This is a genomic window from Vibrio sp. CJQ_6, assembly GCF_043106745.1.
GTDB lineage: Bacteria > Pseudomonadota > Gammaproteobacteria > Enterobacterales > Vibrionaceae > Vibrio > Vibrio furnissii.
In genome coordinates, this window is sequence record NZ_JBICMV010000027.1 from 57,672 (window position 1) to 100,600 (window position 42,929).

The following is a 42,929-nucleotide window of genomic DNA, read 5'->3' on the forward strand; positions in this document are numbered from 1 at the left end:
CAAGCGGTTGCGGCGCAAAAACTGGCGTTCATGGAGCGCCGTTTTGCGGAGCTCAACGCGCAGTTGAAAGCGCATTTTGGTGCGACGCTGCCGCCGACCTTGGTGATGCGCTTTGCGGATACCAAATCGACCTTCATCTACACCCAAGATTCGATGGCTTATTACGTGGTGGAAAAACTCGGCCTGACGCCAGCGATGGTGGAAGCGCCGAAGCAGTGGGGCATTGTGCAAAAGCCGATTACCGATCTGCGCCACATTCGTGACGGTTACGTGCTCTATATCGAGCCGTTCAGTGACGAGAAAAAACTGAAAAATTCGGTGTTGTGGAAAGCGATGCCGTTTGTGCGTCAGCAACACGTGAATTCGGTGGCGTCGGTTTGGAGCTACGGTGGCGCGATGTCGCTGATGTACACCGCAGAAGCGATCACCGCCAGCTTGCTTGATATGGCGCCGGCCTCATGACCGTCAAGCACTTGATGGCGGTGGTTCTGGTGTTGGCGGCCGCGTCGCTGGCCAGCCTGCAATGGCATCAACCGCTGGCCTTGACCCATCAATGGCAGTTACTTGGTAGTCCGCAGCTTGCGGAGTCGTTTGATGAGTTTAACTTTGCTTACGCGCAGTTGCCTCGTTTGGTGATGACGCTGATTGTCGGCGCCATGCTGGGTTTGGTCGGCAGCTTGATGCAGCAACTGACACAGAACTCGCTCACCTCGCCGCTCACCATGGGGACTTCTTCTGGCGCCTGGTTGGCGCTCATTATCGTCAGTATCTGGTGGCCGGATGCAATCGCCGATTACAGTGCGATGGCTGCGATGACTGGCGCGTTGGTGGCGTTTGGCCTCATTTTGCTGATCGCGGGGATCGACAACATGACCGGGTTGCCGATGGTGATTTCCGGTATGGTGATCAACATTTTGCTGGGGGCGATTGCGGGCGCCATTATTTTGCTGCATCAAGATTACGCGCAAAACGTGTTCATGTGGGGCGCGGGCGATCTGGCGCAAAACGGCTGGGAGATGATTGAATGGCTGGTGCCACGGTTGTCGCCGTTGGTGGTGCTGTTGCTGCTGGCGCCGCGCGTACTGACGCTGCTGCGGTTGGGGCATCAAGGCGCGCAGGCGCGCGGCTTGTCAGTGATTCCGGCGTTCTTTTTGCTGATGACCCTTGGGATTTGGTTGGTGTCGGCTTCAATTACCGTGGTCGGCCTGATTGGTTTTATCGGCCTATTAACGCCCAATATTGTGCGTGCGCTGGGCGCGCGAACCCCCCGCATGGAGCTGCTGGCGAGTTTGGTGTTTGGCGCGCTGCTGCTGCTGTTGACCGACATGTTGGCGCAAGGGCTTACGGGGTGGCTCGGGCAAGTGGTGCCCAGTGGCGTGACCGCCGCCGCGATTGGCGCGCCGGCGCTGATTTGGTTTAGCCGCCGTCAGCTCAAAGCGCAAGATGGGATTGCCGTGGCATTGCCCGGGTCACGTCGGCGGGTGAGTCGCGGACTAACGGCGATGGTGACCGGCCTGCTGGTGGCGGGTGTGGCACTCTATTTCTGTTATCAACCGGACAGCGCGCACGCTTGGCTGGCACTGCCAAGTGATTATCAGTGGTCACTGCGTTGGCCGCGCGCGTTAACGGCGCTGTGCACTGGTATTGGCCTCGCGCTGGCGGGCACCATTTTGCAGCGCTTGATCTACAACCCGCTCGCCAGCCCCGATATTCTCGGCGTGTCGGCTGGGGCGACGTTTGCGCTGGTCTTTTCCAGCCTGTTTCTCGGCCAGTCATTGGTGTCGACGCAATGGGGCACCGCGTTGGCTGGGAGCATGGCGGTGCTGGCGGTGCTGATTCTACTTGGCCGCAAGCATCAGTTTGCGCCTTCGAGTGTGATTTTGACCGGGATCGCGATGACGGCGCTGCTGCAAGCATTCGTCCAGTTCTGTTTGGCGAAAGGCAATCAGGACAGTTACAAAATTCTGCAATGGTTGGCTGGTTCGACATACCGCGTGACCGCCGAGCAAGCGATGCTGCTGTTTGGGTTGGTGGTGGTGCTGTTTGTGCTGAGTTTGATGAGCAGCCGCGCGCTAACCCTGATCTCCATCAGCCGTTCATTTGCGACCGCGCGGGGGCTCAACAGTGGGTGGATGTCGCTTGGTTTGTTGGTGTTGGTCGCGATGCTGTGCGCGGTGGTGACGGCGACGATGGGGCCAGTGGCCTTCGTTGGTTTGATTGCGCCGCACTTGGCGCGCATGCTGGGAGCGCAGCAGGTCAAAGCGCAGTTGCTGCTCGGCAGTTTGATTGGCGCGACGACCATGCTGTGGTCGGATTGGCTGGGGCAGGTGCTGCTGTTTCCCAATCAGATTGCCGCCGGTACGCTGGTCGCGATTCTCGGCGCGCTGTATTTCCTCATCTTGTTGTTGGTCAGCCGAATGCGGCGCCAATCATAAAAAAAACGCCTTCTGTTGAAGGCGTTTTTTTTCATCATTATTTCTTGGTGATCTTATCCAGATAGCCCATGGCAAACGCCGATAACACAAACGTGACGTGCAGCAGCAGGTACCATTTAATCTTCTCATCCGCGATGTGTTCGGTGTTCATGAACACTTTCAACAGGTGAATCGACGAAATCGCCACAATCGAGGCGGAGACTTTGTTTTTCAGTGAACTGGTGTCGAGCTTACCCAGCCAGCCGAGTTTGTCGTCGTTCTCATCCACATCGATTTTTGAAACGAAGTTTTCGTAACCGGAGAACATCACCATCACGATCAGGCCGCCAACCAGTGAAATATCAATCAACGACAGCGCGACCAGAATGAGGTCGACCTCTTTGATCGAGAAGATGATGGGCAGCAGGTGAAACACCTCCTGAAAGAATTTGATGCCCAGCGCCAGCAGTACCAAGCTGAGGCCGAGATAAATAGGCGCCATTATCCAACGCGCTGAATACAAAAGTTTTTCCACGAAGTTTTCCATGTTGAAGTAGCCGATTTTTGTGATTTGATTTGGTGATGAGTCCACGGTGTGCACCAGGCTCACCGTGATGGCGCGATAGTACTCTGATTCGCGCGCTGTTGGCTATCCGTCAACCGCGCTTTTTTGGTGGCAGCGACGGAACATTCTGCGGCGCTCAAAAAACAAAAAGCCCTGCAATCGCAGGGCTTGGCATCGGCGAGATGACGATCATTCGATATTCTGGATCTGCTCGCGCATTTGCTCAATCAGCACTTTCAGTTCTACGCCAGAGGCGGTGATGTCGGTGCTGATTGATTTGGAGGCCAGTGTGTTGGACTCGCGGTTGAACTCTTGCATCATGAAATCGAGGCGGCGACCGACCGAGCCGCCTTTTTTCAGAATGTTGCGCGTTTCTTTGACGTGCGAATCGAGGCGATCCAACTCTTCCGCCACATCTGATTTCTGCGCCAGCAGAATCAGCTCTTGTTCGATGCGGCTTGGGTCAAGCTCGACTTTCGCTTCTTCAAATTTGCCGACCAGACGCTCACGTTGCCAGTCGATGATTTCCGGCATGCGCGCGCGCACTTTGACGACTTCGGCGCTGATGCCATCCAGACGCTGTTCGATCAGCGCTTTCATGTTTTCGCCTTCGCGGCCACGCGCTTCGATGAATTCGCTCACCGCTTCATCAAACCCTTCCAGCAGCGATTTGTTGATCGCGTCCATATCTTGTTCTGGGGTTTCCATCACGCCCGGCCACTGCATCACTTGGAATGGGTTGATGCGGCTCAGTTCACCGGTCATGTGCATGACTTGGCTGGCGGCTTTAATCACTTGTTCGGCCAGCGCTTCGTTGATGTTCAACTTGCTTTGCGCTGCAGGATTGGCATCAAAACGCAGGTGACATTCGACTTTACCGCGCGCCAGACGCTGGCGGAAACGTTCGCGCAATACGGGCTCCAGGCCACGGAACTGCTCCGGCAGGCGGAAATAGGTTTCCAGGTAGCGTTGGTTAACCGAGCGAATTTCCCACACGGCACTGCCCCAATCGCCTTTGACTTCTTTGCGTGCATACGCCGTCATGCTGTAGATCATCGATGTGTCCTTGGTTTTGAATTTTTTAAATGAACTGGCGCTAATACTAGCATAGAAAACCCCCACGGTGGCGAGAGACGCGTCGCCAACTTCGCTGATCCAACCGATGCAAACCTAGGATTGAGGTTTGAATTCCGCTATAATTCTGCCCCAATCAAATCCGCCCTTGCGATGGCGGTTCATCCAACGGTTCACCCAACATAGGTAAAGCCCTTATGCGTCCAAATAACCGCGCTGCGGATCAGGTTCGTCCGATTCAAATTACTCGTCACTACACGGCTTACGCAGAAGGTTCTGTGCTGGTGGAATTCGGCAATACCAAAGTGCTGTGTAACGCAACGGTAGAAGAAGGCGTGCCACGCTGGCTGAAAGGTCAGGGTAAAGGCTGGGTGACTGCAGAATACGGCATGCTGCCACGCGCCACCCATTCGCGCACACGTCGTGAAGCGGCGAACGGCAAACAAGGCGGTCGTACCATGGAAATTCAACGTCTGATCGCGCGCAGCCTGCGTGCCGTGGTCGACTTAGAAGCGATGGGTGAGCTGATGATCACTGTGGACTGTGACGTGATTCAAGCTGACGGCGGCACACGCACCGCATCGATTTCTGGCGCTAGTGTGGCGATGGCCGATGCGTTCGACAAACTGGTGGCCGACGGCAAACTGAAGAAGAACCCGATGAAAGGCCATGTGGCTGCGGTTTCCGTGGGCATTCTGGGCCAAGACGTGTTGTGCGATTTGGAATATGTGGAAGATTCTGCGGCAGACACCGACATGAACGTGGTGATGACCGAAGAAGGCAAGATGATCGAAATTCAGGGCACGGCCGAAGGTGAACCGTTCAGTCACGAACAGTTGCTTGATTTGTTGGCGGTGGCCAAGAAAGGCATTGCAGACATCGTCTCGGCGCAGAAGGCGTCGTTAGAGAATTGATGATTAGCTCCCGAGAGGGGGCTATTTTTTTGTCTAAATTTTTTTGCCGCGCAGGCGGCAGTAAGAAACTTTGGGCGCTTACGGCGTTACTTACGGAGCTAAGTGCCCACTGCGGTGTTTGACGAGGTGCAAACCCGACCCCTGTTTACCCTGAACCTTGGATATATAGAGAGAAAGTGATGAAAGCATACCAGCGTGAATTTATTGAGTTTGCCCTAGAAAAGGAAGTACTGAAATTTGGTGAGTTTACTTTGAAGTCAGGCCGTAAAAGCCCATATTTCTTTAACGCTGGTCTATTCAACACTGGTCGTGATTTAGCGCGCCTCGGTCGTTTTTACGCGGCGGCATTGGTGGATTCAGCGATTGAGTTTGATGTGCTGTTTGGCCCGGCCTACAAAGGGATCCCGATTGCGACCACCACCGCGGTCGCACTGGCTGATCACCACGATGTGGATACGCCCTACTGTTTTAACCGCAAAGAAGCCAAAGATCACGGCGAAGGTGGCAATTTGGTGGGCAGCGCACTGGAAGGCCGCATCATGCTGGTGGACGATGTGATCACCGCGGGTACGGCGATTCGTGAGTCGATGGAAATCATTCAGAACAACGGCGCGGATTTGGCCGGTGTACTGGTGGCGATTGACCGTCAGGAAAAAGGCAAAGGCGAATTATCGGCGATTCAGGAAGTTGAGCGTGACTTTGGCTGCGCGGTGATTTCGATTGTCAGCCTGACCGACCTCATCACCTATCTGGAAGAGCAAGGTGGTAACCGCGAACACCTTGATGCGGTGAAAGCGTACCGCGCGCAATACGGTATCTGATACCGACCTCCTTACAGGGGAAATGGACGGACAACAAAAAGCCCACCGATGGGTGGGCTTTTTAGTTCAAGCTGGCGTTGCCGGCATTATTGGTAACGAATGCCTTTCGGCACGTTCGGATCCTGCATGGTTTTAAAGCGTTTGTGCAGCCACATCCATTGGGTTGGCGCGCGCATGATGACCATTTCTACATACTTGTTCATGTAGGCTGCGGCGGCAACTTCATCTTTTTGTGGGTAGTTGTCTCCCACGGCGATGTCGGCCAGTAGTTCATACTTGCCCTCGTCGTTACGAAAGCCTGAACCCATCACGATGGCGCAATGACTGGTGTACGCCAGAATACTGGTGCCGGTGGTGGTACACGCATCTTGCACTGCAAAAAACGGTACGAATACCGATTTGTTACGCCCGTAATCGTGGTCTGGCAAATAGAACAGCAGCTCGCCTTGGCGCATCACGCGAATCATTTTCTTCACGTCTTTACGGTCAATCAGGACGTTGCCGTTATGCGTGCGGCCCCAATATTGGATGAAGTTGTAGGCGGGGTTGTTGTGCGGGCGAAACGCGCCATAACCCGGCAGGCCCAGCACGGCAAACGCACGTGCGGTAATTTCCAGGTTGAGGGCATGCACGCAGCACAGCAGCACGCCTTGGCCGTTGGCTTTGTATTCGCGCAACACCGCCAAGTCTTTCTCAACAATACGACGTTTGAACCGCCAAGTGGGCCAAAACCAGGTGATGCCGGTTTCAATCAGCGCCAGACCGGTGTTTTTGAAGTTCTCGACCACCATCTGCTCGACTTCATCACTGCCTTTGTCAGGAAAAGCCAGTTCAAAGTTACGCTTGGCCACGTGCACGCGTTTTTTACCCAAACGCATGCCCAGCAAGCCCAAGCTTTGGCCGAGCTTCAGCAGCACGGAATAAGGCAATAGGTTTACGATTAGCGCGAGGGTGCCGAACCCTAACCACACGCCCCAGTTTTTAGGGTGCAGCAGGGACAGGGTGAATTGAGGTTTGCCGTATTTGTCTTGACTCATGGGGTTCACTTAATCTGAGCACTCAGCAGCGACCAGTATTCGTCGAAGTTGGCCGTGGGCAGGTATTTGAAATCAGAACGCACGAAGCGGTTCAGACTGCCTTCGACCTGACCGAGTAACTGGGCGGCCAGAATGTTTTCGTCAACAGGGAATGATTTGCCTTCACGAATTTTACGTTCACGCAGAATCTGACGCAATGACGTCTCGATGCGTTCGAACAGTTGATTGATGCGCTCACGCAGACGTTCATTTTCAAACATCAGAGCATGGCCGGACAAAATTCTTGTCAGACCGGGGTTACGTTCTGAAAACGCCAACAGTAATTGCATCACCAAGCGAATGCGGTTCAACGTGTCTTTTTCTTCATCCAGAATACGGTTGATGCGCGACATCAACGACTCTTCGATGAACTCGATCAGCCCTTCGAACATGCGTGCTTTGCTTGGAAAATGGCGATACAACGCGGCTTCTGAGACGCCAACCTGCTTCGCCAATTTGGCGGTGGTGATGCGCGAAGCACCTTCATGCGATTCCAGCATTTGTGCTAAGGCTTGAAGAATTTCTTCACGTCGATTGCTTTTCTTACTGACGGCCATAACCGTGTTTCCTTTTTATACCACTGCTTGGTTAGAAATGAGTGGGCGAAACGGTCACTGTTTCGCGCCCCACCTCATTTCAGAGCGTTTCGATAACGGGATGTAAGTAGGCGTTGTCGCCTACAGTTTGTCATTGATCAACAGCATCAGCGCATGTGCCAATTCGGCTTTGGAGGCCAATGGCAGGGATTGCTCGCTGGGCGCATCTGGCGCACTTAGACGCCAATACACGGTCAGCGCGTTGTCGTTGCTGTTGAAACCCTGGCCGGCGACGGAGACGTCGTTGGCACAGATCATATCGAGGTTTTTCTTCTCCAATTTGCCGCGTGCGTATTTTTCCACATCCTGTGTTTCGGCGGCAAAACCGACGGTAAAGGGTCGGTTGTCGGTCATCGCGGCGACCGAGGCGACGATGTCCGGGTTTTTGACCATGGTGACGCAGAGCGTGTCACTGTCGTCGGTTTTTTTGATTTTTTGCTGTGCCATGCTTTGTGGGCGGTAATCTGCCACCGCAGCGCAGCCAATAAATACGTCATGTTCGCCTGCGTGCGCCATCACCGCTTGGTGCATTTCAAGGGCACTGTCGACATTGATACGCGACACGTTGGCTGGCGTTGTTAAATTCACTGGGCCACTGACCAGCGTCACGTGTGCTCCCAGTTTCGCTGCCGCATCGGCAATCGCAAAGCCCATTTTTCCGGAACTGTGATTGGTGATGTAACGCACCGGATCGAGCGCTTCACGGGTCGGGCCCGCGGTCAGCAGGACGCGTTTACCCGCCAGCGGCTTTGGGCCGAAAAATTCCTCACAGCGATGCACCAGATCCATCGGCTCGAGCATGCGCCCCGGGCCGATATCGCCACACGCTTGTTCACCGGCGGCCGGTCCCCAAATGTGCATGCCGCGACGCGCCAGCGTGGCAATGTTTTCTTGCGTGGCGAGATTGCGGTACATCTGTTGATTCATCGCCGGAGAGACGACCACGGGCGAGTCGGTGGCCAGCACGAGTGTGGTGAGCAAATCATTGCCCATGCCAGCAGCCATACGCGCAATGAGATCGGCGGTGGCGGGTGCCAGTAGAACCAAGTCGGCCCATTTCGCGAGTTCGATATGACCCATCGACGCTTCCGCGGCTGGGTCGAGCAGGCTATCAGAGACTGGGCGACCGGAGACGGCTTGCATCGTCAACGGCGTGATAAATTCTTTGGCCGCTTTGGTCATTACGACCTGAACGGTGGCGCCGCGCTCAATCAGGCGACGGGTTAATTCTGCACATTTGTACGCAGCGATACCGCCGCTGATACCAAGCAGAATCTTTTTTCCTGCCAATGTTTGCATGCTGGATTCCTCAAAAATTCTGCGCGCTATGTTAGCACAACTCCAGAGAGATGTTGGAGCTGTGTCAAATCTCACGGCGCAACGGGGATAAATCGTCCGGTGAGCTCAGCAAATTTCAGCGCTTCTCACAGATATTATTTCCGGATTATGCAACATACTGTGTGATAAAAACCAATAATAGAACACAAGGACCTTTATGATTGCCTCCCTGAGAAGCCGAACGAAACTTTTACTGCTGACGGTCATTCCGCTGGTGATTATTACTGCCATGGTGACGGTGGTGTATTACTGGAATGGGATGAAATCCCTCGATCAAGAACTGACTCAATACCGCGCGCAGCTGGTTGATAGCCGCAAAGCGGAACTCAAAGCTTATCTGATGATGGGCGTTACCGCAGTGAAGTCGTTATACGAGACGGATCAGGGCGGTAACAACAAAGCGCAAGCGAAAGAAATTCTGAAAGCCATGCGCTTTGACAGCGATGGCTACTTCTTTGCTTACGACTCTCAAGGCATCAACACACTGCATGCCATCAACCCGTCGCTGGAAGGCAAAAACCTCTACGGCATGAAAGATGAAAATGGCGTGCCGGTCATTGCCGGATTGATTCAGGCGTCCAAATCAGGTGATGGCTTCCTTTATTTCTCGTGGCACAAACCGACGATCAATGCACAAGCGCCAAAACTAGGTTATGCCGAGTATCTCGCCAAGTGGGATTGGGTGCTGGGCACCGGCATTTACATTGATGACATCGACACACAAGTGGCACAGTTCAAAGCGCAGCGCGAAGCGCAGCTGTATGAACAAACCCTGTCGGCGGTTGGTCTTTCCGTCGTGGGCTTGGTGCTGACGATCATCGTGGTGAGTGTGCTGGTGTCGCGCGGTGTGGCGCCATTGCACCACGTGGTGGACTCACTCAAAGCGGTCGCGGCCGGTGGCGGCGATCTCACGGCGCGTTTAAAAGTGGAGAGCCGCGATGAAGTGGGCGAAGTGGCGCAGGCGTTTAATGCCTTTATGGACAAACTGCATCCGCTGATTGTGGATCTGCGAGCGTCAGCGCAGGACGTGCAATCGGCGGCGGTGGATCTCGATGGCCAAACCACGCAATCGAGCCAGCAGATGAACAGCCACTGCATGGAAACCGATAAAGTGGTGGCCGCGGTGACTGAAATGAGCGCCACGGCCCGTGAAGTGGCCAACAACACCAATGCCACTGCACAAGCGATTGATTCGGCTAACCATCAGATCTTGGATGCGCAAAAAGAAGTGAACTTGGCGATTGAAGGCATTGGCGATCTGGTGAATGAAGTGAACCTGACCTCGGATGCGATTCAGGAGCTGAGCCAAAAAACGGAACAGATCACCAAAGTGCTCAATGTGATTGGGGATATTGCCGAGCAAACCAACCTTTTGGCGCTCAACGCGGCGATTGAAGCGGCGCGTGCGGGTGAACAAGGACGCGGGTTTGCTGTGGTGGCCGATGAAGTGCGCTCGCTGGCCAGCCGCACGCAAAACAGCACGCAGGAAATTGGTGAGATGTTGCAGTCGCTGCATCAAGGGGTGAGTAAAGCGGTCAGCAGCATGGCGCTGAGTCAAGATCGCGGCGAGAAAACGGCGCTGGAATCGGTGCAGATCAAAGAGCGCTTGTCTGGTATTTCGGAAGCGGTGAGCGTGATTCATGACATGGGGATTCAGACCGCATCGGCTGCCGAGCAGCAAAGCGCGGTGTCGGAAGACATCAACCAAAATCTGGTCGCAATTCAGCAGATTGTGAATGAGCTTAGCGATAACCTGCAGCGCTCCGAATCGATCAGCACCCGTTTGGCGCAATCGGGCCAGCAAATGGGGAACTTGGTCGGTCACTTTAAGCTTTAACACACAGCGGCGTTGCACTTTTCCACGATGCCGCTCTCAAGATCCCTCAGGCCACTTGCAGCCTGAGGGATAAATCGGCTTGAGTATGGCAAATTACAGGAGCCATGCATGAGCCTCAAATCCTTTCCCAACGAATCCATGCCGCGTGAAAAGCTGTTGTCGCGTGGCCCACAGGCGTTATCCGACGCCGAATTACTCGCGATTTTTCTGCGCACGGGTACGCCGGGCATGAATGTGCTCGCGCTCTCGGATTTTTTATTGCGTGAGTTTGGATCGCTGCGCGCGCTGTTTTCGGCCCCCAAGGATCAGTTTTGTGCTCACAAAGGGCTCGGCGAAGCCAAATTTGTGCAGTTGCAGGCGGTGCTGGAGATGACTCAGCGCTATCTGGCAGAAACACTCAAGCGTGGCGAGGCACTCACCAGCCCGCAGCAAACCAAGTTGTATTTGTCGAGTGTGCTGCGCGATCGCCAGCGTGAAGCGTTTTACATTCTGTTTCTTGATAACCAGCATCGCGTGATTCGCGATGAAGTGTTGTTTGAAGGCACGATTGATGCGGCGAGCGTGTATCCACGTGAAGTGGTCAAACGTGCGCTGCACCATAACGCTGCGGCGCTGATACTGGCGCACAACCATCCTTCGGGAGTCGCCGAGCCCAGCACGTCTGATCGCAGGATCACGCGCCGCCTCACCGATGCTTTAGCGCTGGTGGACATTCGCGTGTTGGATCACTTCGTGGTGGGGGACGGTGAAGTGGTCTCTTTTGCTGAACGCGGGTGGATTTAACGCGCGACAAAAAATATTTTTTGGCTGTCGAAAGTTTAAACTATTGAGCAAATACAAGGGTGTAGGGAGAAAACTTGACTTTTTCGTGGAACAATTCCGACAGGCCTTATCCGCAATTCACCTGAATGCACAAAAAATGCTTAGCTTTCTGTGGTTTTCTGGTATGATTCGCACACATTTTTTAACCCCAATTCAGCTCAACACAAAAAAAGATCAGGTAATCCTGTAAAAAGGATCTGTTCGGGTCTTGAGCAATGCGTGTCAAGTTAGTATAATGCGCGACCTTTGATAGCCTTGTATGGATTTTCCATAACGGTTTTTAACCTCAACTTCTTATGTAGAAAGAGAGAGGTTCGGCCACCAAGGTTGATATCGAGCTGAAACGATTTGGAGAAGACATTCATGTCCCGAGTATGCCAAGTAACTGGTAAGCGTCCAGTAACGGGTAACAACCGTTCACACGCACGAAATGCTACTAAGCGTCGTTTTCTGCCGAACCTACAAACTCATCGTTTCTGGGTAGAGAGCGAAAAACGTTTTGTTAAACTACGTCTAACTGCTAAAGGCATGCGTATCATTGATAAGAAAGGCATCGATGCTGTTCTTGTTGATATCCGTGCACGTGGCGAAAACGTTTAAGAGGAATTAAACAATGGCTAAAGGCATTCGTGAGAAAATCCGTCTAGTATCTTCTGCTGGTACTGGTCACTTCTACACAACTGACAAGAACAAACGCAACATGCCAGGCAAATTTGAGATCAAGAAATTTGATCCAGTTGTACGCCAGCACGTTGTATACAAAGAAGCAAAAATCAAGTAATTGATTGCGGTCTTTGGAATGATAAAAACCCAGCCTTTTGGCTGGGTTTTTTCTTTTCTGCTGCTGGTGTTCTGCCAGCCGTTTTCTAGGATCTCGTGTCGTCCTCTGCTACTCTAGCGGTATCGTAATCAATGAAGGATAGCGATTATGCGTGTCGCGCCTCATCGCCGCCGCCGATGGAATAACATCCTGATTCTGGCGGTGATCGTGTTCATCGGTGTGCTGAATCTACCTGCGTTCATCAAATCGTATTTGATGGAACCGGAGGTCAGTGCGAACCCCACCTTACTTAATCCCCACGCGTCATTGCAGGCAATGCACTTTACTCATGTGTCGCTTGAGCTCAATCAAGGCCGCTGGCGAGCCACGCCGCCGACTACGGTGGCCCCCGAAGAGCTGGTGAAGCGTTGGCAAGCGCTGGTCGGCACTGAAGTGGATGAAGAGACCTATCAATCGCTGCAACCGAATTTGCGCAGCCCACAAACGATCGAAGTGTGGTATCGCGATCAAGAAGAGCCGCAAAGGATCACCTATTACCGCACACCGCAATTCTGGCTGTTTAAGAACTGGCAGGAGAAGTGGATTGCTATTTCCGTCGACAACGCTTACCTGCTGCCGTCCTCCTAGCGACGGCCTGATCAAAAGAGGTTTAACAAACAACATGCCTGAACTCCCGGAAGTTGAAGTCAGTCGTATGGGCATCTCACCGCATCTGGTGGGAGAAACCGTGCGTTCCCTGACGTTCCGCACGCCAAAACTGCGGTGGGATATTCCCGCTGAACTGAAGCAGATGGAAGGGCAAGTGATCACTGCTATTTCTCGCCGCGCCAAATACCTAATGATTGAAACGTCGGTGGGCAGCGCCATTGTCCACTTGGGCATGTCGGGGTCGCTGCGCGTGCTCGACGGTGATTTCCCGCCCGCCAAACACGATCACGTGGATCTGACGCTGACCAACGGCAAAGTGCTGCGTTATAACGATCCGCGTCGTTTCGGGGCTTGGTTGTGGTGTCCGGCTGGTGAACATCACGAAGTGCTAGGTCATATGGGGCCCGAGCCGCTCACCGACGAATTTAATGCAGCGTATCTGCTGCATAAAGCGCGCAAGAAACGGGTCGCGGTGAAGTCGTTTATTATGGACAACAAAATCGTTGTCGGTGTGGGCAACATCTACGCCAATGAATCGCTGTTCAGTGCGCACATTCACCCTTTGCGACCTGCCCATTCGCTGAGCGAAGCTGAGTGGACGTCTTTGGTGGCGGACATCAAAGCGGTGTTGACGACTGCTATTGCGCAAGGCGGTACCACGCTGAAAGATTTTGCCCAAGCGGATGGCAAACCGGGTTATTTTGCTCAGGAGTTGCAGGTGTACGGTAAAAAGGGCCAACCTTGTCCACGGTGTGGTGAACCGATCGCGGAGCTGAAAATTGGTCAGCGCAACTCGTTTTTTTGCCTGCAATGCCAACCCGTTGTGCCGGAAAGTCCCGCTAAATTGTGATATAACGCGTGGAGCTTTCGTTCTGAAGAGAGAATGGTGATGAAATATTTAGTAACTGGTGCCGCGGGCTTTATTGGATCAGCAGTCATTGAGCGTCTGTGTGCCGAAGGGCACGATGTCGTTGGCATTGATAACCTGAACGACTACTACGATGTGGCGTTGAAAGATGCACGTTTAGAACGTGCCGCGCATGAGCGTTTCTCATTTATCGAAATGGACATCGCGGATCGCGAAGCGATTGCCGACCTATTTGCCGTTGAGCAGTTTGACAAAGTCATCCACCTCGCGGCGCAGGCGGGTGTGCGTTATTCAATTGATAACCCCATGTCGTATGCCGACAGCAATCTGGTTGGCCACCTGACCATTCTGGAAGGTTGCCGTCACCACAAAATCAAACACTTGGTCTATGCATCGTCAAGCTCGGTGTACGGTCTGAACCGCAAAACGCCGTTCAACACGTCCGATAGCGTGGATCACCCGGTGTCACTCTACGCGGCGACCAAAAAGTCCAATGAGCTGATGGCACATACTTATTCGCACCTCTACGGCGTGCCAACCACTGGGCTGCGTTTCTTTACCGTGTACGGCCCGTGGGGACGTCCGGACATGGCATTGTTTAAGTTCACCAAAGCGATCCTCAAGGGTGAAGCGATCGATGTGTACAACAACGGCGATATGATGCGCGATTTCACCTACATTGATGACATCGTGGAAGGCATTCTGCGCATTAAAGATGTGGTGCCGGAGCCAAATGCCGAATGGAGCGTGGAAGCGGGATCGCCAGCAACCAGTTCCGCGCCTTACCGTGTGTATAACATTGGCCATGGCAGCCCGGTCAAATTGATGGATTACATCAAAGCGCTGGAATCGGCGTTGGGGATTGAAGCGAAGAAAAACATGCTGCCGATGCAGCCGGGTGACGTGTACGTCACGTATGCTGACACGCAAGACCTATTCAACGCAACGCAGTACAAACCTCAGATGGGGGTTGAACAAGGCGTGGCGAATTTTGTGAAATGGTACAAAGAATTCTATTCTGCATAGCGATACCTTCCACACTCTTTACAGCCGGGGCTAGCGCCCCGAGCTGTAAACGATAATCTCCCGTTTTGCCGGGAACTCAGACGAGCATCCATCAAATCTGGCAATGCGCTGGAACATTTTGGGACATTGAGACTCCAACATCGGTATCATTCTTGCTAATGATTTACTGAGTCAATTCCGAACGCGACAATTTGCCGTCGTTCATTGTATTTTTCTGCCTGTTGTTCAAGAAAATGAAGTATCAACCACACCTACGCCAGCTCTGCCTGTTTCTCCTTCAGTGTTTTGCCTTCTCCTTTTGTATCTTACTGATTGCTCGAGTGGTCTTTTTTCTCCACATTCGTGATGTGTTACCGACGCATGCGGTCGATGATGATATTTGGCGCGCATTTTGGGTGGGGGGGCGCTTTGATGCCAAAGTGACGGCCATTGCCTATGCGCCGCTGCTGCTCAGTGGGCTGATTGCCGCGGCGTTTCATGCGGCCTATCGCCGTTGGCTCAAGTTCGCACTCGGGTATCACAGCGTGATTGCCGCTTTGTATGTGGTGGGCTGCATCGGGAATTATTACTACTACCTGACGTACGGCAGCCATGTGGACCTGTTCGTGTTCGGTTTGTGGGAAGATGATACCGACGCGGTGCTGATCAATATGTGGCAGGATTATCCTATCATGCGTGGTGCATTCTTGGCAGTGGCGACTGCTGGGTTGGGCTATGTGTCGTCTCGTTGGTTCCTGCGTTCATCGCTGGGGCAATTGAACCCCCGGATGTATTGGCATTGGGGCGTGACGTCGCTGGTGGTTTTGATGACGATCATCGTCACGTTCGCGGTCGCTCGTGGTTCGCTCGACAGCCATCCGCTCAAGCGCTATCACGCCAGTGTGTCGCAATACAAACCGCTCAATATGATCACGCCGAACGTATTTATGGCGCTCGATTGGGCGACGACCGATTACAAAGAGCAGCGCCATTTCGAGCCGGTCTCACAACGTGCGTTGACGGCGCAGATGGAAAAGATGCTCGGTCAGCCAACGCCAAACTATCATGTACCGACCAACCCATTTCTTGCCGACCATCCACCGCATGTTGTGGTCGCGATGATGGAAAGCATGGGCATGAATATTTTGGTGGAAGATGATCCGCAGACAAACGATCTGCTGGGCAGCCTGCGCCCGTACTGGGAGAAGGGTTTCTTATTTGAGCGTTTTATGGCGGGCACGTCGGCGACCATCGACAGCATCGTCATGACGCTGTTCCACAGCCCGGTGGCGACGATCAGCCACTCGTCAATTCAAAACATTGCTTTGCCAAGTTCGGCCATTTTGCCGTACAAACGCGCTGGTTATGAGGTCGTGTTCTTGTATGGCGGCAATGGCATGTGGCGAAATCTGGCCAATTATTTGCCCGTGCAAGGGTTTGATCGCGTGTACGATGAGAACGACATCATCGAAGCATTTCCTGATGCGGCTCGATATTCTGGTACGTGGGGTGTGCCGGATGGGTACATGTTCCGCTTTGCCAATAAAATCCTTGAAGAGGCTCAGAAGCCGACGTTGGTTTTCATTATGACGGTGACCAACCATTCGCCGTACAAAGTGCCGAATTACTACCAACCCAAACCGACGGCCATGAGTGAACGTTTAGCGACGTTGATCGGCTACCAAGGGGCGCAGGCGAAAGTGTTACTCAACACATTCCAGTATGCATCGGATGCGTTGGGCCAGTTTATCGGCCGAGTCAAAGCCTCAGACAAGTTGAAGGACAACACGGTGATTGCGGTCACGGGCGACCACCGCATGCGCTACAGCAGCACCGATGAGCCGACCGAATACGGCCTGTCGTTTGCTGTGCCACTGTTTCTTGATGTGCCGCAGCCGATTTTGGATCACACGCCATTTACCTATGATCCGCAGCGCATTGGTTCACATCGCGACCTGTTTCCGACCTTGTATCATTTCAGTTTGTCAAATCAGGACTACATCAGTTTAGGTGGCGAAAACCTCTTGGCTCAAGGTGGGGTGAGTAACATCGGTTTTAATGCCGTGCGCACCATCAGTGAACAAGGTGCATTCAGCAATAGCGGCTCGGGGCTGTTTTATGCGTGGGACGAACACAATCCACTGTTGAATCAAGCCCGACCGGAGAAGAACCCCCCGCAAGAGACGGACTGGGGTAAAGAGTACTCGTTGCTGCAAGATTATTACTTGCGTTCACAAGTGCTACCGATGACGCCATAAACTGGCGCAAGGCATCAAGAAAAAGGGCTGCTCAGTGAGCAGCCCTTTTTTGAGGTGTGACGTTATTCCACAATCTTTTTGCCGTGCAGCGCGTTGGCCACCAACTCAGGCACAAACGCATCCACGTTGCCCCCGTGAATCGCGACTTCGCGGACCAACGATGAGGAGATAAATGCGTACTCTTCCGCCGGGGTGAGGAACACACTCTCCAGCCCGGGCATCAAGCGCCGGTACATGTTGGTCAGGCCGAATTCGTATTCAAAATCGACCGTAGTGCGCAGGCCGCGTACCAATACGGTGGCGCCTTCGGCTTTGGCAAAATCCACCATCAAGCCAGAGAACCCTTTTGCCGTCACGTTATCCAGATGTGAAGTGACCGCTTTGGCAAAGGCCACGCGCTCTTCCAGCGTAAACAGGGTGTTTTTGCTTGGACTGGCAGCCACCGCGATGATCACTTCATCAAACATGCTGGCAGCCCGCTCAATCAAATCGAGATGGCCGTTGGTAATGGGGTCAAAGGTGCCCGGGTAAATAACGCGGGAAATACTTTTTGAATTCACAATGTTCTACTCAGTGTTTATGCGTGTAGGGGTATGCTAAACAAAACTGTGCCGCCAAACCATGACAATTTGACGGCAAGCATGATTATTTTTCATCCAATAACGATTGGAAAAAGTCCAGATGCTGCTGCGCGCTTTCCTGACAGGAGAAATCGTTGATCATCCGCTGCTGCGCTTTGTGGCCCATCGCTTGACGATGTTGCTCAGACGCGTACAGCCACTGAATTTTATCGGCGATGGCTGAGGCATCACTCACCGGCACAACGAATCCGGTTTCGCCGTCGATCAAGAGTTCTTTGCCGCCGCCGGTGGTGGTCACGACGGAAGGAATGCCCATCGCCATGGCTTCAATGATGGTTTTGGGTAAGCCTTCTCCGCTAATCGAAGGCTGCACTTGTACTTGGCTTGCCGCCAGCAGTTCCGGCACATCTTTGCGGTAACCGAGGAAATGTATGCGATCGCGCATGCCACTTGCTTCAGCCAATTTCAGGTTCTGTTCGGTATCCATATCACGACCAACCAGCAGCAAGTGTAAATTCGGCAATGACGCCAGTTGTTTCGCGCTCTCAAGCAGCACGTGTACGCCTTTACTTGGTCGCGCATTGGCGATACAGATGGCGCTGAACGCGTCGTCCGGCAGCCCCAGTGCGCTTAAATTCGCCGGCTGCGCTTGATACCAAGCAATGTCGTGGCCTTTGTAAATCGTGACCACTTTGTCGGCGCGTTTCCACACATGTTTACGCACATCGTCAGTCACCGCCTGTGCCACACAACTGATGCCGTCGATACGAGGATGCAAGTGGGTCAGGTAGGCGGTGGGATCGTGACGATACAACCCGCCGACTGTGCCGCGATAGCTCACCAGTTTGGTGTGTTTGAAGCCGATGCAGGCAAATGCCGCGTTGGGAATGGTTTTGGAGTTCATGGCATACACCACGTCATAACGTTCTTGACGCAGCGCGTGACGCAAAGTTTTAATCGTGTTGAGACAAATCTTTTTCTTTGGATAGCAGTCGATGATGGTCACGCCGTTGTCGCGAAAACGTGGCACATACTCCGCATCGCCTTGCGTCATGATGGTCACCTCATGGCCGAGCTTGGCCATTTCAATAAACATCTCCGCTTCCGGACGCACGCTGTTCCAGGCATCACGATAGGAGCTAAAAATTAAGATTTTCATGGTCTCACATTACCTCAGCCGCAGTGAAACTGCAGCGGTGTTCAAATTTGGTGGCTGACGCGTCTTCGTGCCGCGAGCCTAGATTATAACTTTCCGGCCGCAACGCGAGCGTAAAGCTGCTCATAGCGTTTGGCGGTATTCTCAATCAGAAAGCCTTGCAGTTTTTTCTCGCGTCCGATGGCGAGCTTTTCGCGCAACGTGGCGTCGCTGCGAATGGTTTCAATCGCATCGGCCAATTCGAGGCCATCGCCGGGCTCAATCAAAAGCCCTGACTCTTGATGGTCAATAATATCCGGGATACCGCCCGCGCGAGCACCAATCACTGGTAAGCCATTGCCCATCGCTTCCAGAATCACTGAGCCCAAACCTTCGCTATAGGAGGGGTGAACCAGCAAGTCGGCAGCAGCAAACCAATCGCCCATGTTGCTCTGTTTGCCCATGAACGACACGTTGGTTAAGCCTGCGGCTTGCTGCTCTAGGGCGGCTCGCTCTTTACCATCTCCTAACAGTGCAAAATGAACCTCAGGGGCGCGCTGAGCCAACGCTTTTGCTGCGTTCAGGGTGACATCAAAACCTTTGTGTTTGAGCATGTTTGCGGCGTGGATGACCAGAAATTTGCCACTGAATTGCTGCTTGATGCGCGCCACGTTGGCGTCATCAATCGGGTAGGCGACTGGCGAGCTGGGAATGATCTCAATGCTTTGGGTTGGGTACGCGTCACGAATGCGGGCCGCGATTTCATGGCTCAGGCCAACCAACAACGCAGCGTGGCAGTAAGCTTGGTTCGATAACCATTTTTTGCGCAGCGGATTGTCGATGCGACGCGTCACCATATATGGCACGCCATGCAATGCGTGTTGCAGCCATGCCCAGTAAATGGCTCGGCCTTCATGCACATGAATCAATTCACAGCCGTCAGTCACGCGTTTGCCATGTTGGAGTAAATAATGGCTGGCGGCGATCACTCGGCAAGGCAGCTCGGACACGCGCGCAAAAAACGGACTTTTGGGGTTGGCGACAATCGTCAGCTGATAGCCCATGCGAATCTGCTGCTTGATGAGTTGCAGTGTCTGGTTTTCTCCGCCGTGATAGCCGGATGCCAAGTTAACGTGGCAGATATTCATTTCTGTTTTTGCTCCTGCTTGCGCACGTAGTCGCGCAGCCACAAATCTGCATACCGAGTAAACGTGGTGTTGGCGCTTAACATCGCCAACAGTAAGCCATGGCGACCATCGAGAAAGCCGCGTTTAATCACGTACATTTTAAAGAAGCGGAAAAATCCATGCAGTATTGCGCCGCCCAACGACGCTTTCTTGCGTCCTTCACGTTGGTCAGCCCACGCTTTCATGTATTGCTGCGTTTTTGCGGTGTACTGTGGCAGATACTCAAAGGTGTAGTGCTCGAGATAACCTTTTAACGACCGCAGTTGAAATCCGGATGGGATTTCTACGCTCTCATGTACCAAGGCTTGGTTGTATTGTGTGTCGCGCGTGCGGTAAAGGCGCGTGACCCAGTCGGGGGACCAGCCTGAATAGCGAATCTGTTTGCCAAACGCGGTGGTGAGACGATCAATCTGGTAGACGGTGTTGGGTTTGTCGGCGTGGACCGCTTGTAAAATTTGTTCTTTGAGCGCATCGGTCACGCGTTCATCGGCATCGAGCCACAACACATAGTCTGAGGTAATGTGCGATTGCGCCAAGCGGCGCTGAGGGCCAAAGCCTGGCCACTCGGTGTTGACGAAAAATTTGTCGGTATAGCGGCGAGCGATGGCTTCAGTTTGATCGCTGCTGCCGGAATCAAGAATGACGATTTCGTCGACCCACTGATACACCGTGTCTAAGCAGGCTTGCAGGTGCTTGGCTTCGTTTTTCACGATCAGGGCGACCGCCAATGTTGGAGTGGTATTAGCCATGATTTGGGTTACCTAACTGTGTTGTCGCTGACATCATGCGATCAAAGGTGGTGATGACCGCATCGAGCGTGATGGCCTGCATCAGATCCGCGCCTTTGGCACGTGTGCTCCACGCCAGCAGTTCCAGCGGTTTGCCTTGCTGCTCGGTCACGAACGGTTCGTACACACTCACCACATCTTTGATATTAAAGTATGGCCCCGTGCGCTTCGGGTTGCTGTGGGCATACAAGCCCAGTACGGGCGTGCCTTGTGTGGTGGCAATATGTGCCGGGCCAGAATCCGGAGCAAGCACTAACTTCGCTTCGCCCAAGACGGCGGTCAGTTGTTTTAAATTGGTTTTGCCCACTAGATTGAGCACCGGATGCGTCATCAAGGCACTGATTTGCTCTGCTAATTTCTGCTCGCGCGGCGCAGGAGAGCCACACAAGGCGACCTGATACCCTTGAGCAATGACGTAATCGGCAAATTGCGCGTAACGTTCCGTGACCCAGTTGCGCTCATCTTTACTGGCGGCCGGGCTGATGACGATGGTCGGTTGGCTGCCCAGTTGCGCGCGGGCAAATTGCCGATCGTTTTCAGAAATTGGCAGGTGCCAGGTCGGTGTTTGGCGCGGCACGCCAAGAAATTCGGTAAACGAGAAAAAACTGTCGAGCACATGCGCCGATTCGGTGTCGGCAATCTTGCGGTTAGTGAACAACCACTGACCTTCTTTGGCCCGTTTGCGGTTGAATCCCACTTTGTACTGCGCGCGAATGCCCAGCGTGACCAAACTGGCGCGCAGGGCTAACTGCATGTGTACCAGCGCATCAAAATGACGCCCTTTCAGTTGCTGCCAAACCGCTTTGATTCCAGACCAGCCGGCTTTTTTATCAAAGACGACCAATTCAACGTTCGGCAAACCTTGGAGCAATTGGGCTTCGACTTTGCCAATCACCCAGGTTACTTGGGTATCTGGCCAGTGTTGTTGCAGGTTTTGAACCGCGGCAACGGCATGACAAACGTCGCCAATCGCCGACAGGCGCAGAAAACAGACCGACTTCGGAGGCGCAGTGAACAGTGGCATCAAATAAGCTCTTCAATTAATGAGGCTAAATTATGCAGAGTCCACCGATAAATGTAAAATAACCGCATTCTTTTCCTCTCTTTATTGGTGTGAAGATGCCAATTTTGACGAGATCAGCCACCTTGTGTGTCAATCACTATAGCGGGAACCCAGCGTGATCAAACAGCAGCAGCTTAGCAAACATCAGACAATTTGGTATGACGACCAATGGGTCAATGAACCGTTGGCGTCGTTGTTTGACCCCGAATATTGGCAAGCCAATCAGCGGGTGATTGGCAGCGCGCAAGGGCGTGGTACCACGTGGTTTGTTCAAATGGCAGCGTTGCCAGCGGCGTTGCGTCATTATCGCCGGGGCGGCTTGTTTGGCAAATTGGTCAGTGACAGTTATTGGTTTCAAGGGTGGGAACAAACCCGCAGCTGCGCCGAATTTCAATTGCTGCATCATTTGCGTGAGCAAGGGGTGAATGTTCCGCGCCCGATTGCTGCTCGCGCCCTGCGTCGGGGCTGCGTGTATCAGGCCGATATTCTCAGTGAGAAAATCGCCAACGCGCGGGACTTGGTGGCAGTGTTACAAGACAAAGCCTTGCCTGAGGCGCTTTATCATCGCATTGGTCAACAGGTGGCGAAGCTGCACCGTGCTCAGGTCAATCACACCGATTTGAATATTCACAACATTCTGCTCGATGATCACGACCATGTGTGGATCATTGATTTTGATAAATGTGCGATTCAAGAGGGCGATGGCTGGAAAGCGGAGAATTTGGCGCGACTGCTGCGATCGTTTCGCAAAGAGCAGTTACGCGCCCATATCAAATGGCAAGACGCCGAATGGCAGGCGTTACTGGCCGGTTATCAAACCCCGATTTAATGCTTATTGTTATGCCATTGTGCAGCGATAGCCATAAACGACTGATACACCTGTTCTGCAGTGAATTTCTCATACCCGACCGATAAATCTGGGATGGATTTATCTTCCAACAGAGCGTCAATGTATGCCGTCAGGCAGCGCTCATGAGTTCATGTGAAGGTATCTAAGAGCATACTTTAATCATGGTACAGGGAAATATTGGCGACAGTGCGCGATATTGCACCTCTATTCTGCTTCACTACGTTTTGCGCGTTGATTCCCTTCTGTTGCATCAGTTGGGGGCTCGCCCAAAGCTGTTGAAGGTTATCTGCAATCTGTGGTGCATTTTCGCAAATACTCACGGCATCGTTGTCTTGTAGCATTTGCATTATTTCATTGAAATTATAATAGCTTAGACCATTGAGCAGCGGTTTTCCAAGTGCGGCGGGTTCAAGCAGATTGTGCCCGCCGACTTTCTCGCCGATTAAACTGCCGCCCATGAAGCAGATGTCGGCCGCACTGATCAGCGCCAACAGCTCTCCCATGGTATCGCCTAAGTAGATCTGAGTGCCTGGGGCTATTGAGGCGGATGAGGTTCTGCGATGCGTTGTGAAGCCGTGTTGAATGCACAAGTCGAATACGGCGTTAAATCGTTCCGGGTGACGGGGCACAAGGATCAATAGGGCATTTGGAAATTGTTTCAGCAACGCCTGATGTGCGTCGAGGAGAATGGCATCTTCGCCGTCGTGGGTGCTGGCGGCAATCCATACCGGGCGTGCTACGCCCAGTTCTGCACGTAATTGTCGCCCTTGTTCAAGTACGGTGGGGGCGATCTCAATATCAAACTTAATCGAGCCCGTCACCTGAACTTGTTCCGGTTGAAAACCCAAGCGAAGAAAACGTTGAGCATCGCTATCGTACTGACACAAAATCCGATCGACGTAGGGGCGAATCAGTTGAAAGAGTGCAGAAAACTGTTGATAGCGAAGGCAAGAACGCTCGGATAAACGCGCATTGATCACGGTGACTGGCACCGCCTGTTGATGAACGGTTTTTAAGGTATTGGGCCACAGCTCGGTTTCCACAATCAATAGTTGTGAAGGGTGGACCGCTTTCAAGAAGCGACGGACACACCACGCAAAGTCTAACGGCATGTAGCGATGTTCAACGAGATCGCCCAATTTGGTAATTTGCTCTGCGCCCGTGCTGGTGGTGGTGGTGACGACAATGGCCTGATTGGGCTGCGCTTGTTTGATGGCTTTGATCACCGGAATCGCGGCAATGGATTCACCCACGGAAACCGCATGAATCCAAATCGGTTTTTGGGCGGTCACCTTGGGGGTCATGCCCCAATGTTCTTTCCAGCGAACGCCAAACGCAGGTTTTCCCGGCTTCTTTTTGTACAGGGAATAGAGCAAAATCGGGCTCGCCAGCACCAGCAGCAGGGTATAAATCAGGCGCATATAACGTTCTACTCCTGCGCTGCGTGATCGAACTGCATTAATGCATCAATGACGCGTTGCGGTGCCAGCTCTTTCAGACACTTCAAATGGCCCAATGGACACTCGCGCTTAAAGCACGGTCTGCATTCAATTTCAGTTTGAATGATAGCTTTTTTCACGGCCAGAGGTGGGGTGTACGTTGGCGAAGTGGAGCCATATACGCCGACCACTTGGCAACCCACCGCGGCGGCCACATGCATTAACCCCGAATCATTGCTGACGACGCTCTCGCAGCAGGCCAGCATGTCGACGGCTTCGATTAAGCTGGTTTTTCCCGCCAAATCAACGAGGTGTGCTCGTTGGTCGTCGCTGAGGTCGGCCGCAATGGCTTGTGTGGTTTTGCTATCTTTCGCCGAACCAAACAGCCAAACTTGTTTCCCAGCATCGATCATCGCCGCAGCGACGGCGGCGTAATGTTCGGTTGGCCATTGCTTCGCTGGTCCAAATTCAGCGCCGGGACATAAGCCGATGATTGGGCGAGTGGCGTGAAGGGCAAACTTATCGCGCGTGTGTTGCTGAGCATCTTTGTCAATATATAGGCTTGGGCGCGGCAAGGTGTCGAGGCCGCCTAATGAGGTGGAGTCCACCATGGTGGCTTTGGGATGCGCCAAAGCAACATAACGCTCGGTCATGTATTGGAAGGATTTTTTATTTGGGCGCAAATCGTTCAGCAATCCGTAACGCATCTCACCTTTCCAACCCGTTCTGACTGGAATATCGGCAAACCAAGGAATCAGCGCAGATTTAGCGGAATTCGGCAGAACATAAGCCTGATCATATTGGCCACGCATCGATTTGCCGATGGCACGGCGACCAAGCAAGTTAAAATCACCATGCCCTAACGGCATTTCGATCGCTTGGTGGACTTCGGGCATGCGCTCCAAAATGGGTTTGCACCATGCGGGCGCCATGACATCGATGACGGCGTCGGGATGTTGTTGCTTAAGACGCGTATAGAGGCATTGAGACATCACCATGTCTCCGACCCATGAGGGGCCTATGACCAAAATTTTTTTCATATCAGTTTTGCCAAAACAGGCTGCCACGTCGGAAAAAGCCGACTAGACAAAGAAAAATAGAGGGGCGTCCCCGCCCCTGTGAACAATATTAATCGTCAAACAGACTGCTTAATGTTTCGCGGTCACGCTCAAGATTAATTGCTACCGCCGATGGATACGGGTTAGTTGCTGAGTAATCGTTGATCAGGAAACGGCGAGTATGAGGTAACCCGAACAGGCAGCGATCAACACGCACACCAAATTTCTCCAGTTCAGCTACGGTGTAATCGATCTCACTTTCCGGGCGCGATGAGGTCAGTACTAAGAATAGGCCACCATCTTTCTGCAGTTGTTTAATTTTATTAAGGTTGGATTCCAGCCCAGGCGTTTTCCAGCCGTTCTTAGCAAACTTACTGCCATTTTTAAGCAAGACACCATCAACGTCACAAAATACCGTGATGTATTTTTTGCAGTAGTGGCGGTACTCGCGCAATGTACCCCAGTCGGTGTAGTCTGCTGCTGATTTTTTCACAAACTCTTCGGTGGACATCAGCATCTTATAGATGACGTGTGAAATGTAGACTTCTTTATCGGATGAAATGGATTTAAACACGTTGCAGAAGTCATTTGCTGAAGCAAAGCTGTAGCCGCCGCAACAGAAGAAGTTACTGATCACCTCTTTCTCAACAATGTTAGAAATAATGCCCAACGAGTCAACTTCGATGTAACTTTTGTTTTTAGCATCAACCAGTTCAATGTCATTGAGATCAATTGCTGTCACGCTGTTGACTGGTTCAGGCTGACAAGAGAAGACGTTATCGCAGTCCTTGATAAAGATAGAACCTTCGATGTTTCCTTGTTTGATAGCCTGGTAAATCGTCTCTGATTGTGAAGAGGTTGGCTCATCAAGAATCACCAACTCCGGTACTACGGAAGTGCTGCGCTCAAAGCTCTCGATGACCATCTCTGCAGAAGTGTATTTTTCCAAATGTTCTTTCAGGCAGACAATCACGATTTTATCGAACACGGCCAGATCCATTTTTTCGATTGATTTCTCAATCATTAGCTTTCCGTCCGGCATAGTCAGCAACCATTTTGGTCTCATATTCGGAAAACGGGAAGAACGACCTGCGACGGGAAGGATTAACGTAAACATAATTACCTTGCTAGTTTATTCATGGATTTGACCATGACACGATTAAACCAATCGATGGTTACCTGGTCTTGGTCGTCAATGTAAGGGGCGATACGCAATAGAGTCAGGGTTTCTATTACTCGCATTTCATACCAGAACAAACGTTCCAGTGTTCTCAGGAATGAAGGATAAGCGTATTCGCAGAAAATTTCTCCTTTAATACGGATACTCTCTTTTTCTTTCCTGAAGCTCCAGCCATATTCAAAATCCTGGATCATTTTAGCGGCATCCTGCAGCGGGCTGTCTATCTCGCAGCTAAGAAAGTCAAACAGATAGAGTTGATTCTCCTCCGTTACTTTGAGGTTAGCCAGTGTTAAATCACCGTGGCACTCACCCATAGGCATGTGAAGATCGCGTTGGCAGAACTGTTCAAATTGCTCTATCTGTTGTGCAAGCTGCGGAAATATCTCGTACTTACCGTTAAGATTCGCTTTAATAGTGCTGGTCTTTTCCCGGATTGCTGATACTGGGTACGTATCATCTTCACTAGCAGCAATGCTGTTGAGCAGATAAAAGTCCAACGCAACCTTTAAGTTTTTGGCCACCGTTTTAGAACCGCGATAAGCAACTCGTTCACCACCAAGGCCTTCTATATAAGGCATGGTAATGGTCAATTGTTCAACGGACTTCTCCGTTTCGAATACAGGAATGGCTAGGATGTCAAAAGAGGGGGTGTGTAAAGACTTAAAGCGCTGCTGTTTTTGGATGCCAAGGAAATTTTTTTCAATCGCAGAGGTGATGGATTTTTCTACCAAGTAGTTTCGATCATTTTGAATGACTCGCAGTCGTGCTCCTGAGTGAGAAGCCGCTTGAATTTTCTTGTCTATATCCATACTTAAAGAGTTACCTTAAGAGTTATGACTGGTCTTTGGTATCAGGAAAATACCGCAAATTATACAGCGAATCAGCGATGGCGAAAAGGTTGCAACCTATCAAGACGTTAGCTGTATCACTTGGTGTCAATTGATGCTATGACTCGGTAACTGTTACACTACCCTTAGCTTGGCGCCATATCTTAATTAGGCGTGTTATTAGTTTAATCAGAGACAAACAATGAAAATTGCCTTTCTAGTTGGTGGGAATTATTCAACCAGCTTGTACATAGTGACACAAGATATAGTCAATCAAATGAGGCTGGCTGGGCATCAGGTTGACTATCTTTTTGTAGAAGAAAAACAGCCGAATTTGAAAGAGAATGATAAGTTTGTTCTGATTAAAGGTATCAGCAAAGAAAGTTTGAAAACTCCGGGTGGTTTTTTATTCCGTCTGCTTAAAAACATTCTCAGTCGTCATGTCTACGCCTATCTGTTCAGCGGGTATTTTTCCCGGCAGTTACAAAAAGAGCTAAGTGGCTATGACGGAGTTTTTATTCACGGAACCCTGTATCTATCTTTTCACAGGTTGAATCTGCCTCATTATTGTGTACTACACAGTTGCAAATATGAAAACTTCTTAGGGCGTTATACCGGAATAGGTAAAAACTTTTATCAACACCTTTACCAAAAAATTTACAGTGATAAAAGGCTGTTGGCCGTATCTGAGTCCGTGAAACTGGACATGATTGAAAAAATGCAAGCAACGCCGTTGAGTATTGAGACTATTTATAATGGTTTCGATTTCGAGGCTTTGCAGAAGAAAGCATCGTCAGATAAGGCGTTGCATCACAAACCTTTTATTCTTGCTGCCGGGAGACCGGACAGAACTAAACGGTTTGATGTGCTGCTAAAAGCGTATGCGAAAACGCAGCGAAGTCATGATCTGCTGATTTTTGGTGATGGACGTAAACTCAATGATATCAAGAAATTGGCGAAGTTATTAGGGATTGAACAGCAGGTTGTTTTCAAAGGATTCAGTCGTGATATCTTGCCCTATTTTAAACAGGCTAGCGCTTATATCCTAAGTTCTGATGTCGAAGGTCTGCCAACGGTTGTTGTTGAAAGTCTTGCGTTGGGAACGCCCGTTGTAGCCACGGATGTGGGTGGGGTTCGTGAGCTTCTGAATGGTGATTTAAGCCAGTGGATCGTTCCCAAAGGTGATGTAGACGCCCTAGCGCAAAAAATCGATCAGTTGTTAGCTAATCCGCCTCTTGTCGGCCCTGAAAATATCGCTTTTTTAGACTATCGCCTTATCAGCGACAAATACCTTAAATACAGTGAAAAGATGCACAATGGATTACAGTGATATCAGCGTAGTGGTTCAAGGGCCGGTACAAACCTTCAGTGATCGCCCGCAAGAGCCGAATATTACCCATAAATGTCTGGATTCGATAAGACAGCATTTACCTGGTGCACATATCATACTCTCCACTTGGCCGGAGCAGAACCTGACTGGGCTGGATTACGATACTCTGGTTATTTCTGATGATCCTGGCAGCAACAGTCGAAACTATACTCTCAAAGGCGAAGCACAACAGTACAATAACAACCGTCAGATTGTGTCATCCCGTGAAGGACTAAAGCGTGTTACAACCAAATATGCGATGAAACTGCGTAGTGATAATTTTTTGACCGGTAATGGGGTTGTACAATTACAACAACAGTATACCAAGCGTAGTGCCAAATATGCTTTCTTTAACGAGCGAGTGGTGGTGAGTGATGTTTTCACGCGTAAATACGCTAAAGGGTATCCGGTTGCCTTTCATGTTAGTGACTTTTTTTACTTCGGGCGCACTGAAGATGTATTAGCGTTGTGGAATTTCCCTTTGTTTACAGACTTCTTGCCAAGTAAAAATGAGGCGATTAACCCGGGTTTTCCTGATTTCGTTACTGACTGCACACAAGCGTTACTCTTGGCGGCATTGCAGCAGTTTGACCCAGAAATTCGGTTAGAAAGCCTGTTGGATAACAGTAAAGACAAATTGGTGTTATCGGAACAAATAATTGCCAATAACCTGATTGTTGCACCATTGGATAAGATCAACCTTGGTCTGTGCCAGAAGTTTTTGGGTCAGGCACGGGTATCAAGAACTAGTGGGCAAGTCGCTCATCTGCAGTTTTTTGAATGGCAGAAGCTGGTGAAGACATATTGCGACCCGCAACTAAAGATTGAGAACTACTGGCCAAAGAAAATCGACTTGTTTGTGAAACGTTGTTTGTATGTCTATCCAACCCGAATCCAGACCCGTATTAAGCAGAAAAAACGTAAACGTCAGGGCGAGAAAGTTACCAGAAAAATACTAGGTTAAAGCTTTGGTTTAAACGCAATAAAAAAACACCGCATTCGCGGTGTTTTTTGTCTTAGATTCAGAATCAGGATTTTTACTCTGAATCGGAAAATAGCTGGTGAGTCATACTGCATAAAGGGATAATCAGTAGCAAATACAGAAGATTCGTTTCTGCATACCAAAACGGTACATCAGTCAAGCAGGCGACAAAGTAAAGACAAACCAGCGCCAGGAGTAATGAGCTGCCAGGCAGCTGCCGGTGCTTAAGTGCATAAATCGCTGGCACGATAAGCAGCAGCAACGTTAGAATCAGACCCACAATACCCATTTTGGCTAGGTTTTCAAAAAACTGATTGTGATAGTGATCCGGATGGAACTTACCGATAGAAGGACGTAATTCACCTTGCTGAACTAGTTTTTGCAGAATCTGTTTATGCTCAGAGCCCACCCCGAACCAAAGATTGTGTTGAGCTATTTTTAACGCGGCATCCCACATCTGAAAGCGTAAACCAATTGAACTTGAATAATCGCCAATCTCTATTTTGCTGTACTCCGCTTTTGTTTTATCCAGTCTTTTGTAGATAGTGTCTTTCATCAGTATCGAAGTGGTAATCAACACGATTGCAGCGATTATCAAGAGCGTTCTATTTTGCTTGTTATTTTTCAGATGAAATACAGAAAGAATAATAATGGCACACACCAGAGCTAGCCAAAGGCCGCGGGTTTCTGACAGGACCACACAGCTCGTCGTCAGGAGAAATGTAAGTAGCGGAATGATCTTACGGGTATGAAAAAAAAGAAAAAGGCCTAAGGTCGCAACTGCGGCACAGATGGTCGCGTAAGGTATGGCATTGAGCAATCCGGTGTTTCTGATTGTGAGTTGACCATAATATAAGGTATTACTAAACAAAACAATTGAGCCAACAAACGATAGCCAGATGAAAAATCGAGTGGTGAGCAACTGATATGGGAAAAATAGCATGAGTAAGCTAGTTGCAAGGTAAACGCGCAGCATGCTGGGGCTGGAGTCCATAAAAATATCCTTGCCAACCACGTAGAGTGTCATAGCCGCAACGATAAGTAGAGCGGGGTTTTTACGGTTATTTTTAATCGTTTCCCAGCGGTAATAAGTAATACTCGCTACAATGGCAATCAGCGAGCCGATCACCATTTTTTTATCGCCTTTATCAATGATGGTCAGCGCAGTAAACACATAAAAATAGGGGAGTAAAATTAAAAATTTGAATAAAAGTTGTATATTGAGTGACATTACTTTTTATTCCGTGTGTAAGGGTTAACATCAGAATCCGGTCGTGTTTTCAGCAGTCGAAGAATCCACATATATTGTTCTGGGCGTTGTGACACATAGTTTTCAATGCATTCGTTCATCATTCGTGCGTCCTGATGTTCATCGCCGGTTGGGAAAGGCAGCTCAGGATAGAAATCCAATTCATATTGGCCAGTTTGACTGTTGAACATGGCAAACAGCGGCACGATTTTCGATTTGCTCAACGTAGAAAGGCGACCTAATCCTGCGATGGTTGCTTTTTGAGTGGCAAAAAAATCAACAAAGACGCTGTGTTCTCGCCCCAAGTCCTCATCCGGTAGGTAATAACCCAAGTAACCGTCTTTACGTACTGATTTGATGAACGGTTTGATCCCGACACTGCGATCATACACGCGACCACCGTATTGCACGCGCTGCTTATGCATCAACCAGTCAGAGACTTTATTTTTCTGGCTTTTGGCCATCGCAGAAACAGGGTGACCACGCGAAGCCAACAAGATAGCGGGAATATCGATCGCCCAGGTATGCGGGACCAGGAGAATGACATTTTCACCCCGATCTAGAACCTGTTCGACGTGCTCGAAACCCCGCAGGGTCGTATTCGCCTCTAGCCAAGCTTTGCTGCGCAGGGATGTTGAGGCAAACCCCATCAGAAACATCACGGAAGTGATGTACATCTCAACAAGGATTTTCTCGCGGTCACTATCGGACTGCTCTGGGAAACACATCCGTAAATTCACTCGTGCGCGAGTATTGGCTTTACTTTTGATGTTGACCGCGAGCTTGGCGAGGCTTTTGGCGATCAGTCGTTTGATTGCCACCGGCAGAAAACTCAATACACAGGCCACGATCACGGCCAACCAAGTTCCCCAGTAACGAGGATGCAGGAAGTTCATACTGAACTGTGGATTATAAGCGTAATCATCATGGTCATTACGTGGTGATGATGAAGAGTGTGATGACGACATAAGTGGCTCAGATTGGATTGCTTTTTTAGTAAAATTGTGACCGAGTATAGCAGTTAACTGGGTGGGAAACAGTAAGCAATGTGGTGATTCAGACAGCACAAAGTAATTTTCCGTCCGCGACTTGAGTAAATTGGGGCGGGGTTGTATTTGGATATAAAAACAGCCACCTGAGGTGGCTGTTTCATTCATCACCATAACATCCATGATGATGAATGATGGCGGTGTACCGGTGGACGTTTAATCGTTGCCAAACAAATCTCGGGTATACACTTTCGCTTCAACATCTTTCAACTCTTCGGACAAGCGGTTCGAGACAATAATGTCGGCCTCTTGTTTGAATGCTTCCAGATCGTTGACCACGCGGGAGTGGAAGAAATGCGCTTCTTTGAGTACAGGTTCGTACACAATCACTTCAATCCCTTTCGCTTTAATGCGTTTCATGATGCCCTGAATTGACGACGCGCGGAAGTTATCGGAACCCGCTTTCATGATCAATCGATAGATCCCCACAACTTTTGGTTGACGCTGAATGACCGAATCGGCAATGAAATCTTTGCGTGTACGGTTGGCATCAACAATGGCACCAATGATGTTGTTAGGCACATTTTGATAGTTGGCCAGCAGTTGCTTGGTATCTTTTGGCAGGCAGTAACCGCCGTAGCCAAAGGAAGGGTTGTTGTAGTGATTGCCGATACGAGGGTCAAGACTCACGCCTTCGATGATTTGGCGGCTATCGAGGCCATGAACTTCTGCGTAAGAGTCCAATTCATTGAAGTACGCCACACGCATGGCGAGGTATGTGTTCGAGAACAACTTCACCGCTTCTGCTTCGGTTGAGTTGGTAAACAAAACCGGAATATCTTGTTTGATGGCGCCTTCCATCAATAGGTTTGCAAACGTTTCGGCACGCTCGCTTTGTTCACCCACAATGATGCGTGAGGGGTACAAGTTGTCGTACAGCGCTTTGCCTTCACGCAGGAACTCAGGCGAGAAAATAATGTTTGAGCAGTTGAGGTCCTGTTTTAGTTTTTCGGTGTAGCCGACAGGAATCGTGGATTTAATCACCATCACCGCTTCAGGGTTGATGGCCATGACATCACGAATCACCGCTTCAACGGATGACGTGTTGAAGTAGTTGGTATTGGGATCGTAGTCGGTCGGTGTCGCGATAATCACAAATGCTGCGTCTTGATAGGCCAACGTTTTGTCGGTTGTCGCTGTGAAGTTCAGTTGCTTTTCGGTCAGAAACTGCGTGATCTCTTTATCAACAATCGGTGACTGCTGACGGTTGAGCATCTCGATCTTCTCTTCGACGATATCCAGAGCCACCACTTCGTTGTGTTGAGCGAGGAGTAAGGCATTGGACAGACCGACATAGCCTGTCCCCGCGACTGCGATTTTCATGTTGTTCTCTCTTAAAGCTTGATGACGTTGTATTGCTGATTCATTCGTTGATGATCGATAAGTATTCAGCGACGCCTTGTGCCACCGACTTAAACTCGATATCGCACCCTGCCGCGCGCAATTTGGTCAAGTCGGCTTGCGTGTATTCTTGGTATGCACCTTTGAGGTGCTCTGGGAATGGAATGGTTTCAACCTGACCTTGACCATGATGCGCAATCACGGCTTTGGCGACTTCGTTAAACGACTCGGCTTTGCCGGTGCCGCAGTTGAAAATGCCGGATTTGCCGTGTTCTAAGAACCAAAGATTCACCGCCGCAACATCGCCCACATAGACAAAATCACGTTTGAACAGTTCACTGCCCGCAAAAAGTTTTGGATTTTCGCCTGCGTTCATCTGGTTGTTCAAATGGAACGCCACCGACGCCATGGATCCTTTGTGTTGCTCACGTGGGCCGTACACATTGAAATAGCGGAAACCGGTAATTTGAGACAGCTTCTCGTGATGCTCTTCCGCATCGAGCCACAGACGGCGTACGTAATTATCAAACTGCTGCTTTGAATAGCCATAAACGTTCAGTGCACCTTCGTACTGAGGCTCTTCCACGAATGTGTCGGTTTCACCATAAGTGGCCGCAGAGGAGGCGTACAAAAACGGAATTTCTCGCTCCAAGCAGTAATGCAGCAGCTCTTTCGAATACTCGTAGTTATTGAGCATCATGTATTTGCCATCCCATTCGGTGGTGGCAGAGCATGCGCCCTCATGGAAGACGGCATCGATAGGGCCAAAGTCATCGCCGGCCATAATCTGAGTGAGGAAGTCATCGCGATCCATATAATCTGCGATTTGGAGATCCACGAGATTTTTGAACTTGCGGCCATTTTTTAGATGGTCAACAACCAGAATATCCGTGATGCCGCGCGCGTTGAGCGCCTGAACAATATTGCTGCCAATCATGCCAGCGCCACCAGTTACGATGATCATAGTCTTTCCATTTAAGCGTGAAATATGTCCCGAATATTAGCAGCAATGCGGTTTCATGGCTATTCGAGTTGTGGGCGTGGTGATGTGGCTACACAAGACAAACAGAGTTTGCAAAAATGGGGTTAATGAATCACTAACCCCACTTGAATACATCACTTATTTGGCTTCAGAAACTTGGCTTTTTCGCTCAAACCAAGGGCTACGGGCATCCGTGAGATCGTATAAGTGATACTTACGTCCCAGCATCTGACCGCCATCGCGAGTGATTGGCTGCCATACGATGTTCGCGCGGCTGGTGGATGGTTTAATGGTCATGATGTCAAACGGTACGGAAACGTAAAACCCTTTGTTGTAGCTGCCTTCACCGTATTCTTCCGTGGTTAGATCTGTGACGGTCGCAAATGCCCCGACAATGACACCGGACTTAAACTGTTTCGAGATGTCGACACGGACCCCTTTATCGCCACCGAGGAATTTACCGACACTGACTTTAAACAGGGTGTTATCGATCCACTCCCATTGTGGCGTGTAATAAGTGGTAATTTGACCGGTTGTGCCCTGGTCGAGTACGTATGCCTGACAGCTCACGTCGCCTGTACTACAGTTGCTGGCATTGTAGCCATCATAGTAGACGTACTGATCGCTATAGATGCCAAACCAAGAGTCAGGATCACGTTGAGAGATTAAGTTGGCATCCACGCCGATGGCCCAATTGCTATTCAATGGGCGATAGAGAACTTCACCGCCCACACCCGCAAACATGGTTTCTAGGTAACCCGCGTAGGCTTGGGTATACACTTGTTGCAACGGTTGCTCGAACCACGTCAGCTGCAGGTTGTTTAAACGCACAGGGTTGTCGTGAACGTAGGCGCGGAACATGGTGCGAACACGCGGCACTGCAAAGTTGGAAATGTGCGGGTTGTTCTCGACGTAATTAAATTTGTCGTAGTTATCGGCAAGATTGACGTAAATCGAACCACTGGCTTCAAGGTTGTTGGTTAACCAGACATTTGCGTTGGTATTGAAACCAATTTGATAGAGATAAAAGGACTCAGGTCCGCCAAACGATTGTTGTAGAACGGGTGAAATACCAGCACCCCAACGCTGTTTAGTTTGTGCAAGTTGCTGCCCAGAAGCTCGAGTGCTTGGTTCCGAATGCGTGGTGACATCTGACATGTTCGCACCGATATAATCGTGGTTAGCGACTTTTTTATACCCGCTCGCTGAAATTTCAGCTTCGGTTAGGTCTACACCATTGTGTTGCTCTACGATTTTATAAGTACGAATAGATTCTGGCGCATGATTGGCTAAAATCGCAGCGGCGCGATCTTGTGCCTCTTCGCGATCGCGATATTTCGTTTGTTGACCGGTAATGATTAACGTGTCGCCATCTTGACGGATGGTGTTTTTCTCATAGCCCGCATTGCTTGCAAGTTGCTCGCTGACTTCATCCCAATTCGGGTTAGCAACCGGGCGAGCCGTGACCGCCATTTTCGGCTCATCTCGCCAAATGGCCTCAATTTGATCGAAATTGGTATAGAGGTTTAGGCCAACAGTAAAGGTGTCGCCGCGTTGGTAGCTGACTTTAGCATCGCCCCAATCACCCAAACGATAGAGGACCCCGAAGTTCCATGGCGTGTGTTGTGTCATGGGCTTTCCACCCGTGACATGTGGAAAATCTTGCGAATAATCATTGGCGTCGTATTCGACTTTGAGGCGCAATGGGTCATACGGTGTTTGGTATTCGATACCACCAAACAACGCCGCCGGCCCGCGGAACCAACGGCCAGTATCAATTGAGCCGCCACTTTCTTTTGTTTCTGTGCTGCGTTCGCAGAAACGATCACTGGCTTTACAAAATGGGTTCGTGATGTTGCCACTTTGGCCAACATAGCCCCATCCCATACCGAGCGTGACGTCGAGATTGCCAAAACGTTTGGTGGCAGCAATAAACTCACCATCAAACAGCCCCGTACCGCCAATATCGCGAATACCAATCGAGGTTTCGGGGAGCCAATAGCCTTCTTCAAATAAACGCAGTTTGACGTCAATCCCTTTATCGGTATACAGGTTGTCGCCGCTGTAGTCTGGATTGGCGTTATATTGCATCTCAGGAACGCGCGTGTAGCGAATGGTGGATTCTAACCAAGGAAACAGTTGAATGGAGGTATAAAAATGTTGATAGTCATCATTCACATTGACGCCAAAATTAAACTCACCTTCAGCCGTCATTCGGCCAGAGGGCATTTGCATCAGACCCACACCACCGAAATCAGATTGAGAGGGTTTTAGCGCCACTGGGGTGAGTGTTGACGCCAACAATGCACTTGAGAATGTGCCAGAGATAAGGCCAATGCACACTGCGCTCAGTTTAAAGGCCAATGCGGTGGATGAACGTACCGAATGTGTCATAGCGCAGAACCCTCAATCATGCTGATCAGTGTGGCAATATCTTGTTCCAGTTGAACCATCTCTTGGTCGCTGGCGTTAAATCCGACGAGGAGCGCGCTACCTGGTTTCAAATGCGTGTGTGCATTATTCCAGTAGGCATAACCAACGTGAGTGATCTCACCCTCCGGAGAAATCACCCATGCATCGCTGTGATGCTTCTTATGGGGTGAGCGAGAGCGGGCGATATAATCGGCAACAGTGAAGTTGGCGTTAAATGTCATCTGTTGCTGCTCGGATAGACCAAATAACGTAATCGAATTGGGGCGCTGGGCAAGTTCAAGTTGAAATTGCCCGGGCAACAGCGGGTTGAGTTCTGGCTTCAGGCGAACGGCATCGACATCCAAGTTGAGTTTTTCTCGATAGCCGTATTGGTAACCACTGAGTTGCGTGAGTAGCTGTTTCGCTGCGATGCGATAGGTCTCGTTGTTTAACAACGCGCTTAATCGCGCTTTCACGCCGGCATAGAGTTCTTGAGCTTTATCGGCTTTCGCTTTAGAAAACAAGCGATAGCCTTCGTGATAAGTGTTTAGATGATTTGTTTGATTGGCTTGTTGTTGGGCATCGAGCAAGACGCGATCCAGCCGAACCGATTGGTTGTATTGTAAAATCACCTGTTGCATCGGTAAGGTCACGGTCGTCGGGGTATTCGCCCATGCAGAAGTGCTGCTAACGCTGGTTAAGCATAATAACAGCCAAGTTGGAATGGTTTTGGTCATTATTTCCCTTCCACATATGGTTTCAGAATATCCATTTCGATTTGACCCATTTGTGGGCCAATGTGCTGGATACTTTTGAGTACCCAGCCTTCTTTACTCACCCAATAGTGATTTTGAATGCTGGTCGTAAGTTCTGGGTAGGACACCGTTTCCTGCCAGTGATCCAAGGTTTCTCGCCAAAGTTCAGAGGTGACTTTATCGCGGCTCAGTTTGGTGGTCGAAACGTTGGCGATATAACCGTACTGATTGCCCGCTTGCCAGTCGTAGTAAGTCTGCCAATTTGAAGCGGAATCCCACGTTTGCATTGCGCTGTCTCGATGAGCCAAATTATGCACCGGGAAATTGATTGTTTTAACGATTCGTCCTTGTTCCGTCACGATCATGGCGTGATCTTGAGAAATCCATTTGAGTTGAGTTTGGCCAGTGGCAGGATTGTTCTCGGCATAAGCCAATACCATAAAGACTTTAGGGCCGTTATTGAGTCTCACGTAGGCACTGGCGAAAGGGATATCGGCAATTTGCTTGGCACTGAGTTCAACATCGTCAATGCCCCAAAAAGCTTCTTTGAGGGTTTCGTTGACACTGGAAATTCTTTGCGAACAACCAGTTAACAGTACAACACTTAATATCATCGTTGCACTGCCTAAATTACGCCATCCTAACGTTGGAATCATTGTTTAAACAGCCTTGTTTATCATGTTGGGTTATGTTTTTTAGCCACTTAGATTAACAGTCTTAATCAGAGTCAGCAATCTTAGCTAGGTTCTTAAATCGTTAATTTTTAGAAAGAACATGAGTTGCTCATATAAAAAAAAGACCAACAAAAAGTTGGTCTTTTCTAAGCTCAAATAGGAGAAAAACCCTTGTGGATTTAGTCTCTTCGCTGATTAGTTAGTGCCTGTTGTACCTGTTGTACCGTCACTGCTGTTGCTTTCAGAAACAGCAACAGCGGCGGTGACCACCACAGCTGTACCAATAGCAACACCAGAAGCGGTCACACCGCCAACCGCTGCGCCAGTTGCAGCGCCACCAGCGGCACCGCCACTAGAAGCGGCGGCAGCTGCACCTTCTTCACCGGCAGCGAATACTGACGTTGAAGCACCTAGCGCAACTAGCATTGCTAATGCGATATTTTTCATAGATAGTCCTTAATATACAAATTTAAACATCGATGTTTGAAGTGTGTATTGCACTTCGATTCTCATTGTAGATACAAATTGTTTGTAAAGTAAACGGTGAGATGTTGTTAAAAAGAGATAACTTGAGATGCACTCATCCTTAACTCAAATTTTCACAGAGAAAATGACGACAATAAATTGTCATCTTAACAACGATGTGCATAATAAACGCCCGAAGAATTAAGGTGGCAAAATAGCCGCTTGAACTAAAAACAACGTCAAATAGCTCGTTAGTCACGTTTTGTATGAAAATCGTGAGCGCAATGTGGTCAGCGCTAACACCAAAGGGCGGTAGCGTCTAAAGTTTTGGTATAAAACCACATTTATTACGGTTGATTATTTTCTTTTTTATCAAAGAACGTACTATAACAAACTAACTTGCCGATACGGCTCGGGTTGGAATCTGGCAAACGATATAGTTAAACGTTAAGGAACGAGCCTTTAACTATATCGAAATCAAAGAGGCACAAGGCCGCATCGGTCTCGTGAATGCTTGGTTGAATTTTCCCAGAGATTACAAGAACAAGAGTGAACTTGTTCATAACAAAAATTGGCTTACATGGAACTGAAAAAAAAACTCCTTATCGCGGTATTGCTGCCGACGATTCTTGCCGGGTGCACCATCGTGCCCGGATCGCACATTTCTTCAAATGGTAAAAATGTTGTTCAATCAAATCCTGAACAGGACGACAACATCTCTGACCAAGTCAATATCTATCCATTAGATGCTCACTCTGTCGTTCGTTATCAGACGCATCCGGATTTCCGTTCACGCGCAAATTCTGATCTTGATGCATTAATTGCGTCTTATGAGTATAAGGTTGGTCCTGGAGACATTCTCAATGTGACTATCTGGGATCACCCTGAATTGACGATTCCTGCGGGCTCTTATCGTAGTGCGTCCGAAGCGGGCAACTGGGTTCATTCCGATGGTTCCATCTTTTATCCTTACATCGGTACCGTTGCCGTCGCTGGAAAAACAGTACGCGAAATTCGCGCTGTCATTTCTGAACGTCTCTCCAAGTACATCGAAAGCCCTCAAGTTGATGTCAGCATAGCCGCCTTTCGTTCGCAAAAAGCTTATGTGACCGGAGAAGTCTCTAGCCCCGGGAAACAAGCAATCACTAATATCCCTCTGACGATTTTAGATGCGATAAACAATGCTGGCGGTCTAGCGGCTGATGCCGATTGGCGTAATGTCACCTTGACTCGCAACGGTGAAGAGCAACACATTTCGTTGTACGCCTTGATGCAGCGTGGTGATCTCACTCAGAACCGATTACTGCAAGCGGGCGATATCATTCACGTGCCGCGTAATGATAGTCAGAAAGTGTTTGTGATGGGCGAAGTCAACGACCCTAAAATGTTAAAAATTGACCGTTCTGGCATGAGTTTGACCGAAGCCCTGAGCAGTGTTGGTGGTATCAATCAGCTTTCTGCCGATGCAACAGGTGTGTTCGTTATCAGAACCTCGAACGATAAATCTGAACGCATTGCTGATATTTACCAACTGAATATTAAAGACGCGTCTGCTTTAGTGGTTGGGACGGAATTCGAAATTCAACCTTATGACATCGTGTACGTCACTGCTGCACCGTTGACGCGTTGGAATCGCGTAGTCAGCCAGTTGGTGCCAACCATTTCCGGATTTAATGATCTCACTGAAGGCGTTCTACGCGTACGCAATTGGCCGTAGAAAGGTGAATTAGATGTTTAATAATATTTTGGTTGTGTGTGTGGGCAACATCTGCCGTTCGCCCAGTGGTGAACGAGTTTTGCAAACGTTGTTACCCAACAAGCACATTGCTTCTGCCGGCATTGGCGCAGAAAAGAGCCGTTTAGTCGGTAAGCCAGCTGATGAAATGGCAACGCAAGTGGCAGATGAACATGGGGTGGATTTGAGTAACCATCATGCTCAGCAACTCACCAGCGCTTTATGTGGTCAATATGATTTAATTTTAGTGATGGAAAAAGGGCATCTCGAAGCACTCACGGAGATTGCGCCTGAAGCGCGCGGTAAAACAATGTTGTTTGGTCAATGGATAGGGCAAAAAGAAATTCCAGATCCTTATCGGCAAAGTAAAGAAGCGTTTGATTATGCCTATAGCTTAATTGAACAGGCCGCGCAAGCATGGGCAAAAAAACTTTGATATAGCGTTGATACCATCGCGACATCACACGGATTTTTATTTTTTCAATTTTCCCGGAAGCTCCCAGGATACGACAATACAATGACAACACAAGCAACCCGATCTTCAGTCGATAGCCAATCAGATGAAATCGATTTAGGCAAACTCTTTGGCATTCTGCTAGATGCCAAATGGATCATCATCATCACGACCTTTGTTTTTGCTGTGCTGGGTGTGGCGTTTGCGCTGCTGTCTACGCCGATTTACAAAGCGGATGCCTTGATTCAGATAGAGCAAAAAAGTTCTGGTGGTATTGGTTCATTAGTTGGTGATATGGGGGAATTGTTTTCTTCTGAGTCATCCGCAACCACTGAAATTGAGATTATCCATTCTCGAATGATTTTAGGGGATACGGTTGATAAGTTTAACCTAACAACCGTCGTGACCCCTGAATATATCCCACTGCTTGGAAAGGGAATTGCGCGTTTAACGGGTGAACGCAATGCTGTGAACGTGAGCCGTTTTACTATTCCTCGCTATGCGGAAGACGATCAGTTTTCAATCGTTGTGCTGGATAGCCGTGCTCAATCCTATCAACTACTTCGTAATGACAAGTTAGTCCTTGAAGGGCAAGTGGGAGAACTGGCTAAAAACGATGGTGTTGAATTATTTGTCACGGATTTGAACGCGAAAGATGGTTTTGAATTTTCGATTCATAAACGCAGTCATCTTGATGCCATTGAATGGTTGAAGCAAAACTTATCTGTGAGCGAACGAGGAAAGCAAACCGGTATTTTGGAACTCAGTTTTACGGGTGAAAACAGAGGTGAAATTACAGGGATACTCAATGACATTGCGCAAAACTATTTTCTACAAAATGTTGAGCGCAAATCAGCAGAGGCTGAAAAAAGCTTAGCGTTTCTGAAAGACAATCTGCCAAATGTCAAACACAGCCTTACAAAAGCGGAAGACATTTTAAATGCATTCCGTCAAAAAAATGATTCCATCGATTTGGGGTTGGAAGCGCAATCGACACTTAAAGTGATGGTTGAGCTAGAAGCACAGTTGAACGAGTTAACCTTCAAAGAAAGTGAAATCAGCCAACGATTTACGAAGGATCACCCTGCATACCGTTCACTGTTAGATAAACGAGCTACGTTATTAAAAGAACAAGAACGTTTAAATCAACAAATTCAGAAAATGCCGAAAACGCAACGTGAAGTGCTGCGCATGACTCGTGATGTGGAAGTGAACCAGCAAATCTATGTGCAACTGCTGAACAAAGTACAAGAGCTCTCGATTGTTAAAGCGGGCACCGTGGGCAATGTGCGGATATTGGATCGCGCGGAATCATACGCGGCCCCCGTGAAACCTAAGAAAGCGTTAATTGTAGTGTTGGCGACGCTACTTGGCGGCATGTTGAGTGTCGCTTTTGTTTTAGTGAAAGCTGCGTTACATCGTGGTGTGGAAAACCCGGATGACATTGAACAAATTGGCCTTTCTGTTTATGCCAGCGTGCCTAAATCGAATCTACAGCTTGAATTGTTTAACAAACTCAAGCGCCATCGCAAACAGAATCAAGAAATGACACTGCTTGCTGAATCCAACCCCGCTGATCTTTCCGTCGAAGCGCTACGCGGCTTACGTACGAGCCTTCACTTTGCCATGATGGAAGCGAAGAATAATGTGTTGATGATCTCTGGCCCTGCACCGGGGATTGGTAAATCCTTTGTGTCGACTAACTTTGCTGCGGTAGCGGCTAAAACGGGTCAAAAGGTATTGCTGATAGATGCCGACATGCGTAAAGGTTACCTGCAGCAACCCTTTGGTTTAGCATGGGAAAATGGATTGTCTGATTTTTTAAGTGGCAAGATAGACTTAAATCAGGCAGTTAAGAGCACTCAAGTTGACAATCTAGACATCATGACGCGTGGTCAAGTGCCACCAAATCCATCAGAGTTACTCATGCATCCACGTTTTAAAGAGTTAATGGAATGGGTGAGCGAACACTACGATTTGGTGATTATCGACACTCCGCCAGTGCTTGCAGTGACCGACCCAAGTATCGTAGGTGCATTGGCTGGCACGACGCTGATGGTGGCACGCTTTGGTATGAACACAGTCAAAGAGATTGATGTTGCTCGAAACCGCTTTGAGCAAGCGGGCATTGAAGTCAAAGGTGTGATTTTGAACGCTACTGAGAAGAAAGCATCTAGTTATTACGGTTACGGCTACTACAACTATTCGTACAAAAGTGATAGCTGAGATTATAAAGAAGAAATGAGCCAGTCAGAATCTGAAAAGAATAACACAGTGATTGTCCCGTTAGATTTTCGTCCTAATGGGGCGCTTTTGTGTAATTCGAGGTAACTAAAT

At 49.8% G+C, this 42,929-nt stretch carries 40 protein-coding genes (1 of these 40 only partly in view); 18 read left to right on the forward strand and 22 right to left on the reverse strand.

Going from position 1 to position 42,929, the window contains the following annotated elements:
* Positions 1–462: the final stretch of an iron-siderophore ABC transporter substrate-binding protein gene (locus ACF8PK_RS14585; RefSeq protein WP_158107933.1), read on the forward strand. The gene continues 468 nt to the left of window position 1, outside the view; the window shows 462 of its 930 coding nt (coding positions 469–930); its start codon lies off the left edge, out of view; it ends in the stop codon at positions 460–462.
* Entirely contained in the window at positions 459–2,435 is a 1,977-nt protein-coding gene (gene fhuB, locus ACF8PK_RS14590; protein ID WP_392441972.1) for a Fe(3+)-hydroxamate ABC transporter permease FhuB, read from the forward strand. Before ACF8PK_RS14585 ends, fhuB begins: the two co-directional genes overlap by 4 nt.
* A 37-nt stretch (positions 2,436–2,472) precedes the next feature.
* Here the strand turns inward: fhuB and ACF8PK_RS14595 are convergent, their stop codons facing one another.
* Together ACF8PK_RS14595 and ACF8PK_RS14600 are read right to left on the reverse strand one after the other, a co-directional pair.
* Positions 2,473–2,961, reverse strand: coding sequence for a TIGR00645 family protein (locus ACF8PK_RS14595; RefSeq protein WP_038152561.1), 489 nt, complete (start codon positions 2,959–2,961; stop codon positions 2,473–2,475).
* Between the two features lie 207 nt (positions 2,962–3,168).
* Positions 3,169–4,035 carry a YicC/YloC family endoribonuclease gene (locus ACF8PK_RS14600; protein WP_004728399.1) on the reverse strand — a complete coding sequence of 289 codons (867 nt, stop codon included), beginning with the start codon at positions 4,033–4,035 and terminating at the stop codon, positions 3,169–3,171.
* A gap of 215 nt (positions 4,036–4,250) precedes the next feature.
* On the opposite strand from ACF8PK_RS14600, the gene rph reads away from it, so the two are divergent.
* Positions 4,251–4,967, forward strand: coding sequence for a ribonuclease PH (gene rph / locus ACF8PK_RS14605; RefSeq protein ID WP_004728400.1), 717 nt, complete (start codon positions 4,251–4,253; stop codon positions 4,965–4,967).
* Positions 4,968–5,146: 179 nt separating this feature from the next.
* Complete coding sequence (gene pyrE, locus ACF8PK_RS14610; protein ID WP_004728401.1) at positions 5,147–5,788, forward strand: orotate phosphoribosyltransferase; 642 nt, start codon at positions 5,147–5,149, stop codon at positions 5,786–5,788.
* Between the two features lie 86 nt (positions 5,789–5,874).
* Here pyrE and ACF8PK_RS14615 read toward each other — a convergent pair whose 3' ends face one another.
* The 3 genes from ACF8PK_RS14615 to coaBC all read right to left on the reverse strand — a co-directional run bounded on the left by ACF8PK_RS14615 (position 5,875) and on the right by coaBC (position 8,759).
* On the reverse strand, positions 5,875–6,825 hold the full coding sequence (locus tag ACF8PK_RS14615; RefSeq protein WP_392441977.1) for a Kdo(2)-lipid IV(A) acyltransferase: 951 nt from the start codon (positions 6,823–6,825) through the stop codon (positions 5,875–5,877).
* Positions 6,826–6,830: 5 nt separating this feature from the next.
* Positions 6,831–7,421, reverse strand: coding sequence for a nucleoid occlusion factor SlmA (gene slmA, locus ACF8PK_RS14620; RefSeq protein ID WP_014204070.1), 591 nt, complete (start codon positions 7,419–7,421; stop codon positions 6,831–6,833).
* A 120-nt stretch (positions 7,422–7,541) separates the two neighbouring features.
* Complete coding sequence (coaBC, locus tag ACF8PK_RS14625) at positions 7,542–8,759, reverse strand: bifunctional phosphopantothenoylcysteine decarboxylase/phosphopantothenate--cysteine ligase CoaBC (protein WP_392441981.1); 1,218 nt, start codon at positions 8,757–8,759, stop codon at positions 7,542–7,544.
* 196 nt (positions 8,760–8,955) lie between these two features.
* Here coaBC and ACF8PK_RS14630 point away from each other — a divergent pair, with 196 nt between their 5' ends.
* From ACF8PK_RS14630 to ACF8PK_RS14665, 8 genes are all read left to right on the forward strand, one after another.
* Positions 8,956–10,635: a methyl-accepting chemotaxis protein gene (locus ACF8PK_RS14630; protein ID WP_392441983.1), complete on the forward strand. Its 1,680-nt coding sequence runs from the start codon at positions 8,956–8,958 to the stop codon at positions 10,633–10,635.
* Positions 10,636–10,743: 108 nt separating this feature from the next.
* Positions 10,744–11,418: a DNA repair protein RadC gene (radC, locus tag ACF8PK_RS14635; protein ID WP_004728406.1), complete on the forward strand. Its 675-nt coding sequence runs from the start codon at positions 10,744–10,746 to the stop codon at positions 11,416–11,418.
* 402 nt (positions 11,419–11,820) lie between these two features.
* Entirely contained in the window at positions 11,821–12,057 is a 237-nt protein-coding gene (gene rpmB, locus ACF8PK_RS14640) for a 50S ribosomal protein L28 (RefSeq protein WP_004728407.1), read from the forward strand.
* A gap of 13 nt (positions 12,058–12,070) precedes the next feature.
* The gene (gene rpmG / locus ACF8PK_RS14645) at positions 12,071–12,238 is read left to right on the forward strand and encodes a 50S ribosomal protein L33 (RefSeq protein ID WP_004728408.1); all 168 of its coding nucleotides are present in this window, start codon (positions 12,071–12,073) and stop codon (positions 12,236–12,238) included.
* A 147-nt stretch (positions 12,239–12,385) separates the two neighbouring features.
* Positions 12,386–12,865, forward strand: coding sequence for a hypothetical protein (locus ACF8PK_RS14650; RefSeq protein WP_004728409.1), 480 nt, complete (start codon positions 12,386–12,388; stop codon positions 12,863–12,865).
* A gap of 34 nt (positions 12,866–12,899) precedes the next feature.
* Positions 12,900–13,736 carry a bifunctional DNA-formamidopyrimidine glycosylase/DNA-(apurinic or apyrimidinic site) lyase gene (gene mutM / locus ACF8PK_RS14655; RefSeq protein WP_004728410.1) on the forward strand — a complete coding sequence of 279 codons (837 nt, stop codon included), beginning with the start codon at positions 12,900–12,902 and terminating at the stop codon, positions 13,734–13,736.
* A gap of 39 nt (positions 13,737–13,775) precedes the next feature.
* Complete coding sequence (locus tag ACF8PK_RS14660) at positions 13,776–14,780, forward strand: NAD-dependent epimerase (protein ID WP_158166098.1); 1,005 nt, start codon at positions 13,776–13,778, stop codon at positions 14,778–14,780.
* 233 nt (positions 14,781–15,013) lie between these two features.
* On the forward strand, positions 15,014–17,017 hold the full coding sequence (locus ACF8PK_RS14665; RefSeq protein WP_392441989.1) for an LTA synthase family protein: 2,004 nt from the start codon (positions 15,014–15,016) through the stop codon (positions 17,015–17,017).
* Between the two features lie 62 nt (positions 17,018–17,079).
* On the opposite strand, the gene coaD is transcribed toward ACF8PK_RS14665, so the two are convergent.
* From coaD to ACF8PK_RS14690, 5 genes are all read right to left on the reverse strand, one after another.
* Entirely contained in the window at positions 17,080–17,577 is a 498-nt protein-coding gene (coaD, locus tag ACF8PK_RS14670; protein ID WP_206982239.1) for a pantetheine-phosphate adenylyltransferase, read from the reverse strand.
* An 85-nt stretch (positions 17,578–17,662) separates the two neighbouring features.
* Positions 17,663–18,757: a glycosyltransferase family 4 protein gene (locus tag ACF8PK_RS14675; RefSeq protein ID WP_392441993.1), complete on the reverse strand. Its 1,095-nt coding sequence runs from the start codon at positions 18,755–18,757 to the stop codon at positions 17,663–17,665.
* An 83-nt stretch (positions 18,758–18,840) separates the two neighbouring features.
* A complete protein-coding gene (locus ACF8PK_RS14680) occupies positions 18,841–19,881 on the reverse strand; it encodes a glycosyltransferase family 4 protein (protein ID WP_392441994.1) in 1,041 nt (346 codons plus the stop codon).
* A complete protein-coding gene (locus ACF8PK_RS14685) occupies positions 19,878–20,669 on the reverse strand; it encodes a glycosyltransferase family 2 protein (RefSeq protein WP_004728416.1) in 792 nt (263 codons plus the stop codon). The genes ACF8PK_RS14680 and ACF8PK_RS14685 overlap by 4 nt, the downstream gene beginning before the upstream one ends.
* Complete coding sequence (locus ACF8PK_RS14690) at positions 20,662–21,732, reverse strand: glycosyltransferase family 9 protein (protein ID WP_075989081.1); 1,071 nt, start codon at positions 21,730–21,732, stop codon at positions 20,662–20,664. Before ACF8PK_RS14690 ends, ACF8PK_RS14685 begins: the two co-directional genes overlap by 8 nt.
* 154 nt (positions 21,733–21,886) lie before the next feature.
* Between ACF8PK_RS14690 and ACF8PK_RS14695 the strand changes: the two genes are divergently transcribed.
* The gene (locus ACF8PK_RS14695) at positions 21,887–22,600 is read left to right on the forward strand and encodes a 3-deoxy-D-manno-octulosonic acid kinase (protein WP_154180583.1); all 714 of its coding nucleotides are present in this window, start codon (positions 21,887–21,889) and stop codon (positions 22,598–22,600) included.
* A 176-nt stretch (positions 22,601–22,776) separates the two neighbouring features.
* On the opposite strand, the gene waaA is transcribed toward ACF8PK_RS14695, so the two are convergent.
* The 4 genes from waaA to ACF8PK_RS14715 form a co-directional block, all read right to left on the reverse strand.
* A complete protein-coding gene (gene waaA, locus ACF8PK_RS14700; RefSeq protein ID WP_392441999.1) occupies positions 22,777–24,042 on the reverse strand; it encodes a lipid IV(A) 3-deoxy-D-manno-octulosonic acid transferase in 1,266 nt (421 codons plus the stop codon).
* 8 nt (positions 24,043–24,050) lie between these two features.
* Complete coding sequence (gene waaF, locus ACF8PK_RS14705; RefSeq protein WP_392442001.1) at positions 24,051–25,100, reverse strand: lipopolysaccharide heptosyltransferase II; 1,050 nt, start codon at positions 25,098–25,100, stop codon at positions 24,051–24,053.
* Positions 25,101–25,188: 88 nt separating this feature from the next.
* On the reverse strand, positions 25,189–26,235 hold the full coding sequence (locus ACF8PK_RS14710; protein WP_254413515.1) for a hypothetical protein: 1,047 nt from the start codon (positions 26,233–26,235) through the stop codon (positions 25,189–25,191).
* A gap of 2 nt (positions 26,236–26,237) precedes the next feature.
* Positions 26,238–27,107: a phosphotransferase gene (locus ACF8PK_RS14715; protein ID WP_014204054.1), complete on the reverse strand. Its 870-nt coding sequence runs from the start codon at positions 27,105–27,107 to the stop codon at positions 26,238–26,240.
* A 220-nt stretch (positions 27,108–27,327) separates the two neighbouring features.
* On the opposite strand from ACF8PK_RS14715, the gene ACF8PK_RS14720 reads away from it, so the two are divergent.
* On the forward strand, positions 27,328–28,455 hold the full coding sequence (locus ACF8PK_RS14720) for a glycosyltransferase (protein ID WP_392442003.1): 1,128 nt from the start codon (positions 27,328–27,330) through the stop codon (positions 28,453–28,455).
* Complete coding sequence (locus ACF8PK_RS14725; protein WP_392442006.1) at positions 28,442–29,458, forward strand: WavE lipopolysaccharide synthesis family protein; 1,017 nt, start codon at positions 28,442–28,444, stop codon at positions 29,456–29,458. The genes ACF8PK_RS14720 and ACF8PK_RS14725 overlap by 14 nt, the downstream gene beginning before the upstream one ends.
* Positions 29,459–29,531: 73 nt before the next feature.
* Here the strand turns inward: ACF8PK_RS14725 and ACF8PK_RS14730 are convergent, their stop codons facing one another.
* The 8 genes from ACF8PK_RS14730 to ACF8PK_RS14765 all read right to left on the reverse strand — a co-directional run bounded on the left by ACF8PK_RS14730 (position 29,532) and on the right by ACF8PK_RS14765 (position 38,385).
* Positions 29,532–30,707, reverse strand: a complete 1,176-nt coding sequence (locus ACF8PK_RS14730) for an O-antigen ligase family protein (RefSeq protein ID WP_392442009.1) — start codon at positions 30,705–30,707, stop codon at positions 29,532–29,534.
* Positions 30,707–31,693, reverse strand: a complete 987-nt coding sequence (lpxM, locus tag ACF8PK_RS14735; protein WP_392442011.1) for a lauroyl-Kdo(2)-lipid IV(A) myristoyltransferase — start codon at positions 31,691–31,693, stop codon at positions 30,707–30,709. The genes ACF8PK_RS14730 and lpxM overlap by 1 nt, the downstream gene beginning before the upstream one ends.
* A gap of 237 nt (positions 31,694–31,930) precedes the next feature.
* The gene (locus ACF8PK_RS14740; protein WP_392442013.1) at positions 31,931–33,097 is read right to left on the reverse strand and encodes a nucleotide sugar dehydrogenase; all 1,167 of its coding nucleotides are present in this window, start codon (positions 33,095–33,097) and stop codon (positions 31,931–31,933) included.
* 40 nt (positions 33,098–33,137) lie between these two features.
* Complete coding sequence (rfaD, locus tag ACF8PK_RS14745; RefSeq protein ID WP_392442016.1) at positions 33,138–34,079, reverse strand: ADP-glyceromanno-heptose 6-epimerase; 942 nt, start codon at positions 34,077–34,079, stop codon at positions 33,138–33,140.
* Between the two features lie 156 nt (positions 34,080–34,235).
* The gene (locus tag ACF8PK_RS14750; protein ID WP_392442018.1) at positions 34,236–36,491 is read right to left on the reverse strand and encodes a YjbH domain-containing protein; all 2,256 of its coding nucleotides are present in this window, start codon (positions 36,489–36,491) and stop codon (positions 34,236–34,238) included.
* Positions 36,488–37,246 carry a capsule biosynthesis GfcC family protein gene (locus ACF8PK_RS14755; RefSeq protein ID WP_392442021.1) on the reverse strand — a complete coding sequence of 253 codons (759 nt, stop codon included), beginning with the start codon at positions 37,244–37,246 and terminating at the stop codon, positions 36,488–36,490. Before ACF8PK_RS14755 ends, ACF8PK_RS14750 begins: the two co-directional genes overlap by 4 nt.
* A complete protein-coding gene (locus tag ACF8PK_RS14760) occupies positions 37,246–37,878 on the reverse strand; it encodes a YjbF family lipoprotein (RefSeq protein ID WP_286279766.1) in 633 nt (210 codons plus the stop codon). The genes ACF8PK_RS14755 and ACF8PK_RS14760 overlap by 1 nt, the downstream gene beginning before the upstream one ends.
* A gap of 255 nt (positions 37,879–38,133) precedes the next feature.
* Positions 38,134–38,385, reverse strand: a complete 252-nt coding sequence (locus ACF8PK_RS14765; RefSeq protein WP_392442024.1) for a hypothetical protein — start codon at positions 38,383–38,385, stop codon at positions 38,134–38,136.
* Positions 38,386–38,983: 598 nt separating this feature from the next.
* On the opposite strand from ACF8PK_RS14765, the gene ACF8PK_RS14770 reads away from it, so the two are divergent.
* The 3 genes from ACF8PK_RS14770 to ACF8PK_RS14780 all read left to right on the forward strand — a co-directional run bounded on the left by ACF8PK_RS14770 (position 38,984) and on the right by ACF8PK_RS14780 (position 42,818).
* Entirely contained in the window at positions 38,984–40,120 is a 1,137-nt protein-coding gene (locus ACF8PK_RS14770; RefSeq protein ID WP_392442026.1) for a polysaccharide export protein, read from the forward strand.
* Between the two features lie 13 nt (positions 40,121–40,133).
* A complete protein-coding gene (locus ACF8PK_RS14775) occupies positions 40,134–40,574 on the forward strand; it encodes a low molecular weight phosphotyrosine protein phosphatase (RefSeq protein ID WP_392442028.1) in 441 nt (146 codons plus the stop codon).
* Between the two features lie 81 nt (positions 40,575–40,655).
* Positions 40,656–42,818 (forward strand): polysaccharide biosynthesis tyrosine autokinase, encoded by a 2,163-nt coding sequence (locus ACF8PK_RS14780; RefSeq protein ID WP_392442031.1) that lies wholly within the window; start codon positions 40,656–40,658, stop codon positions 42,816–42,818.
* Positions 42,819–42,929: the final 111 nt, after the last annotated feature.

What these genes read in the sequence shown, in the direction of transcription:
- fhuB (WP_392441972.1), top strand. Translation starts at nt 459, where the DNA reads ATGACCGTCAAGCACTTGATGGCGGTGGTTCTGGTGTTGGCGGCCGCG.
- ACF8PK_RS14595 (WP_038152561.1), bottom strand. Translation starts at nt 2,961, where the DNA reads ATGGAAAACTTCGTGGAAAAACTTTTGTATTCAGCGCGTTGGATAATG.
- ACF8PK_RS14600 (WP_004728399.1), bottom strand. Translation starts at nt 4,035, where the DNA reads ATGATCTACAGCATGACGGCGTATGCACGCAAAGAAGTCAAAGGCGAT.
- rph (WP_004728400.1), top strand. Translation starts at nt 4,251, where the DNA reads ATGCGTCCAAATAACCGCGCTGCGGATCAGGTTCGTCCGATTCAAATT.
- pyrE (WP_004728401.1), top strand. Translation starts at nt 5,147, where the DNA reads ATGAAAGCATACCAGCGTGAATTTATTGAGTTTGCCCTAGAAAAGGAA.
- ACF8PK_RS14615 (WP_392441977.1), bottom strand. Translation starts at nt 6,825, where the DNA reads ATGAGTCAAGACAAATACGGCAAACCTCAATTCACCCTGTCCCTGCTG.
- slmA (WP_014204070.1), bottom strand. Translation starts at nt 7,421, where the DNA reads ATGGCCGTCAGTAAGAAAAGCAATCGACGTGAAGAAATTCTTCAAGCC.
- coaBC (WP_392441981.1), bottom strand. Translation starts at nt 8,759, where the DNA reads ATGCAAACATTGGCAGGAAAAAAGATTCTGCTTGGTATCAGCGGCGGT.
- ACF8PK_RS14630 (WP_392441983.1), top strand. Translation starts at nt 8,956, where the DNA reads ATGATTGCCTCCCTGAGAAGCCGAACGAAACTTTTACTGCTGACGGTC.
- radC (WP_004728406.1), top strand. Translation starts at nt 10,744, where the DNA reads ATGAGCCTCAAATCCTTTCCCAACGAATCCATGCCGCGTGAAAAGCTG.
- rpmB (WP_004728407.1), top strand. Translation starts at nt 11,821, where the DNA reads ATGTCCCGAGTATGCCAAGTAACTGGTAAGCGTCCAGTAACGGGTAAC.
- rpmG (WP_004728408.1), top strand. Translation starts at nt 12,071, where the DNA reads ATGGCTAAAGGCATTCGTGAGAAAATCCGTCTAGTATCTTCTGCTGGT.
- ACF8PK_RS14650 (WP_004728409.1), top strand. Translation starts at nt 12,386, where the DNA reads ATGCGTGTCGCGCCTCATCGCCGCCGCCGATGGAATAACATCCTGATT.
- mutM (WP_004728410.1), top strand. Translation starts at nt 12,900, where the DNA reads ATGCCTGAACTCCCGGAAGTTGAAGTCAGTCGTATGGGCATCTCACCG.
- ACF8PK_RS14660 (WP_158166098.1), top strand. Translation starts at nt 13,776, where the DNA reads ATGAAATATTTAGTAACTGGTGCCGCGGGCTTTATTGGATCAGCAGTC.
- ACF8PK_RS14665 (WP_392441989.1), top strand. Translation starts at nt 15,014, where the DNA reads ATGAAGTATCAACCACACCTACGCCAGCTCTGCCTGTTTCTCCTTCAG.
- ACF8PK_RS14675 (WP_392441993.1), bottom strand. Translation starts at nt 18,757, where the DNA reads ATGAAAATCTTAATTTTTAGCTCCTATCGTGATGCCTGGAACAGCGTG.
- ACF8PK_RS14680 (WP_392441994.1), bottom strand. Translation starts at nt 19,881, where the DNA reads ATGAATATCTGCCACGTTAACTTGGCATCCGGCTATCACGGCGGAGAA.
- ACF8PK_RS14685 (WP_004728416.1), bottom strand. Translation starts at nt 20,669, where the DNA reads ATGGCTAATACCACTCCAACATTGGCGGTCGCCCTGATCGTGAAAAAC.
- ACF8PK_RS14690 (WP_075989081.1), bottom strand. Translation starts at nt 21,732, where the DNA reads ATGCCACTGTTCACTGCGCCTCCGAAGTCGGTCTGTTTTCTGCGCCTG.
- waaA (WP_392441999.1), bottom strand. Translation starts at nt 24,042, where the DNA reads ATGCGCCTGATTTATACCCTGCTGCTGGTGCTGGCGAGCCCGATTTTG.
- waaF (WP_392442001.1), bottom strand. Translation starts at nt 25,100, where the DNA reads ATGAAAAAAATTTTGGTCATAGGCCCCTCATGGGTCGGAGACATGGTG.
- ACF8PK_RS14710 (WP_254413515.1), bottom strand. Translation starts at nt 26,235, where the DNA reads ATGTTTACGTTAATCCTTCCCGTCGCAGGTCGTTCTTCCCGTTTTCCG.
- ACF8PK_RS14715 (WP_014204054.1), bottom strand. Translation starts at nt 27,107, where the DNA reads ATGGATATAGACAAGAAAATTCAAGCGGCTTCTCACTCAGGAGCACGA.
- ACF8PK_RS14720 (WP_392442003.1), top strand. Translation starts at nt 27,328, where the DNA reads ATGAAAATTGCCTTTCTAGTTGGTGGGAATTATTCAACCAGCTTGTAC.
- ACF8PK_RS14725 (WP_392442006.1), top strand. Translation starts at nt 28,442, where the DNA reads ATGGATTACAGTGATATCAGCGTAGTGGTTCAAGGGCCGGTACAAACC.
- ACF8PK_RS14730 (WP_392442009.1), bottom strand. Translation starts at nt 30,707, where the DNA reads ATGTCACTCAATATACAACTTTTATTCAAATTTTTAATTTTACTCCCC.
- lpxM (WP_392442011.1), bottom strand. Translation starts at nt 31,693, where the DNA reads ATGTCGTCATCACACTCTTCATCATCACCACGTAATGACCATGATGAT.
- ACF8PK_RS14740 (WP_392442013.1), bottom strand. Translation starts at nt 33,097, where the DNA reads ATGAAAATCGCAGTCGCGGGGACAGGCTATGTCGGTCTGTCCAATGCC.
- rfaD (WP_392442016.1), bottom strand. Translation starts at nt 34,079, where the DNA reads ATGATCATCGTAACTGGTGGCGCTGGCATGATTGGCAGCAATATTGTT.
- ACF8PK_RS14750 (WP_392442018.1), bottom strand. Translation starts at nt 36,491, where the DNA reads ATGACACATTCGGTACGTTCATCCACCGCATTGGCCTTTAAACTGAGC.
- ACF8PK_RS14755 (WP_392442021.1), bottom strand. Translation starts at nt 37,246, where the DNA reads ATGACCAAAACCATTCCAACTTGGCTGTTATTATGCTTAACCAGCGTT.
- ACF8PK_RS14760 (WP_286279766.1), bottom strand. Translation starts at nt 37,878, where the DNA reads ATGATATTAAGTGTTGTACTGTTAACTGGTTGTTCGCAAAGAATTTCC.
- ACF8PK_RS14765 (WP_392442024.1), bottom strand. Translation starts at nt 38,385, where the DNA reads ATGAAAAATATCGCATTAGCAATGCTAGTTGCGCTAGGTGCTTCAACG.
- ACF8PK_RS14770 (WP_392442026.1), top strand. Translation starts at nt 38,984, where the DNA reads ATGGAACTGAAAAAAAAACTCCTTATCGCGGTATTGCTGCCGACGATT.
- ACF8PK_RS14775 (WP_392442028.1), top strand. Translation starts at nt 40,134, where the DNA reads ATGTTTAATAATATTTTGGTTGTGTGTGTGGGCAACATCTGCCGTTCG.
- ACF8PK_RS14780 (WP_392442031.1), top strand. Translation starts at nt 40,656, where the DNA reads ATGACAACACAAGCAACCCGATCTTCAGTCGATAGCCAATCAGATGAA.